The following is a 56,479-nucleotide window of genomic DNA, read 5'->3' as shown; positions in this document are numbered from 1 at the left end:
CGCACACGCCGGGGTGGGGCGCTGCCTCAACCACCGCCCCACCCCGGTTTCCCACACCGCACGTTGCGTTCGGGCCCCGGTGCGGATCGGTGCCCGAGGGCGCGTCTAGCCCGCGGTGTGTGGCTCTGCAACCCGGGCCAGGATGCCGCGGGCCCGCTCCACTACCGGCTTGTCGACCATGTGGCCGTCCACGGTCGTGACCGACTCCCCGGCGTCGACGACGGCCCTGGCCCACCTGATTTCGCTGTCGGTGGGGGCGAATCCGTCGGATACCGGACCGATCTGGGTGGGGTGGATGCACAGTTTGCCAGTGAAGCCCAGACGGCGGGCGTGCCCAGTGTCGGAGGCGAGAGCGCCCAGGTCGCGTACGGCGGTGGTGACGCCGTCCACCGGCGGCAGGATGCCGGCTGCCGCCGAGGCGAGTACCACCCGGCTGCGGGCGTACGTCAGGGCCAGGCTGTCATCGGGGGCGACGCCGAGTTGGGCGGCCAGGTCGACGTTGCCGAAGGCGAGTCGCACGACTCCCCGAACGGAGGCCACATCGTGTGCCCGCTCGACGCCAAGTGCCGTCTCGACGAGTGGAATCAGAGGGCAATGCCCGGCGGTGCGTGAGGCAATCTCGCCGAGCACGGCGGGGTCCTCGGCCTTCGGCACCATCACCGTGCAGCCGCGCTCGGCGGCCATGGCGAGGTCCGCCTCGAACCAGGGGGTACCCGGCGCGTTGAGGCGTACGACAGTCCGATCGTCCAGGCCAGGCCAATCGGCGGCAGCCTGCCGGGCCTGCTCCTTCTGGTCGGCGGCGACGGCGTCTTCCAGGTCGACGATGACGAGGTCGGTGCCGGAATGGACGGCCTTGTCGAAGCGGTCGGGGCGGTCGCCCGGAACGAAGAGCAGTGTGCGGGCGGCGGCGACGAGCCGGGACTTCTCGGGCATGCTCATGCGAACGTCACCTCGGCGGTGGCATGCCGCGGGTCCCGGTGGGTGGCGGCCTGGAGCCGGACCGTGCCGCCGGACTCAGTGCCCTCGGCGACGAGGTGCTCACCGGCGAACACCGGCCGGCGCAGTCGGAACGAGAGCGAGCGCACTTGTCGTCCGGGTGCGTTGCGGCGGACCACGTCGAGCATGAGCAGGGCGAGCAGCGGGCCGTGCACGACGAGGCCGGGGTAGCCCTCTGTGTCCCGGCAGTAGGGGGCGTCGTAGTGGATCCGGTGGGCATTGGCGGTCAGGGCGCTGAGGCGGAAGAGCAGAATCGGATCAGGCTGAAGGCGCAGGTGCCAGGGGTTCTCGGTAACGGGGACCGAGCGCTCGTCGATGGTGGACGGGTGCTCTCCGGCGCCGCTGCGCCCGGAGCGGTAGACGATGTCCTGTTCTTCCACCATGCACAGGCGGCCCGACTGGCGGAACTCCTGGCGTTCGGTCACGAAGAGCAGTTCGCCGGTGCGGCCCTGCTTGGGAGTGACGGCGGCGAGACTGCTGACGCGCTCGGCCGGTTCACCGAGGCGCAGCGGTTCGATGATTTCGCAGCGTCCGCCGGCGAACATGCGCTGTCGGTCGGGAACGGGCGGAAGGAACCGGGCGTCGCGCAGGTGACCGTCGGAGCCGAGTTCGCGCTGGGCGGGCCAGTGCAGGAAGTGAAACCACTGCCACAGCGGGGGCAGCGGATCGCCGGGCCGTGCGGCCGGACGGGGCAGGTCCAGGAGGGCGGACACGGCGGTGGTGGGGGCCGGGTCCATGGGGTCGTGCGCGGTGACGGGGCCGGGGTTCCACGTCTCCACGTAGGAGCTGAGCGGGGCGGCTGAATGCATGGTGGAGGCGACCTCGTGTTTCAGGAGAGCGGTGCGGTCTTCGACGGCCGCGGGGCTGCGGCGGAGGACTGAGTCGCATCGAGGTGAGAGGCCCGGGAAGGTTCCCTGACCAGCAGGGTGACCAGGAACGTCAGGCCGACGCAACCGGTGACGTACCAGAAGAAGAGGTTCTCGTGCCCGGCGTTCTTCAGGGCGAGTGCGACGGGCTCGGTGAGGCCGCCGAACGTGGCGGTGACCAGTGCGTGCGGCAGGCCCACGCCGAGGGCTCGAACCTTGGTGGGGAACATCTCGGCCTTGATGATGGCGGCCAGCGCGGAGTAGCCGGTGACGAAGGTCAGCGCGAGGGTCATGAGCAGGAAGGCCACCCAGGGGCTGCCGGTCCGGCCGAGAAGCGTCATCAGCGGCACGGTCAGCACCATGCAGCCGCCGGAGAAGGCGAACATGATGGGGCGGCGGCCGACGCGGTCGGACAGGGCGCCGACGGCAGGCTGCAGCAGCATGTAGACGAACAGTGCGGCGAAGCCGATCACGGTGACCGTGGACTTCGGTATGCCGGCTGTGTTCACCAGGTACTTCTGCAAGTACGTGGTGTAGGTGTAGAAGGCGACTGTGCCGCCGATAGCGAGGCCGAACACCGCCAGAAGCTGGCGCGGGTACTCGGTGAACAGCGCGATCAGGCCCTTGCGTTCACGGGCATCGGGGCCCTGGACAGCCTTGCGGGCCTGTTCCCGCTCGAAGTGCTCCGACTCCTCCATGGTGCGGCGCAGATACATCACGATCAGGCCGGCCGCGGCACCGATCACGAACGGGATGCGCCAGCCCCAGCTGTGCAGCTGGTCCTCGCTGAGCACGTTCTGCAGTCCGATCGCCACGGCCAGAGCGGCGAGCTGGCCCATGACGATCGACACGTACTGGAAGCTGGAGTAGAAGCCGCGCCGTCCCGGGGGAGCGACTTCGGAGAGATAGGAGGCGCTCGACCCGAATTCGCCGCCGACGGACAGGCCCTGGGCCAGCCGGGCCAGGACCAGGAGGGCCGGGGCCCAGAAGCCGATGGCGTCGTGTCCGGGCGCGAGGGCGATGGTCAGTGACCCGGCGCTCATCAGGGTGACCGACAGGGTCAGCGCCCGCCGCCTGCCGAAGCGGTCGGCGTAGGCGCCGAGCAGCCAGCCGCCGAGGGGACGCATCAGGAAGCCAACGGCGAATACGACTGCCGTGGACAGCAGTTGGGCTGTTTGGTTCCCTTCGGGGAAGAAGACGGACGCGAAGTAGATGCTGAAGGTTGCGTAGGCGAACCAGTCGTACCACTCGACCAGGTTGCCCAGACAGCCACGCATGACGTTCGTGGTGACGCGTTTGCGGTCGTGCGTGGGTGGTGCGGGGGTGCGGCTCTGCGACATGCGAAGCTCCGTTGCTCTTGTCGCCCGGGGAGAGGGAATGCGGCTCGGACGGGGTGTCAGCGCAGGACGAAGGGATTGCCGGCGGAGGCGCCGGTATTGGTCCAGACGCTCTTGTCTTCCAGGTGGGCGGTGATCGGGTCGACACCGTTCTCGCGGCCGACGCCGGAGTCCTCAACACCATCGAAGGGCGCCAGATAGCTGACGGCGCGATAGGTGGTGACCCAGACGGTGCCGGAGTGGACGCGCTCCGCCATGCGGAAGGCACGGCCGATGTCGGCCGTCCACACCCCTGCGCCCAGGCCGTAACGGCTGTCGTTGGCGATGGCGACGGCTTCGTCCTCGTCGGTGAAGGGGATGACCGCGAGACGGAGCCGAAGACCTCCTCCTGGGCGATGTGCATGTCGTTGCGGACGCCGGTGAAAACGGTGGGCTCGACGAACCAGCCGTTGCCGCACTCTGCCGCGGTGGGGGCGGAGCCGCCGAGTGCGAGCCGGGCGCCTTCCTCGCGGGCGATGCGGAGGCAGTCGAGCACCTCGGCGTGCTGGGCGGGTGTCATGACGGGCCCGACCTGGGTGTTCTCGTCCATCGGAAGGTTCGGCTCATCCGTGGCGACCTCCGTCCACTCGGTGGCTCAAGTGCCACACATCATGAGCAGTGATGCAGCCAGCTGAACAATAGAAATGCGTGATGGGACCATGTCTGCATCGCATGGAGGGGGCGAGAGCAGGACGCGGCCGGAGCCATCACCCGGAACAGGTAAGGGCTCGGTCGGCCCGCCGCGCCCTGTCGCCTCTCAGCTCAAGAAGTCACGGACCAGGGCGCCGGCCTCCGGCCGGCATTCCTCGAAGTAGGCGTGCCGGGCTCCGGGGAAGAGGTGGGTCCGGGTGTCGGGGATGCGGCCGGCGAGCAGGGCGACGTTGTCGGCGGGCGTGAGCCGGTCGTGGTCACCGTGGAGGATCAGGGTGGGCGCTGTGATGGAGGGAAGGGCTTCCCAGGCGTTGTGCTGATCGCTGGCGAGGAGATGACCGCGGCGGGCGAGTGGAGGCATCGTCGGGTCGCCCAGGGTGTGGTGAGGACCGGAGTGCCTCGCGAGCCAGCCGGGGCTGTACATGAGGTCGGTCAAGGTCTGCCGTACGGCTTCGGGATCGGCCTGGGCGAGGGACCGGCGTACCGACGTGTCGCGTTCGACGGCGTGGGGCCCGCCGGGTGATGTGCACCCTAGGACGAGGCGCCGGACGCGGCCTGGGTGGCGGGCGGCGATCCACTGGGCGACCCGGCCGCCCATGGACGTTCCGTAGACGTCGGCTCGCTCGATCCCCAGTGAGTCGAGGACGGCGACCACGTCCTGTGCGAAACGAGGGGTGGAGTAGCCGTCGCACGGTTTGTCGCTCGTGCCGGTGCCGCGGTAATCAAGGGTGATCGTCCGGTGGGTCTTGTCGAAGTCGCCGCGCACGCCGTCCCACCAGTGGTGATTGTTCGCCTGGCCGGCCAGGAGCACGAGCGGGCGACCGGTGCCGCGGCTCTGGTAGGCCACAGCGATTCCGTCGTCGGTGCGCGCGAACGAGGTGCCGTGGTCTTCCGTGGTCATGCTCTCCTCGCAGGGGAGTGGAATCGGTCATCCTCGGGTGACGGGGCGCCGTCACCCGTCCGCCGCGGCGTCTTCGGATGTCTGCAATTCGGCGGAAGGCCATTGCTCCTGCGAGACGGCCGTCGTGATCCGGCCGACCAACGCCCGGGCGACGACCGCGACGGCCGGGGGCACGCGTCCGTACCGGGCGGTCCCCAGGACGATCGACCGCCAGACGTCGGGCTCACACAGGGGTGCGGCGCTGAGGCTGCCGTTCGCCACGTCCTCGGCGATGCCGACGCCGGGCAGGATCGTCCAGCCGTGTCCCGCCAGGACCAGCTGTTTCTGTACACGCATGGAGTTGGTCTGCACAGTGACCCCCATGGTGCTGTCCGACCGGGCCGCCGCCGCGTCGATCAGCGTGCGCAAGGCATGGCCCGAGGCCGGCATGACCAGGGGGTGCGCCGCTACCTCCGCGAACGCCACCGGGTTGTCGGCGCGCAGACCGGCCGAGGCGGGCGCGACCGCCCACAGGCGCTCCCGTACCAAGGGCCGGGCGTTGAGTGACGGGGTGCTGTCCAGGTTGTAGAGCAGCGTGAGGTCGAGGTCGCCTTCGTCGAGCCATTGCTGAAGATGACCGGAGTAGCCGGTCATCAGACGCAGATCCACCCCGGGATGCGCTCTGCCGACAGCTGCGACCAGCTGCTCGGCGAGAAGATCGCTCGTACTCTCCAGCAGGCCGACTGTGACGATGCCGGTCACTTGCCCGGAGCGGGGCTGAACCTCGGCTCGCGCCCGCTCCAGTTCGCTCAGGGCCCTGCGAGCCCGGTCGACCATGATCTGGCCGGCGTCGGTGGGGCGCATGCCCTGCCTGGTGCGCTGGAAGAGGGGGACGCCGAGTTCCTCCTCAAGGGTGCGGATCTGCCTGGTGACGGCGGGCTGCACCAGGTGCAGCAGCTCGGCTGCGCGCGTGACGCTGCCCACCTCGGCCACCGTGACCAGCGCCTTCAGCTGCTTGACGTCCATCCGGGGTCGCCCTCCTCAACACATCCGCAGTGCGTATGGCGTCATCAAAAATCGCTATTTCACTTAGCCGGGAATGAATGTTCATGATGGTACGCCAGTCCGGGTCAACGACACCTTCCGGAGGTCGACACATGGCCGACAATTCAGCGCCGCCCGCCGGTGGTCTCCCCTTGTCCGGCGTCACCGTCGTGAGTATCGAGCAGGCGGTGGCCGCACCCTTCGCCACCCGTCAGCTCGCCGACCTCGGCGCACGGGTGATCAAGGTGGAGCGGCCGGGTGGGGGCGACTTCGCCCGCCGCTACGACACGACGGTGCACGGCGAGTCCAGCTACTTCGTGTGGCTCAACCGCTCGAAGGAGTCGGTGACGCTCGACCTGAAGTCCGAAGAGGGACGCGAAGTCCTGGAACGACTTCTGGCGCAGGCGGACGTGTTCGTCCAGAACCTCGCCCCCGGTGCCGCGGCCCGCATGGGCCTGAGTGCCGACGACCTGGCGCGGCGGTTCCCCTCGCTGATCCCGTGCTCGATCTCCGGATACGGCACGAGCGGTCCCTGGGCCGACCGCAAGGCGTACGACCTGCTCGTCCAGTGCCAGACCGGCCTTGTCTCCCTCACCGGAAGCGCTGAGGAAGCAGCCCGCGTGGGAGTGTCCATCGCCGACATCGCCGCCGGCATGTACGCGTACAGCGGCATCCTCACCGCCCTGCTCACGCGGGCCACACAGGGCTCCGTCCGGGCCGTCGAGGTCTCGCTGTTCGAGGCGCTGGCGGAGTGGATGGGCCAGCCCGCCTACTACACGGCGTACAACGGCGCTCAGCCCCCGAGGGTCGGGACCCAGCACGCCACCATCGCCCCCTACGGCACCTACACCGCCGCCGACGGCACGGACGTCCTTCTCTCCGTGCAGAACGAACGCGAATGGGCTGCCCTGTGCGAGCACTTCCTGGATACCCCCGGGCTGATCGACGACCCGCGCTTCGCCACCGGGTCCGCACGAGTCAGCCATCGCCGGGAACTGAACGCCATTCTGGCGGAGCGTGTCGCCGCCTCGGACGGCGAGGAGGTGATGAAGCTGCTGGACACGATCGGCATCGCCAACGCGCCGGTCAACGACGTCAAACAGTTCCTCGACCATCCCGTACTTGCCGGTCGGGACCGCTGGCGGCGGGTTCGGATCCCGGGCGGTGAGACCGTCGCGGCCCTACTGCCGCCGGTGGACCTGACCGGCACCACTCCGCGCATGGATGCCGTCCCTGCCCTCGGTGAGCACACCGAGCAGATCCTCATCCAGCTCGGATACGACACCACCCGGATCGACGCGATGCGAACCGCCGGCGCCGTCTGACGCTCGGAGCGAACACCGGCGTGAACCACAGCAAGGAGGCCCCATGAGCACTCTCGACATCCTGTCCGAGGACGAGCAGTTCATCGTCCGGACGGTGCACGACTTCGTCGTCAAGGACGTCAAGCCCGTCGCGCAGGAACTCGACCACACCAATACCTACCCCGAGACACTCATCGAGCAGATGAAGGAACTCGGCATCTTCGGCCTCGCGGTGCCCGAGGAGTACGGCGGTACTCCCGTCTCCACCCCCTGCTACGTGCTCATCACCGAGGAGCTGGCCCGGGGCTGGATGAGCCTGGCCGGCGCCATGGGCGGCCACACCGTCGTCGCCAAGCTGCTTCTGCTCTTCGGTACCGAGGAGCAGAAGCGACGCTATCTGCCGAGGATGGCCACGGGCGAGGTGCGTGCCACCATGGCACTCACCGAACCCGGTGGTGGCTCCGACCTCCAGGCCATGCGCACGGTCGCCCGCCGTGACGACGAGGGCTACCTCGTGAACGGCGCGAAGACCTGGATCACCAACTCCCGACGCTCCCAGCTGATCGCCCTCCTGTGCAAGACCGACCCCGATGCCTCCCCCGCCCACCAGGGCATCTCCATCATCCTCGTCGAGCACGGTCCCGGACTGACGATCTCCCGCGACCTGCCGAAGCTCGGATACAAGGGAGTTGAGAGCTGCGAGCTGTCTTTCGACGACTACCGCGCCCCGAGGGATGCCGTACTGGGGGGTGTGGAGGGCAAGGGGTTCGCCCAGATGATGAAGGGCCTGGAGACCGGCCGTCTCCAGGTTGCCGCCCGCGCACTGGGCGTCGGCCGGGCCGCACTGGAGGACGCGCTCGCCTACGCGCAGGAACGCGAGTCGTTCGGCAAGCCGATCTGGAAGCACCAGTCCGTCGGCAACTACCTGGCTGACATGGCGACCTCCCTCACGGCGGCCCGCCAGCTCACGCTCTACGCGGCCCGTGAGGCCGATGCCGGCCGGCGCGTGGACATGGAAGCGGGCATGGCCAAGCTGTTCGCGTCCGAGACGGCCATGCAGATCGCTCTCAACGCCGTCCGCATCCATGGCGGTTACGGCTACTCCACCGAGTTCGACGTGGAGCGCTACTTCAGGGACGCGCCGCTGATGATCGTCGGCGAGGGCACCAACGAGATCCAGCGGAACGTCATCGCGAGCCAGCTGGTCAAGCGAGGAGGACTCGAGGCGTGAACATCGTGGTGTGTGTGAAGTACGTGCCCGACGCCACCGGCGACCGGCACTTCGCCGATGACCTGACCGTCGACCGGGACGATGTGGACGGTCTGCTCTCCGAGCTGGACGAGTACGCGGTCGAACAGGCGCTGCAGATCTCGGAGAACTCGGACGACGACGTGGAGATCACCGTGCTGACGGTGGGCCCCGAGGACGCCAAGGACGCGCTGCGCAAGGCGCTGTCCATGGGCGCGGACAAGGCGATCCACGTCGAGGACGACGACCTGCACGGCAGTGACGCCATCGGCACCTCCCTGGTTTTGGCCAAGGCGATCGAGAAGGCCGGCTACGACCTGGTCGTCTCCGGCATGGCCTCCACCGACGGCGTCATGGGTGTCGTACCGGCGCTGCTCGCGGAGCGCCTGGGCGTGCCGCAGGTCACCCTGCTGTCCGAGGTCTCGGTCGAGGACGGCACCGTGAAGGGCCGTCGTGACGGCGACGCCGCCTCCGAGAACCTGGAGGCCTCCCTCCCGGCGGTCGTGTCGGTCACCGACCAGTCGGGCGAGGCCCGCTACCCGTCCTTCAAGGGCATCATGGCGGCCAAGAAGAAGCCGGTGGAGTCCTGGGACCTGTCCGACCTCGACATCGAGGCCGAGGAGATCGGCCTGGAGGGCGCCTACACCACGGTCGACGGCGCGGCTGAGCGTCCGGCCCGCACGGCGGGCACGATCGTCAAGGACGAGGGCGAGGGCGGCAAGCAGCTCGCTGAGTTCCTCGCGGGCCAGAAGTTCATCTAGGCCCCGCAGTCGCGATCCGTCCCTCATCTTTCGCAAGCAGGAGAGAAGAAGTCCCATGGCTGAAGTTCTCGTCTACGTCGACCACGTGGACGGCGCCGTCCGCAAGCCGACCCTGGAGCTGCTGACGCTGGCCCGCCGCGTCGGCGAGCCGGTCGCTGTCGCGGCGGGCAACGGCGCCGGTGACACCGCCGCCACCCTGGCCGAGCACGGCGCGGTGAAGGTCCTGACCCACGAGGCCGCCGAGTACGCCGACTACCTGGTCGTGCCCAAGGTGGACGCCCTGCAGGCCGCGGTCGAGCAGGTGTCCCCGGCCGCTGTGCTGGTGCCGTCCTCCGCCGAGGGCAAGGAGATCGCCGCCCGCCTGGCGCTGCGCCTGGGCTCCGGCATCATCACCGACGCCGTCGACCTCGAGGCCGGCGACGAGGGCCCGGTGGCCACCCAGTCGGTGTTCGCCGCCGCCTACACCACCAAGTCCCGCGTCTCCAAGGGCACCCCGGTCATCACGGTCAAGCCGAACAGCGCGGCCGTCGAGGCCGCCCCGGCCGCCGGCGCGGTCGAGGCCCTGAACGTGACCTTCTCCGCGCAGGCGACCGGCACCAAGGTCACCGGCCGCACCCCGCGCGAGTCGAGTGGCCGCCCGGAGCTGACCGAGGCCGCGATCGTGGTCTCCGGTGGCCGCGGCGTCAACGGCGCGGAGAACTTCGCGGTCATCGAGGCGCTCGCCGACTCGCTCGGCGCGGCCGTCGGTGCCTCGCGTGCCGCGGTGGACGCCGGCTGGTACCCGCACACCAACCAGGTCGGCCAGACCGGCAAGTCCGTCTCGCCGCAGCTGTACATCGCCTCCGGCATCTCCGGTGCGATCCAGCACCGGGCGGGCATGCAGACCTCGAAGACCATCGTGGCGGTCAACAAGGACGCCGAGGCGCCGATCTTCGACCTCGTCGACTACGGCGTCCTCGGCGACCTCTTCGACGTCGTCCCGCAGCTCACCGAGGAAGCGAAGTCCCGCAAGGGCTGAGGCTCAACCCTCAACGCCAGAAAGCGTTTGACACACCTTGCCGCGATCCTCGTGTCGCTGGGCCCGCGTTGGACTACGGCGGATCACTGAAGCACCTGTCTTTGCCGGAGGTGGTGTCTTTCGAACTACCTCCTCATCGCCTTTTCATGTACATGACATGGGCGAGCCGTAACCATGGTCATGAGGATCGCTGGTTTGGCTGACCGGCGATCCGCGGCTGTGTTGGCGCGCCTTCGGCCGCTGAGATTCCTTGATGACCCATGGGTGCCTGTTCCTCTGAGACTGAGTGGACGGGGCCTGGGCCTGTGACCCATGGCGGCGTGTGGCCCGACGTCCAGTCGACTGCCTTCGCCACTGACTACCGCCCAGAACGCCTGAGTGGCGGTGATCACGCACGCCGTTTTGGAAGGCGCTGCGTAGGCTTGGGGGCGTCGTGAGGGCTCCGGGGAACGGGCCTAGCCTTCCTGCAGCTACCTGACGATGCATCAGAAAAGTCGGCAAGTGGTCAGCATGAGTCCTGAGAGACCTGGGGGAAGCTGCCCGGACATGCGACTCGTTGTAGAGTGTGGAAACAGCCCTTGACCTGCAAAAATGCAGGCAGGGAGCCGTCTTTCAGGAGTCCAAAGTGCTGCGCACCATGTTCAAGTCCAAGATCCACCGCGCCACCGTCACCCAGGCCGACCTGCACTACGTGGGATCCGTGACGATCGACGCCGACCTGCTCGACGCCGCCGATCTGCTGCCCGGTGAGCTGGTGCACATCGTCGACATCACCAACGGTGCCCGGCTGGAGACCTACGTCATCGAGGGGGAGCGAGGCTCGGGTGTCGTCGGAATCAACGGGGCCGCCGCGCACCTCGTCCACCCCGGGGACCTGGTGATCATCATCAGTTACGCTCAGGTGACCGACGCCGAGGCGCGGGCGCTGGAGCCCCGGGTGGTGCATGTGGACGGTGACAACCGCATCGTCGCCCTGGGTGCCGACGCGTCCGAACCGGTGCCGGGGTCGGATCAGCAGCGCAGCCCGCAGGCCGTCAAGGCCTGACCGGCGCGGACGGCAGCAGTCAGAAGCAGGAGCGTGATGCGTCCATGAGCGACATCGAGATCCGCGACGACCGGGCGGCGGGCCGTCTGGAAGCGTCGGCGGGCGACGGCGAGGTCGTCGGCCGGATCGAGTACTTCGTCCTCGAGTCCCCCGAGCGCGCGATCGTGCCGGTGCACACCGTCGTCGAGTCCGCCCACGAGGGCAAGGGCATCGCGGGCTCCCTGGCCCGAGAGCTGTACACCATCGCCGCCCGCGAAGGTGTGGTGGTCGCCCCGCTCTGCCCGTACGTCGTCAAGTGGGCCGAACGCCACCCCGACCAGGCCGCCCCGCCCGCCTCCCCGGAGCTGATCCGGGCGGCGAAGGCGTGGCTGGCGGCGCACCCCGAGCACTTCTGATGTCGCCGGACGCCCCCGTGCTCGCCCTCCTGCACACCTCACCCGTTCACGTCCCCGTCTTCGACGCCCTGCGCGACGACGCCCATCCGCAGCTGGAGCTGCGGCACCTCGTCGACGAGGAACTGCTGGACCGGGCCCGCGCGGCGGGTCCCGAGGCCGTGGCCCACGACGTACGGGTGAGGCTGCGGGAGGCCGTCGCCGACGGTGCTCGGGCCGTGCTGTGCACGTGCTCGACCATCGGCTCGGTCGCGGAGGCGTCGGCCGGCCGGATCGGTGTGCCGGTGCTGCGGGTCGACCGGCCGATGGCGGGCGCGGCCGTGGCCGCCGGGCCGCGCGTGGTCGTCCTCGCCGCTCTGGCGAGCACCCTCGGCCCGACGGCGGCCCTGGTCGAGGAGGAGGCGCGCCGCGCCGGCCGCCCCGTCGAGGTGCGCACTCTGCTGGTGGAGGGAGCCTGGGCCCACTTCGAGGCGGGCGACCCGTCGGGGTACGCACGTCAGGTCGCCGGCGCGGCCGACGCCGTCACCGGTGCCGACGTGATCGTGCTCGCCCAGGCGTCGATGGCCCCGGCGGAACACCTCACGACCACCGCCGTCCCGGTGCTGTCCAGCCCGCGGGCAGGGCTGGCGGCGGGCGCGGCGTCGGCGCGGGACGGCCGGTAGCGCCACCCTGGGCCTTCGGGAGGAGCGGTCGTCACGCGGGGGAGTGACCGGGGACGACTGGCGACGCGGTCGTCGGGTAGGCGGGGGATGAGTCCAGAGCCGACCCAGAGCCGACGTCGACCGACCGGCCGGAGGACACCGCCATGACGCAACCACATCCTGACCCCGTTCCACCCGGGCCCGCACCGGACCCGGTTCCCCCGGGTCCAGCCCCGGCCCCTGTACACCCGGACCCGGTTCCCCCGGGACCCGCTCCGGGACCGGATCCTCAGCCTCCCCCGCCCCACCCCGACCCGGCCCCGCCCCCAGGTCCGGCCCCGACGCCCCCGCCGCCGGCACCGGGCCCGCCGGCACCGGGCCCGCCCGTTCCCGGTCCGCCGCCCACGCCGGGGCCGCCCGGGCCGTCCCCCTCGCCGATTCCCCCGGGCCCCGAACCGGTCCCGAACCCGGAACCCGGCCCGCCGCTCACCTGACCCGGCGGCCGGCTCGGGCGACCCGGGAAACGCAGTGCACCGGGACCCACCACGCGGGGGGGGGGGGGGGGGGGGGGGGGGGGGGGGGGGCCCGCGCCCCCCGGCGCCCGCGCCCGCCCCCCCGCCCCCCCCCCCCCCCCCCCCCCCCCCCCCCCCCCCCCCCCCGCGGCCCCCCCCCCCCGGCCCCCCCCCCCCCCCCGCGCGGGGGGGGGGCGGGGGGGGCCCCCCCGCCCCCACCGGGGGGCCACCCCGCGGACGCTTTCCCCGGCTACGCCGGGACCTCGCTGCGGTCGTCCCCCCACAGGGTGTGGAACGAGCCGTCGCGGTCCGTGCGCCGGTAGGTGTGCGCGCCGAAGTAGTCCCGCTGCCCCTGGGTGAGGGCGGCCGGCAGGCGCTCCGCGCGCAGGGCGTCGTAGTAGGCGAGGGCCGCGGCGAAACCGGGGGTCGGCACGCCCTGGCGGGTCGCGGCGATCAGCACCTCGCGCCAGTCGTCCTGCGCGTCGGCGATCTCCCGCGCGAACGTCTCGTCCGACAGCAGGCTCGGCAGATCGGCACGGGCGTCGTACGCGGCGCGGATACGGTCCAGGAAGGCCGCGCGGATGATGCACCCGCCGCGCCAGATCGCGGAGACCGCGCCGAGGTCGATGTCCCAGCCGTACTCCTCACTGCCCGCGGCGATCTCGTGGAAGCCCTGCGTGTACGACACGATCTTCGACGCGTACAGGGCCTGCTCCACCCGGTCCGCGAACGCCGCGGCCTCCGCCTCACCGAGCGGCGCGGCCGTCGGACCCGCCAGCCCGCGCGAGGCCTCGCGCAGCGCCGCGTGCCCCGACAGCGAACGCGTGAACACCGCCTCCGCGATCCCCGACACCGGCACGCCCAGGTCGAGCGCGATCTGCACGGTCCAGCGCCCCGTGCCCTTCTGCTCCGCCTGGTCGACCACCACGTCGACGAACGGCTTGCCCGTGGCCGCGTCCACGTGCGAGAGCACCTCGGCCGTGATCTCGATCAGGTACGAGTCCAGCCGGCCGGTGTTCCAGGTGCGGAAGATGTCCGCGATCTGCGCGGGCTCGTACCCGGCGACGTCGCGCAGCAACTGGTACGCCTCGCCGATCAGCTGCATGTCGGCGTACTCGATGCCGTTGTGCACCATCTTCACGAAGTGCCCGGCGCCGTCGGGGCCGACATGGGTCACGCAGGGTGCGCCGTCGGCCGCCTTCGCCGAGATCTTCTCCAGCATCGGACCCAGCGACTCGTACGACTCCTTCGAGCCACCCGGCATGATGCTCGGCCCGTTGAGCGCGCCCTCCTCGCCACCGGAGACGCCGGTGCCGACGAAGTGGATGCCCTGCTCCCGCAGCGCGCGCTCGCGGCGCCGGGTGTCGGCGAAGTGGGCGTTGCCACCGTCGATGATCATGTCGCCGGGTTCCAGCAGCGGCGCGAACTCCTCGATCACCGCGTCCGTCGGCTCACCGGCCTTCACCATGATGACCAGCCGCCGCGGACGCTCGAGCGCCGCCACGAACTCCTTCGCGGTCTCGGCCGCCACGAAGCTGCCCTCGTGCCCGAACTCCTCCACCAGCGCATGCGTGCGCGCCGCCGTCCGGTTGTGCACCGCGACCGTGTAGCCGTTGCGGGCGAAGTTGCGCGCGAGGTTGCGGCCCATGACCGCGAGACCCGTGACGCCGATCTGCGCTGAACTGCTCATTGGGTTGGCTCCTAGTGACCTTGGTATCGGTACTGCCGGGATTGTCGGTGCTGCCGGTCGCTGCCCGCCAGTCCCGCCGGCGACCATCCCGACCATCCTGACGTGCCGCAACCGCGTCCGCACGCGCGGGTCGTGCGACATCCCGCAGCCACATACGGGCGGGGGCCCCCTCCGTACTCATCCGGGCTCGTCCGGGACGCCCGGCTCACGCCTGCGCGCCCCGCGTACGCGACGCGCCCAGGCGGGAGCATGCCGTGCGACGGCGCCAAGCGGGGCGCAACGGGCGAAAAGTACAGGCCACTTGGCGCATCCGCGCGGCTGATAGCCGTCTTGTCACGGCCGGTTCGCAACGCTTACTTTGGCCACTTCTGACGCATTGTCGAGGGGGGCTCCATGGCCGTGCGCGGCCGGCATCGCCGGTATCAGCCGAACAGGATCAACCGCGCCTCACTCACCGTCACCGCGGGTGGTGCCGGAATGGCGCTTCCCCTCCTGGGCACCGGCGTCGCCGAGGCGGCGGACGTGGACACCTGGGACAAGGTCGCCGCCTGCGAGTCCAGCGACAACTGGGACATCAACACGGGCAACGGCTACTACGGCGGACTCCAGTTCACCCAGTCCACCTGGGAGGCCTTCGGCGGCACCCGGTACGCGCCGCGCGCGGACCTGGCCACCAAGGACCAGCAGATCGCCATCGCCGAGAAGGTCCTGGACGGCCAGGGCCCCGGCGCCTGGCCGGTGTGCTCGCAGCGGGCCGGACTGACCCGGGGCGGCGGCGCCCCCGACATCCGCCCGGCCGCCGGCCGCTCGGAGGCCAGGAGCGAGGCCCGGACCGGAGCGAAGAAGGACGCCGGGCCGGACGCGAAGGCCGGTGGCAGGAGCGGCAGCGGCGCCACCACCGTCGAGGACGTCAAACCGCAGAAGACACCCCAGTCCCGCGCGGGCCGCACCGAGATGTACACCGTGCTCCACGGCGACACCCTCTCCGGCATCGCGGAGGAGGAGCGGGTACGGGGCGGCTGGCGCGGTCTGTACGACGCGAACAGCGCGACCGTCGGCGCCGACCCCGACCTGATCCTGCCCGGGCAGCGGCTCACCCTGCCCGATGGGAAGGCCACCCGGGCCCGCCCCGCCCCGAAGCCCGCGGACACGGCCTCCAAGAACAAGAAACCCAAGAACAGGGCACCGGAGAAGAAGGCGCCGGAGAAGAAAGCACCGGAGAAGAAGGCGCCCGAGAAGAAGGCGCCGGAAAAGAAAGCTCCCACGCAGCGCACCGAGGAACGGGCGGACCGCACCACCCAGAAGAGCGGCGGCACGCGTGTGGCCCCGGTCGCCGCCCCCCTGGGCACCCCGTACCACAAGGCCGGTTCCTCCTGGTCGAAGGGCTATCACACCGGTGTCGACTTCCCCGTGCCCACCGGCACGTCCGTGAAGGCGGTCGCGCCGGGCACCGTCGTCAGCGCCGGCTGGGAGGGCTCGTTCGGCTACCAGGTGGTGGTCCGGCACGCCGACGGCCGCTACAGCCAGTACGCCCACCTGTCGGCGATCTCGGTGAGGAGCGGCCAGTCGGTCACCGCGGACCAGCGCATCGGCCGGTCCGGCTCGACGGGCAACAGCTCGGGCCCGCATCTGCACTTCGAGGTGCGGACGGGGCCCGGTTTCGGATCGGACATCGACCCGGTGGCCTATCTGAGGGCGGGCGGCGTCAGGATGTGACGCGTATGCGGTGCCGCTCCTGGGCGGGCACCGGGACGTACAGGCCGCCGGAGAAGGGGCTGTACACGAACACCGGCAGCGCCGGCTCCGCGGCTTCGGCCTCAACCCCGGCCTCCGGGGCTGAGGACGCGTCGGCCGCGGAGGCCGGGGCCGGCACCCGCACGCGTACGTCCCGGGCGAGTTCGGAGCGCAGCAGTCGCTCGACCGAATCCGACAGCGAATCGGCGCCGGCCCCCACAGACTCCAGGGCGCTCCCGGCCCTCACCGCCCCCACTGCCTCCACGGACCGCCCGACAGGCACCGCTCCGGCCGGCGAGGCCTCCACAGCCGGAGCAACCGGAGCCTCTGGGAAAACCGGGACGGCCGGGGCGACCGGGGAAACCACCGAGCCGACCGGCGTCACCAGGGAGTCCGGGGAGCCCGCACCGATGCTCTCCGTGCTCTCCGCCCGCTGCGGCTGCTCGCGCGCCAGCCGCTCCGTCGTCAGCAGGATCAGACCGCCGGCCGCCACCACGCCGCAGCTCAGCGCGAGCGCCGTGCCGGTCGCGCCGTAGCGGAAGGTCTCGCCGAACATCGTGATGCCGACCGCTGCCGCGACCACCGGGTTCACCACCGTCAGCGTGGCCAGCGGAGCCGCGAGTCCGGCGCCCCGGTAGGAGGCCTGGGAGAGCAGCAGGCCGGCCGTGGCCAGCACCCCGATCACCGCGAGGGACGGCACGTCCCCCGCCGAGACACCGTCGGTCCAGTCCACCGCCACGGTCTTCGTGAAGACGGACGACATGCCGAAGGCGATACCGGAGGCGACGGCGAGCAGGATGCTGCGCACCGCCGGGTGCCGCTGCACGGTCCGGGCCGCGACCACCAGGGCGACGACCGCGACGGCCGTGACCAGCGCCGCCACCACCCGCTGGGCGGTGCCGAGGGACTGCGCGTCGGACGCGCCGACCAGGGACAGCAGACCGGCGAGTCCGACGGTCGCCATGAGAGCGCCGCGCCACGCCGTCGCCCCCGCCCTGCGGCCGACGAACAGCGCCGCCATCGGCAGCGCGAACACGATCGTCAGCGCGCCCAGCGGCTGGACCAGACTCAGCGGGCCGTAGGCGAGCGCCACCACGTGCAGCAGACCGCCGAGGCCGTTCAGTGCGACCGCCGCCCACCAGCCCGGCCGGCGCAGCGGCGCGTACTGCTCACCGGGGGAGGACACCGCGACCTGCTCCTGCACGATCGCCCCGCCCGCGTACGCCACGGCGGAGACGAACGACAGCAGCACGGACAACGCGAGGGCGCTCATCGGCAGCTCCTCTGCGGGAGGCCGGGGCGCCGGCCCCGGTGCGGCGAACGGTCGGCTTTCATGAACAACACGATGCCGTGTTCCGGTGTTCCCGTCGTCGTCCCTGAGCACTCAATGAGTCCTACTGCCGATGGAGTACGAGGACGCCCCCGTCATCCCCTGGGTGGGCACCCCGGGGCCGGCGGACCCTGAGGGCTTCCCCTAGGGGACTCGAGATCCCCTCGTACTCCCAGGCACCCCCGGCTGCTACCCGGCTCTGGACCCGGCCAGGGTGCACGTCGTGCACAACGGCATCGACACCCGGCTGTACCGGCCCGACCCCGGCACCGAGGCGCTGGACCGGATCGGCCTCGACCCGTCCCGGCCGTACGTCCTGTTCGTCGGCCGCATCACCCGGCAGAAGGGTGTGCCCCCACCGCTGCGGGCGGTGCGCGGGATCGACCCGGCGGCGCAGGTCGTGCTCTGCGCGGGCGCCCCCGGCACCCCGGAGATCGAGCGGGAGTTCCGCGAGCTGTACGAGGAGCTGAGCCGGGTGCGCGCGGGCGTGCACTGGATACCGCGGATGCTGCCGCGTCCGGAGGTGATCCAGCTGCTCACCCACGCCGCCGTGTTCGTGTGCCCGTCGGTGTACGAGCCGCTCGGCATCGTCAACCTGGAGGCGATGGCCTGCGGCACCCCCGTGGTGGCCAAGGGGGTCTCCCTGCTCGAACGAAGTCGAGAGCTTGGGGAAGGGCCGGCGGTGTCCCCGAAGCCGTGGAGGACGGCGTGACCGGGGTACTAGTGGAGCTGGACGACGATTTCGCGACAGGGCTCGCGCGGGCCCTCGACTCGGTCCTCGGAGACCCGGACGCCGCCCGGCGGACGGGCGAGGCCGGTCGGGAGCGGGCGGTCGGCGAGTTCGGCCGGGACGCGATGGCCCGCCGCACGGCCGCGCTCTACGAGGAGATCCGCAAACAGGCTTAGCCGTCCCCGCCCAGGGGCAGGGATGGAAAAATTCGGCGTGAGGGGAGCGGCCATGCGTCGTGGTGGTCCTTCGGTCCTGGGAATCGTGCTGGCGGGCGGCGAGGGCAAGCGCCTCATGCCCCTCACGGCGGACCGCGCCAAACCGGCGGTCACCTTCGGCGGCACGTACCGCCTGGTCGACTTCGTCCTGTCCAACCTCGTCAACGGCGACATCAAGCGGATCTGCGTGCTGACGCAGTACAAGTCGCACTCGCTGGACCGGCACATCACCACCACCTGGCGGATGTCCAGCCTGCTCGGCAACTACGTCACCCCCGTCCCCGCCCAGCAGCGCCTCGGCCCGCACTGGTACCTGGGCAGCGCCGACGCCATCCTGCAGTCGCTGAACCTGATCTACGACGAACAGCCGGATCACGTGGTGGTGTTCGGCGCCGATCACGTGTACCGCATGGATCCGCGCCAGATGCTCGCCCAGCACATCGAGAGCGGCGCCGGCGTCACGGTCGCCGGGATCCGGGTGCCGCGCTCGGAGTCCGCCGCCTTCGGCGTGATCACCCCGGGCTCGGACGGCCGGACGGTGCAGGGCTTCCTGGAGAAGCCCACCGACCCACCCGGACTTCCCGGCGACCCCGAACGCGTGTTCGCCTCCATGGGCAACTACATCTTCACCACCAAGGCCCTGATCGAGGCCCTTCAGCGGGACGCCGAGGACGAGGACTCGGTGCACGACATGGGCGGTTCGATCCTGCCGCAGCTCACCGACCGGGGTGAGGCCCACTTGTACGACTTCAGCTCCAACCACGTGCCCGGCGAGACCAGCCGCGACCAGGGCTACTGGCGGGACGTCGGCACCCTGGACGCCTACTACGAGGCGCACATGGACCTGATCGCCGAGCGCCCCGCCTTCAACCTCTACAACCGCCAGTGGCCGGTCTACACCCACTCCGGCCAGCTCTCGCCGGCCCGGTTCAACGCCGGCGGCATGGCGAGCGAGTCCATCATCAGCGCCGGCTGCCTGATCCGCGGCCAGGTCACCCGGTCCGTGCTGTCGCCGGGTGTGGTGGTCGACCCGGGGGCCGTGGTCCAGGGCTCGGTGCTGCACGACAACGTCCATGTCGGGCGGGGCGCGGTGGTGCGCGGTGCCGTCCTGGACAAGAACGTGGAGGTACCACCCGGCGCGACCATCGGCGTCAACCCGGAGCGGGACGCGGAGCTGTACACCATGTCCAAGGGCGGAGTGATCGCCCTCGGCAAGGGGCAACCGGTGCCGTAGCACCCGCACCTGCCCGCGGGGCAGGTGGTGGTACGGAAGGGACGGGCCCCGGTCGGTGCGACCACCGGGGCCTTTGTCATGTCCCTGGACGAGCGGCGGAATCCGTGCTGTTATGCCAAGTGCTGTTCCTGACAACGTTGTACAACCGAACACAACGCACAGAAAAGAACATGAGCAGCGCGCAGAACAGCGGGACCGAGCACACGAACAGCGGGACCGAGCACCGAGAACGAGCACCGAGAACGAGCACTGAGCAGAGAGCCGTCACCTTCCTCACAGACGGAGGATCCGTGCGCATCAGACGCCTCAGAGACCGTTTGGCCCTGTTCCTGGCCGCCGCACTGGGAGTCGCGGGACTCACCGCGACCGGCCAGACCGCGACCGCAGCCGAGGACGACCCGGTGGACATCCACGGACTGAAGGGCGAGTACTACACACAGTCCGCCCCCGGGGCCTTCGACTTCCACGAGCTCAAGGCCACCGCCTTCGACCCGCACCTCGACTTCGACAACCTGGAGCCGCGGCTGAACTTCACCACCGGCCGGTCGGACGACGTCAGCGTCCGCTGGACCGGGAAGATCGTGCCGGAGAAGACCGGCGCGCACACCTTCTCGATCATCGGCGACAACGGCTTCCGGCTGTGGATCGACGGCAGGCTCGCCATCGACCACTGGGTCGACGACTGGGACCGCGAGCAGACCGCCGAGCCGATCGAGCTGACCGCCGGCCGGGCCCACGACATCAAGGTCGAGTACTTCGAGCACTACGGCGGCTCCAACCTCCACCTGCGCTGGACCGAACCCGGCGGCACCAAGGAGGCCGTACCGCAGTCCGCGTTCCGCCTGCCGGACGGCTTCGACTACGACGGCGCCCTCGCCGCCACCGTCCTCGGTTCCGGACGCACCCTGAAACTCGACTTCCCGCGCCCGCTCGCCGCGCCCCCGGCCGGACTCACCGATCACGTCAACGCGGTCATCGGCGGCGCGCAGTGGCCGCTGACCGGCGCCGAGCGGGACCCGGCCGACCCCAAGGCCCTGCTCGTCACCCTCGGCGAACCGGTCGTGGGTAACAAGACCGGCACCGCCCGCGGCACCGCCGACGTCCGCTACGACGGCCGGGGCGGCCTGGCCACCGCCGACGGCGACCCCGTGGACGCGTTCATGAGCAGCGGGCCCAACCGCTCCACCCACGAACTGACCACCCGGTGGGCCGACGAGGTGGGCCCGGACAACGCCCTGCCCGAGTACCCGCGCCCCCAGCTCACCCGGGACCAGTGGCGCAACCTCAACGGGCAGTGGCAGTTCGCCGCCGCGGAGGAGGGGGAGCGGCCCCCCGTGGGCAAGACGCTCAAGGAGCGCATCCTGGTCCCGTACCCGGTGGAGTCCCAGCTCTCCGGCATCCAGCGGCACGAGGACCGCATGTGGTACCGCCGCACCTTCACCGTCCCCCGGGACTGGAACATCGGCTCCGGCAAGCGGCTGCGGCTGAACTTCGGTGCCGTCGACTGGCGGTCCGAGGTGTACGTCAACGGCACGAAGGTCGCCGCCCACGAGGGCGGGTACGACAAGTTCAGCGCCGACGTCACCGACGCGCTGAAGCCCGGCCGCACCCAGGAACTCATCGTCGGCGTGTACGACCCCACCGACGCCGCCGGCGGTGAGAACCCGCCGCTCGGCAAGCAGCGCCTGGACCCCAGCGGCATCTGGTACACGCCCAGTTCGGGCATCTGGCAGACGGTCTGGATGGAGCCGGTCGCCCGCGACCACGTCGACTCCCTGAAGCTGGTGCCCGACGTGCCCGGCGAACGGCTCACCGTGGAGGCGAAGGGCGTCCGGGACGGAGTACCCGTCAGGGCGACCGCGTACGACGGACGGCGCAAGGTCGCCACGGTGACCGGCCGCACCGGGGAGCCGCTGGACCTGCGGATCGCGAAACCGAGGCTGTGGTCGCCCGAGGACCCCTTCCTGTACCGGCTGGAGGTGACCGTCGGCACCGACCGCGTCGGCAGTTACTTCGGAATGCGCTCGATCGCCGTCGAGGAGATCGACGGCGTGCCGCGCACGGTCCTCAACGGTGAACCGGTCTTCCTGATGGCCACCCTCGACCAGGGCTTCTGGCCCGACGGACTGCACACCGCGCCCACCGACGAGGCCCTCGCGTACGACCTGCGCGTGCACAAGGAGCTCGGGTTCAACTCCGTGCGCAAGCACATCAAGGTCGAGCCGGACCGCTGGTTCTACTGGGCCGACCGGCTGGGTCTGATGGTGTGGCAGGACATGCCGTCCATGAGGGCCGGAGTGAACCCCGACGCCTCGTCCCGCGCCCGCTACGAGCGCGAGATGAAGCAGATGATCGACGAGCACGTCAGCAGCCCGTCCGTCGTCATGTGGGTCACCTTCAACGAGGGCTGGGGCCAGTACGACGTCGGCCGCGTCGCCGAGCAGGCCAAGGCCTGGGACCCGACGCGCCTGGTCAACAACCAGTCGGGGCTCAACCTCGGTGCCGACGGCAACGCCGGCGACATCATGGACGAGCACGGCTATCCCAGCCCGGCGCTCCCACCGCGCCCGGACGGACGGCGCGCCCTGGTCACGGGTGAGTACGGCGGCCTCGGCCTCGCGGTGCCCGGTCACGCCTGGGCGGTTCAGCAGTCGTACGTCGACGTCGATCCGGAGACCTACACCGAGGACTACCTCACCAAGCTCGACGAGGTGCGGGCCCTGGTCTGCCGGGGCAGCAACGGCGCCGTGTACACGCAGATCTCGGACGTGGAGGGCGAGCTGAACGGCCTGCTCACCTACGACCGGCGCGTGCTGAAGCCGGACGTCGCCCGGGTGAAGGCCGCCCACGACGCCCTGGTCCGGGACGCGTCCCGGGCGAAGCCCGCGGGGTGCCCGGCCGAGGGCGCCGCGCGGTGAGCGGTTCCTCCGGCGGCCCGCGCCCGTCCGGGTGGCGTTCGGCACCCCGGCCGACGCTCCGGGCGTCATGCCGGATTCCGCCCCGTATGCCGCTTCGGGAAAGCCTTCTGACGCCGTGTCGGGAGGTTCCGGCCGTGCGGCGGTGACCCCGTCCGCCCGCCGAGTCCCGCCCCTCCCGTCGACCCGCGGGAGGGGCGGAGACGTAATCTGATGTTAACTGTGTGTGGCGGGATCGTACTTGACCGTAATCGGTCGCGGGCGATTGACTGCTGGTCCACCCCGTCGTCGACGCGAGGCAAGCCCGTGACAGCAGATCTGCTCGCTCCTCTCGACCTGGCGTTCTGGAACATCGAGTCCGCCGATCACCCCATGCATCTCGGTGCCCTCGGGGTCTTCTCGGCCCGTTCGTCCGCCGGGGGCGCCCACGCCGCGGATCTGCTCGCCGCCCGCGCCGCCGCCGTTCCCGGACTGCGCATGCGGATCCGCGACGTGTGGCAGCCCTTGCCCACGCGCCCCTCCCTGTCCTCGCTGCGCGGACTCTCCTCCCTGTCGGCCCTGCGCCGCCCGCTCGCCGCCACGCTCGGCTCCGCGCTCGGCCGGCCGTTCGGCTCCGCGCTGCGCGGACCGCTCACCTCGGCCCTGCGCCGCCCGCTCGCCTTCGGCGGAGCCGAACGGGAGACCGACCCCGGCTTCGATCCCCTGAACCACGTCCGGCTGCACGCCCCCGTCACCGACTTCCACACGGCGGCGGGCCGGCTCATGGGACGTCCCCTGGAACGCACCCGGCCGCCCTGGGAGGCCCATGTACTGCCGGGGGAGGACGGCGTCTCCTTCGCCGTCCTGTTCAAGTTCCACCACGCCCTCGCCGACGGACTGCGGGCCCTCACCCTCGCCGCGGCCCTGATGGACCCGATGGACCTGCCCACCCCCCGGCAGCGCCCCGCCGCGCCTGCGCGCGGACTGCTCCCCGACATGCGCGAGGTGCCCGGACTCGTCCGCGGAGCCCTGTCCGACGCGGGCCGGGCCCTGGACATCGGCGCCTCCGTCGCCCGTTCCACCCTCGACGTGCGCTCGTCGCCGGCCCTCACCTGCGACCCCAGCGGCACCCGCCGCACCGCCGGGGTGGTCCTCGACCTCGACGACGTGCACCGGATCCGCAAGAGCGTCGGCGGCACCGTCAACGACGTGCTGATCGCGGTCGTCGCCGGTGCCCTGCGCCACTGGCTCGACGAGCGCGGCGACGGCAGCGAGGGTGTCGCCCCGCGCGCCCTCGTCCCCGTCTCCCGGCGCCGCCCGCGCACCGCGCATCCCCAGGGCAACCGGCTCTCCGGCTACTTGATACGGCTTCCGGTCGACGAGGCGGAACCGCTCGCCCGCCTCGCCCTGGTGCGCACCGCCATGGACCGCAACAAGGACGCCGGCCCCAACCGGGGCGCCGGCGCCGTCGCCCTGCTCGCCGACCACGTACCACCGCTCGGCCACCGGCTCGGCGGACCCCTGGTCGGTCAGGCGGCCCGGCTCTGGTTCGACGTCCTGGTCACCAGCGTGCCGCTGCCCGGCTTCGGACTGCGGCTCGGCGGCGACCCGCTCGGCGCCGTCTTCCCCTTCGCGCCGCTCGCGCCCGGACACTCCCTGGCGGTCGCCGTCTCCACCTACCGCGGGCACGTCCACTACGGACTGGTCGCCGACGGCGCCGCCGTCCCCGACCTCGACCGGCTCGCTCGCGCCGTGACCGAGGAGGTGGAGACACTTCTCACCGTCTGCGACCCCTGACCGCCCGCCACGGCGCCCACCACCGTGTGCGACCTTTGCCCACCGTCCGGTACGGGTTTGGTGCTGCGGCCCGGCGCTCCGTAAAATCGCCCGTTCGACAGCGGGCGCGACCGGAGCGCCGCCACGGCAGACCAGGAACGGCAACGGCGATGACGGTGACAGAGGACGGCCCCCGGGCCACGGACACGATGGTCCACGGGGACACCGTGGCGCACGAGGACGTGGTGGCACACGGGCCCGGCATCGACCCGGAGCGGCTGGCCGTGTGCCTCGACGTGCTCGCGGAACTCGACACACTCGACGTCGACCACCCGGACGCGATCAGGGTCCGCCGCGCCACCTCGCACATCTACCGCACGGTCAAGCAGCGCCGCCGCCAGGAGCGCCGGGCCGCCAAGACCGCCCACGACAAGGCGGTCACCGAGGCCACCGCCACCGGGTCCGCCGAGCGCATCGACGACGAGACCGAAGGCATCCTGCCCTCGTCCCGCACCGAGGAGGGCAGGATCGCGGGGATACTCCAGCGCCCCCGCTCCTGCTACATCTGCAAGCAGCGGTACGTCGAGGTCGACTACTTCTACCACCAGCTCTGCCAGGAGTGCGCCGACGAGAACCGCAGCCGCCGGGACGCCCGCACCGACCTCACCGGCAAGCGCGCGCTGCTCACCGGCGGCCGGGCCAAGATCGGCATGTACATCGCGCTGCGGCTGCTGCGCGACGGCGCCCACACCACGATCACGACCCGCTTCCCCAACGATGCCGTCCGACGCTTCAAGGCCCAGCCCGACAGCGACCAGTGGATCGACCGGCTGAAGATCGTCGGGATCGACCTGCGCGACCCGGCCCAGGTCGTCGCGCTCGCCGACTCGGTGTCCGCCGCCGGTCCGCTGGACATCCTGATCAACAACGCCGCACAGACCGTACGGCGTTCCCCGCGGGCCTACAGCGAGCTGGTCGCCGCGGAGTCCGCGCCGCTGCCCGCGGGTGAACTGCCCGCCGCCGAGGTGATCGGCGGCTTCGGCTCCGGCGCGGTGGCCGAACTCCCGGTCGCGGGATCCGGCGCGCTCACCGCGCACGACGTCACCGGCCTGGCCCTGGTCTCCGGTTCGGCCTCCCTGGAGCGGATCGCGGCCGGTACCGCGATCGACGCCGGCGGCCTGGTCCCGGACCTGCACGACACCAACAGCTGGGTGCAGACCGTCGAGGAGGTCACCCCGGTCGAACTGCTCGAGGTCCAGCTCTGCAACTCGACGGCGCCGTTCCTGCTCATCAGCAGGCTGCGCCCGGCGATGGCGGCCGCGGCGGCGAAGCGGACGTACATCGTGAACGTCTCCGCCATGGAAGGCGTCTTCGACCGCGGCTACAAGGGCGCGGGCCACCCGCACACCAACATGGCCAAGGCCGCGCTGAACATGCTCACCCGCACCAGCGCCCAGGAGATGTTCGACAACGACCGCATCCTGATGACGGCCGTCGACACCGGCTGGATCACCGACGAGCGTCCCCACCCGGACAAGATCCGCCTCGCGGACGCCGGCTTCCACGCCCCGCTGGACCTGATCGACGGCGCGGCCCGCGTCTACGACCCCATCGTGCGCGGCGAGGCGGGCGAGGATCTGTACGGCGTCTTCCTGAAGGACTACGTGCCCGGCAGGTGGTGACGCGGACGCCCGACGGCCGGCGGCGGAGGAGTCATTCCACCGCGCCGAGCCGGGAGTTGCGCGCCGCCAGCAGCTCCAGCACGGTGCGCCAGTCCTCCAGGACCCCCGCGTCGAAGCAGGCGCCGCGGGCCTCCTCGTCCGCCGCACGCAGGGCGAGGAGGTCGTCCTCCTCGCCCTGGAGACCGTGCCGGGGCCGGCGGCGGACCAGCCCCGCCACCCGCTCGCCGAGCAGCGCGCGCACCGCGTCCGCGGCCCGGTCGGCCCGCGTGGCGGGCCCGCCCGGGCGCAGCAGCCGGCCGGCCGGCCGGACCAGGCCCGCCACCTGAAGCTCCTTGTCGGCGGGACGTCGCCGGCGCAGCAGCGCGGCGGTGCGCAACGCATGGTCGTACGCGTCGGCCGGGGCCCCGCCGGGAACCGGGACGTCCCGAACACCCCGGCAGGCGTACAGCAGGTCCATCAGCTCCTCGACACTGCGCAGTTCCATGCGCCGGTCCTCCTGGAAGACAGCCGTTTGCCGTACGGCAGCACACCATGACGAGCTTGCGGGTCGGCCAACAGGACTTGAACTGCGCCGGGACCATGCGGCCTTATCGAAAGCGTGGACACCCCCGTAGTCCGATCGAGTGATCGGCGGTAACGGCCCCTATGGGGAATTAGCGGTATATAGGAGTGGAAGAAACACGGACCGACATGTGATCGTTACGGCGAGTTTTCAGCCCCATCGAGCAGGGGCCCGCTCATTTGGTTAATCTGAGCCGGACGGGCAGCAGTAAAGGGTCCTACCCACACCCACCGGTCCGTCATGGGACACGTCACTTCACAAGGGCCTGGTCTCCTACGATCAACCGGCGCCACCGCGTCCGAACGGCTTTCGCATCATGCCCGAGCGGACGTACGACGCGGGCGCGGCAGGACCGGCGCGGCACGTCCCGAGGGTGACCGACACATAAGGAGTGCGCGGTGACACCGGAGAAGACCAACGTGGATCAGCCCGTCAAGGAACGTCCCGAGCGCGCAGGCCGCCCGGCAGGCGAGCTCGGCAGTCTCGACGTGTGGGCCCGGTCGGCCCCGATCCGCCTGGCGGGCTACGAGGACGACCTCGCCGAGCCCCACATCCTGCCCAGCGTCGACTGAGGCCGATCCCGCTCCGCGTGATCGCCGCCCTGGGCCGTCACCACGCGCGAGACGCACCCCTGGGACCCGGACGCCTCCGAGGAGGACGCCCGGGTCCTGCGGGTCCTGTGGACGAACCCGGCAAGGACGCGGGCGGGTCGGGCCGCGCGTCATGCACCGGGCGCCGTGACCGGGCCGGCGGCCCCGCTCAGGGGCGGGCGTAGGGCCGGGTCATGATCTCCAGGTTGTGGCCGTCGGGGTCGTCGAAGTAGGCGCCGCGCCCGCCGAAGAGGCGGTTGATCCTGCCGGGTTCGGTGTGGTTCGGGTCCGCGTAATAGGTGACCCCGACCGCCTCCAGGCGGGCGATCATCACGTCGAACCGATCCTCGGGGACGAGGAAGGCGTAGTGCTGCGACTGGATCGGCTCGTCGCGCTGCTCGTAGTAGTCGAGGGTCACGCCGTTGCCCAGGTCGACGGGCAGGAACGGGCCGAAGGGGGCGCCGACCTCCAGCCCCAGGATCACGGCGAGGAACTCGGCCGACAGGCGGCGGTCGCGGGCGAGGACGGCGGTGTGGTTCAACTGGACGGTTGTGGTGGGCGGTTCGGGCGCGGCGGGTGTGCGGGGTGCGCCGAGTGCGTCGGGCATGGCTGGTTCGTCTCCGGGTGTCGATTTCCGTCGGGTGTGCCGCGCGGCGCGCGGCGGAAGCGGGAAAGGGAACGCGGAGAGGAGGGCGGGGCGCGGGCGTTGCCCTGCCCCGGGCCGGGAGTGGGCGGGAGCGTCCCCGCCCGGCTCACACCGAGGCCGGGAGCGTCTTTCGTGTGTGGCCCAAGGCCGACCCGGCAGTCACCCGGCAGACGATAGGCGCACGCCGCCGATCACCGCAACACCCGGGCGGACCGGGCCGCGAGGAGGCATGCGGGGCGGGACGGTCCCACGGGGTGATCGTCGGAGGACGAAGGTCTGCTGAAGGCCGGAATCCGTGTCCGGCGGACCTCGACGCCGCCCGCCGCCGAACGCCATGAGGTCCTCGGAACCGCCGCCACCCCCTCTACGGCCTGTGAACCGCCCCCGCCAGCCGGGTCGGCGGCAGATACTCGCGCACGTAGGTCCGCTCCCAGCACGCCCCCGTCTCCCGCAGCTCGCGCCAGGTCGTGTACCGGTAGCGGAACAGCCGGGCGCGGACGTACCGGGGCGGCGCGTCCGGTGGGAAGGGGGAGCGGCGCAGCAGCCGCAGCGTGTCGCGGTCGCCCTCCAGCAGGCGTTCCACCAACGCGCCGAACCACGGCCCGGTGTAGGACGGCGACAGCGCGGCGAACCACATCAGCCAGTCGAGCCGCAGATGGTACGGCGCGAACTGACGCGGCCAGCGCCGGGGATCCCCCGGCTTGCCCCGGAACTCGTACTCCCGCCAGTCCGCGTCCCTCCGGGGCGTCCCGTCCGCGGTGCCCTCGATCACCACCTCGTACCGGATCCGGCTGACACTGCCGAACGCCCCGTAGGTGTTGACCAGGTGCAGCGGGTCGAAGGACCGGTTCATCACCTGGCGGCGGGAGAGCATGTTGCGCACGGGGTGGTAGCCGAGGACGAGCAGCAGCGCGGACACCGCGAGGACGACGACCACGTACCACAGCGGGGCACCGGCCGTGTCCGGGGGAGCGGTGGGGAACGCGACCACCGGCAGGGCCAGCACGATCGTGATCCAGTTCAGCCAGGAGAAGTTGCCCGACAGCACCAGCCACAGCTGCGTGACGATCATCAGGACGGCGGCGGCCGTGGCGACCGGCTGCGGAGCGAACAGCAGGAACGGAACGACCAACTGGGTGACATGGTTCGCGGCCGCCTCGACCCGGTGCAGCGGCTTCGGCAGATGGTGGAAGAACCAGCTCAGCGGCCCCGGCATCGGCTGGGTCTCGTGATGGTGGTCCAGGCAGGTGAGCTTCCGCCAGCACGCGTCGCCGCGCATCTTGATCAGCCCCGCGCCGAACTCGACCCGGAACAGCACCCACCGCAGCAGGAACAGCACGACGACCGGCGGGGCCACCTCGTCGTTGCCGAGGAACACCGCGAGGAAGCCGACCTCGAGCAGCAGCGACTCCCAGCCGAAGGCGTACCAGGTCTGCCCGACGTTGACGATCGACAGGTACAGCATCCAGGGCACCAGCCACAGCAGCATCCCGGCCCACAGCGGAAGCCAGGAGTCCACCCCCGCGAGCAGCGCCGCCGACACCGCGCAGCCCGTCCAGGCACAGCCCGCGAAGAACCGGTCCGAGTAGCGCAGCTGGAACAGACCGGGCGCCCGCGCGAACGGGGTCCGCTCCACGAACCGGGGCACCGGCAGCATTCCGCGCTCACCGATCAGCGCACGGAACTGCAGCACCGCCGTCAGGAACGCGACCAGGTACAGCCCGGCGAGCGCCCGCTGGAAGACCAGCCGGCTCAGCCAGTAGTCGGATGCGGTGAACCACTCCACGGCCGTGCGCTCCCTCCCGTCCATTGTCCGTCCCCGGTCGCCCGCCGTCCTTCGGCCGCCGTCGCCGTCCCTCTGCCCTGTGACTCTCCGTATACCCGGAGCGGCCGGAGCCGTCCCGGAGAGGCCGGGGACATCACCGGTCGAAGAATCGGATGAACCCTGACAAGGTGGGTCCATGGCTGATCGGGGAGCGAGCGCCCTGTCACTCCCGGACGACTGGCCGGACCACCCGGATCCGATCCTGGCGCTCAACCGCATGGGCAGGTTCGACTGGAACCTGGACACCCGGGTGATGCTGATGGACGCCCAGGCCCGCGACATCTTCGACCTGCGCCCCGACGAATCCGACCGTCCCGACGCGTTGGCGGCCCGGATCCCGCCCGCCGAGGTCGTGCGCCTGGACACCGCCGTCTCGCAGGCCCTGAAGGACGACAGCGAGAACTACGGCGTGTACTTCCGGGTCCGCCGCCGCGACGGCACCCTGCGCTGGATCCACACCTACGGCTACATCCGCCGGGACGGGACCGGACCGCCCCGCCACATCCTCGGCGTCGTCCGGGACGCCACGGAGGAACTCGGCGACAGCGAGGCGGGAGGAGCGCAGGCCGCCCAGGAGTACGCCCTGCGCGAGCAGACCAACATCGTCCAGCTCACCACGGCCGCCCTCGCCCACGCCCGCACCGTGCAGGACGTCATCGACGTCGTCAAGGACACCCACGGCCTGACCCTTCTGGGAGCCACCAGCCTCGTCATGGGTCTGGTCGAGGCCGGCCGGATCCGGCTGGTCGCCGAGGGGCCCGCCGGCAGCTTCGTCCCGGGCACCAGCATCACCCGGATCGACGAGCAGTACCCGATGAGCGAGGTCGTACGGACCCTGAGCCCGCGCTTCATCGAGTCGCCGGAGGAGTTCGCCGAACGCTACCCGGTGCTTTGGCCGCACCTCACCGACCTGCACATCACCTCGGCGGCCTACCTGCCGCTCATCGTCCAGACCCGCCCCATCGGCGCCATGGGCCTGCTCTACAACGACCGGCGCGGCTTCAGCCCCGAGGAGCGCAACCTCCTCGTCGCCCTGTGCAGCAGCATCGCGCAGAGCATGCAGCGGGCCGTGTTCTACGAGCAGGAGATGGACCTCGCGCAGGGACTCCAGCAGGCCATGCTGCCCCGGACCATCCCCAGCGTGCCCGGCGCCGACGTCGCCGTCCGCTACCGCGCGGCCAGCGTCGGGAGCGGCCTCGGCCGGGACATCGGCGGCGACTGGTACGACCTGATCCCGCTGCCCGGGGGCCGTGTCGGCGCCGTGATCGGCGACGTCCAGGGCCACGACACCCACGCCGCCGCCGTCATGGGCCAGTTGCGCATCGTACTGCGCGCCTACGCCGCCGAGGGGCACCCGCCGGCCACCGTGATGGCCCGGGCCTCCGTCTTCCTGCACGAACTCGACACCGACCGCTCCGCGACCTGCCTGTACGCCGAGGCGGACCTGTCCACCGGCGTCCTCCAGATGGTCCGGGCCGGCCACATCGACCCACTCGTCCGGCGTGCCGACGGCGTCTGCCACCGCGTCCACGTGCCGGGCGGGCTGCCGCTCGGCCTGTCCGCCGAGTTCGACCGGCTCGACTACCCGGTCGGAACGATGGAACTCGATCCCGGCAACGTGCTGCTGCTGTGCACCGACGGCCTGGTCGAGCAGCCCGGCGCCGACCTCGACGACGGCATCGAGACCCTCTCCGCGCTCGTCACCACCGGCCCCGAGGACGTACGCGAGCTGGCCGACCGGCTCATCGACGTGGCCGAGGAGCGCAGCGGGGACGACGACGTGGCCCTGCTCCTGCTGCGCCGCCGCCCGCCGGACAGCCCGCGCGCGGGAGGCCGGCTCCAGCAGCACGTGGCCCCCGGCGACCCCGAGGCCCTCACCGAGGCCCGGCGCATGATCCGCGCCGGGGTCGGCGCCTGGGGCGCGGGGAACCGCGCCGACGAGATCGAACTGGCCGCCGACGAACTGATCACCAACGCACTGATGCACACCGAGGGGGCCGCCGTCGTCACGCTCAGGGTCCTCACCGGCGGCGAGCGGCGGCTGCGCGTGGAGGTCGAGGACTCCTCCAGCGCCCTGCCGCGCCGCCGCGAGGCGGGAGAGTCGGGTGTCTCGGGGCGAGGTCTGCTCCTCGTCGAGATGCTCGCGGACGACTGGGGCGTGGAGGCGCGCGGCGGCGGCAAATGCGTGTGGTGCGAGTTCTCGGTGACCAAGGCCTCCGCCTTCGCGGAGCCGGCGGGCCCCATGGGCCTCATGGACCCGGCGGAGCGCGACCACGGCCCCGGCCGCGGCGGCACGGGACGCGGCTCCTGCTGACCGGTCCGGTCCGGGCGGCACTCCGGGCCTCCCCGCTGTCACCGGGGCTTCAACGTCACCAGGTGCTCGCCGTCCGAGGAGCGCAGCTCGTAGCGCTCGACCTGCCCGCTGTGCAGGGTGGAGCCGCCCGTCATGGTGTTGGGACGGGCGTCGTGACGGGGCACGTGCCAGCTGGTCACGGTCTCCTCGGAGCCGTCCTGCCCGACCACCACCAGCCGGCAGACGCGGGGCCCCGCCCCGTCCTTGACCTTCAGCTCCAGCCGGCTGCCCCAGTCCTCGTCCGCCGTCGTGATCTCCGCCCACACCCCGGACCGCTCGTCGGCCGCCGCGATGCTCTCGGGCGCCCGCTCCCCGCCGCCCGAGGACATCAGGGCGAGCGCCGGCGCGGCCGTCGCGAGCACCACCGAGGCCGCCAGCGCGAACAGCAGCCGACGGCGCACCGCCGGGTCGCGGCCCGCCACCTCGGACAGCAGCCGGTCGAGCATCCTCGGGCCCGGCTTGGGCATCGGGTGCGTCAGCGGCGGTGTGGAGCGCCGGTACAGCATCAACTGCCGTGTGGTCGCCCCGAATTCGGTCACCTGTGCAGCGCAGCTGGGGCACTCCATGAGGTGGTCCTCGAAGCGGAAGGCCTCCGCCTCGTCCAGCACGCCGAGCGCGTACGCGCCGACGTCGCGATGCCTTTCCAGGGACCTCATGCCGAATCCTCGTACCGTTGGGTGTGGGTGGGGTTACTCGTTGCTCCCACCGGTACGCACCGGGCAGTCGATTCACTCAAGCCGCATGCCGAATCGTAACCAAAGGATTCGGAGCCCTCCGGCCCGCGGATTGGTCCGATTCACCGGAAGGCTAGAAGAGGTGGATGGCGAGGTGCCCGAGCGGCAGCCCGAGTTGCCACGCGGGCGTCCACACCTTCGGCCCCTCGTCCTCCCCGGACCCCGCCGCGCCGCCCGGCACCGCGTTCAGATCGGGCGCGAGCAGTTCCGTCTCCTGCAGCCAGCGCCAGGCCGATCGGGCGAGTTCCAGGTCGGGATCCGCCATGGTCCGGCCGGCGGTGGTCGCGGTGGCGGCGGCGTCCGCGGTCAGGTCCGCCAGGCGTTTCTGCACCCACTCCTGCCACGGCTGGTCGTACGCGGTCAGCGACAGCCAGGTCTCCAGCTGGGTGATCACCCGGATGCCGGAGAGTTCGCAGTCGGTGTCGGACAGGAAGACGGTCAGTGCCAGCGCGTCCCGGCCGGCCCGGAACTCGAAGGACGTCGTCGGCATCAGGTCGCCGCTGCGCAGCAGTTCGTCGGCGATGTACTCGGCATACAACCAGGCCATGGGGACGGCCAGTTCGCCGTCGCCCGTGCCGTCGGTGCTCTCTTGACCTCTGTGCGGCATCCCTTCCAGCCTTCCTCCGGTACGTGCGCGTCGCCCGAACCCGGGCCCCGGTCCGCAGCACGGATGAGGACAGCCGATTACCTCACAGGGGTCGTCGGCAAGGCGCTTTACGGAGGCTTGACCCGGCCGCCGGTTTCACCGCAGGTCGACGGCGTATCCCGGAAGCACCCGGCGCAGGGCGCGCAGCGCGTAGTACGCGCGGGACTTCACGGTACCGGGCGGTATCCCCAGTGCCGCCGCGGCCTCCGCCACACTCGCCCCCTGGAAGTACACGAGCACCAGGACTTCACGGTGCTCCGGAGTGAGTGTCTTCACAGCCTGGCGGACATCGAGCGCCGCCGCGGCCCGTTCGGCGTGGTCGGAGATCACCCGCGCGTTCTCCAGCACCGCGTCGCCCACTTCGGGCGGCCGTGCCTGCCGGGCCCGCCGCGCGTCGATGGCGAGCCGCCGGCCCACGGTCATCAGCCAGGGCCGTACGGAGTCGAAGTCGTCGGCGCGCAGCGCCTCGGGGTGCTGCCAGGCCCGTACCAGCGTCTCCTGGACGAGATCCTCGGCGCGCTGCCGGTCCCCGTCGCAGAGCCGGAGCAGCAGCGCGAAGAGAGGCCGGCCGTGCTCGCGTTGCAGGGCGGCGAGTTCGTGCTCGGCGGTTGTCCCGTTCATGAGTGTCATTCCGGCCGTCATGGCGGTATGGCAACGTACGGCGCTCTTCGGGGACAGGGCGCGCACAAAGGCGTGCGGCGGACGGTCGATCGCGTCGACGAACGGTTCGACGAACGGTCCGGGTGACGGTTCGCGCACGCCGGACGGCCTAAACCGCGTGTCGGAACACCGGGGACACAGAAAGCGATTCTTATCTATTTGTCAGTAAATACGACAGTGGAACGCCGCACATCGGGGTGAAGCGATGATCTCACGCAGTAGACAGGTGGCTCTGGCCCTCACCGTCGTCCTCGCCGCGGGCGCCGCCTGGCAGGCCCGGGAGCACCGACCACCGGAATCAGGCCATCCGGTGGCCCCGGTCGTGCGGGACCGCGGCTTCACCCTGGTCGCCTCGGGGGACGTGCTGCCGCACAGCTCGGTCATCGACCGCGCCCGCTTCGACGCGGGCGGCGGCGGCCACGACTTCGGGCCGATGCTCTCCGGCGTCCGGTCCGTCGTCGCGGGCGCCGATCTGGCGCTGTGTCACCTGGAGACCGTGTACGGCGCCGACGGCGACTTCACCGGTCACTCCGGCTTCGAGTCCCCGCCGGAGATGGCCCGGGACCTCGCCGTCACCGGCTACGACGGCTGCTCCACCGCCTCCGACCACACCCTGGACGACGGCGCCGACGGCATCCGCCGCGCCCTGGACGCCCTCGACCGGGCCGGCCTGCGGCACGCCGGCGCCGCCCGGTCCGAGCCCGAGGCCCGCCGGGCGACCGTCCTGCGCGCGGGCCGGGCCGAGGTCGCCCACCTCGCCTACACCTACGGCACCGACGTCGCCCCGCTCCCGTCCGGCGGACCCTGGGCCGTCGGCCTCATCGACGAGCCCCGGATCCTCGCCGACGCGCGGGCGGCCCGGAAGGCGGGCGCCGACGTGGTCGTGGTCTCCCTGCACTGGGGCACCGAATGGCAGGAGGCCCCCGACGAGCAGCAGCTCGTTCTCGCCCGCTCCCTCACCGCGGCCCGCACCGGTCACCGCCCCGACATCGACCTGATCCTCGGCACCCACGCCCACGTCCCGCAGGCGTACGAGAAGATCAACGGCACCTGGGTGATCTACGGGATGGGCAACCAGATCGCCGGCGCGATGACCAACCACGAGGACGTCCCGGACCCCCGCGGCAACCAGTCCACCCTGGGACGCTTCACCTTCACCCCGCCCGGGCGCCCGGACGGACGCTGGGAGGTGACGAAGGCCGAGTTCGTCCCGCAGTTCTACGACGTGGACGCCGGCCGCGTGGTCAACCTCAACCGGGCCCTCGCCGGGGGTGCCGAGGTCCGGTCCGTCCGCGACCGGATCCGGGCCGTGGTGCTGAGCCGGGGCGCGGCGAAGGACGGGCTGGTCATGGGGGAGTAGCCCGTACCGGTCAAGGCGGCGATCAGTTCACGTCCTCGGTGTCGAACAGCGTCAGCATCTGGGTGAGGACGCGTACACAGGTGCGCAGGTCGGCGTCCGTGAGGTCCCCGCCGACCTCCCGCAGCACGGCGTGCTCACGGGCGACGACGGCGGTGATCGCCGCCCGGCCCCCGTCGGTGAGCCGGATCAGCGGCGACCGCTGGTGGGCGGGGTTGGGGATGCTCTCCACCAGGCCCCGCGCGGCGGCGTCGTTGACCATGCGCTGCACGAACTGACGGCTGATCGCCTGGGCGCGGCCCATCCGGGGCACGGTCATCGGGCCGTGCTTGTGCAGCAGGTCCAGCACGGCGCGTACCCCGACGGACAGGCCCTCGACGGCCTCGCCCTGCTCGACCTTGCGCTGCACCCGGCGGTACAGCGGGCCGACCAGATCGAACACCTCCATCAGGCGCGGGCCGAGTTCGTCGGGCGGAAGGGGCTTGTCGGTGTCGTTCCCGGCGTCACTCATTTCTTCATCATGACACCTTGGTTGCCAAACTCCACCGGAGATGACACCTTGGTTGTCATGAATACGGTTTCGGGACTCCGGTACTTCACCTCCTCCGACGGTGACCTCGCCTACCACGACAGCGGCACGGGCGACCTGGTCGTCCTCCTCCACTCCGGCTTCGTCGACCACCGGCTCTTCGCGGACCAGCTCCCGGCCCTCGCCGCCCACCACCGGGTGATCGCGCCCGACGTACGCGGCCACGGCTCCTCCGCCAACGCCACACAACCCTTCCGCTGGGCGGACGACCTCGCCGCCCTGCTGCGCCACCTCGACGCGGGGCCCGCGGTCCTGGCCGGCGTCTCGATGGGCGGCGCCATCGCCACCGACACCGTGCTCGAACATCCGGATCTGGTCCGCGCGGTCGTGGTCTGCGGGGCGGCCACCAGTGAGTTCGAGTACACCGATCCGTGGACCCGCCGGATCCAGGCCGAGTTCGCCCGCACACTGGGCGCCGGTGACATCGAGGGCTGGCTGAACGCCTTCGTGCGGGTCGCGGCCGGCGAGCACCGGGGCACCGACGACCTCGGCCCGGACATCCCGCGCCGGCTGCGGGAGATGGCGCTGCACACGATCTCCAAGCACACCCCGGACGAGAAGGACCGGCGCGTCCCCGTCACCGGCACCTGGGACCGTGTGCCGGCGATCGACGTGCCCGTGCTCGCGGTCAACGGCTCGCTCGAACCCGCCGATCTGACCGCGGCGGCCGAGCGTCTCGTCCGCGGCGTACGCGACGGCCGCTCCGCCACCGTCGAGGGGACGGGACACTACGCGTGCATGGAACAGCCCGAGGTCTTCAACGAGATCCTCCTCGGCTTCCTGCGCACCCTCTGACACGGCCCGCCGCCCGCGCACCTTCTGGCACGGCGGTGTCTACGGGACCACCGTCACCGGCCAGCGCCCCGCCTTCACCAGCCGGACCGCCACCGACCCCACGAGCCGGTGGCCCGCCTGCTCCGAGGCGCCCACCACCACCGCGTCCGCCGTGAGGTCGTCCGCGGCCTTCACCATGCCGTTGTACGGGTCGCCGCGAAAGGTGTGGAACTCCCAGCGGAAGTCGAAGACCCCCCGGACCTGCTCGGACGCCTCCCTGACCTGCCTCACCAGGTCCTCGGCGATCTCGTCCGTGGCCTCCGCCACCGGCGCCCCGAGCGCCGCGCCCGCCGCCAGCACCGGCTGCACGTACACGACGGCGAGCAGGGCGTGCTGCCGCCGGGCCATACCGGAGGCGTAGGCCGCCGCCCGCAGGGAGGTGTCGGAGCCGTCCACTCCGACCACGATCACCTTCGGGCCGTCCGTGCCCCGTTCGAACTGCGTCGAGCGCTTCTCCGTCACGGCGCCGAGGCTATCGGACGCCCGTGCAGCGGCGGTGCTGGGCCGAGCGGGTGGAAACGCCCCGCCGCACAGGTGTCACCGGGATCACCCGTCGCCGGGCGGGCGACTGATGAGACATGCAGAAGCATCAGTTGCTCACGCGGCGCCGGGCGCTGCTCACCGGCGCCGCCGTCGTGGGAGCGGCCGGCGCGGCCGGACTCCTCGCGAAGGGTTCCGGCACCGAGGCGGCACGCCCCGCCACACCCGTCGCCGGAGCCCAGGCCGCCGGCCGCCCGCTCCAGCCCTCCGCGTACCGCCTCAGACCCCTCACCGGCCACGGCCCGCCCAGGACGGTCCCCGGCAGGCCCCCGGTGCGGAGCGCACCGCTGCTGCGGGTGTCCGGACGGGGGAGCACCATGGTGCTGACCTTCGACGACGGACCCGACCCCCGCTACACCCCGGACATCCTCGACACGCTCGCGGCGTACGACGTCCGCGCGATGTTCTTCGTGTGCGGGGAAATGGTCTCCTACAACAAGGGCCTGCTGGCCCGCATGTCCGACGAGGGGCACGTCGTCGGCAACCACACCTGGTCCCACCCCCTGCTCACCCGTCTGACCCGCGGCAGGATCCGCTCCGAGATGGAACGCACCTGCGACATCATCGAGAAGGGCTACGGCGAACGCCCCCAGTGGTTCCGAGCGCCCTACGGAGCCTGGAACCGCGCCGCCTTCCAGCTCGGTGCCGAACTGGGCATGGAACCCCTCGCCTGGACGGTGGACACCCTCGACTGGACCAGCCCCGGCACCCGCGCCATCGTCGACCGGGTGGAGAACGGCGCCGCCCCCGGGGTCGTGGTGCTCTCGCACGACGCCGGGGGCGACCGCTCCCAGAGCGTGCGGGCCCTGCGCGAGTACCTGCCCGAACTGCTGGACTCCGGCTACCGGGTCACGGTGCCCCGCCGGCACCACGTCTGAGCCGGGCCGCTCCGTCCGGCCGGCCGGTCCCGTCCGCCCGTCCGGACGGCCCGGCCGACCGACCGACCGACCGCTCAGCGGACCTCGGTGAGGCGGGCGAAGACGACGACGTTCCCGTCGTAACCCTCCTGCTGGGTGAAACCGCCACCGCAGGTGATGACCCGCAGTTCCGACGATCCCTTCGAGTTGTAGACCCGGTCGCCGGGAAAGTCGTTCTTCGCGAAGACCTCGATGCCGTAGATCTCGAACACCGCGGTCTTTCCGTCCTCGCGGTCGATCTCGACGCGACTGCCCTTTTCCAGGGCCCCGAGCCCGTAGAAGACGGCCGGGCCCAGATGGTTGTCGACATGGCCGACCACGACCGCCGTGCCCTTCTCCCCGGGAGCGACCCCACCGGTGAACCAGCCCGCCAGATTGGGGTCCTCGGGCGGCGGCGCGTCCACCCACCCCTCCGCGTCCAGACCCACCGTCATCACCGGTGCGTCCACCTGGATCGCCGGAATCCGGACCCGGCTCGGAATCGAGTACGCCAGCGGTCGCACCGCCACGGCCGTGGCGGCACCGGGCACCCTGGTGTCCGCGGCGGCGACCCCGGCGGGCTGCGGCGGACCCTCGTCGAACTCCCCCGAACCATTCCGGATGAGCGCGAGGCCGGTGAGCAGGACCAGCGCTATCACGCCCCACGGAGCACGCTTCTTCCGCCGCGCCTCCTCTTCGAATTCGTCCGGTTCGAAAGCAGACATTCGCTTTTCCCCTCTCGACACGGCCGTCGCCGTGTCACTCGCGCATGGCAGAAACGCTAAAGGCGGCGCACGCAACCGGCGACGGGGCAAGGGCGAACGGGTGGCAGGGCGGTGATCGGTAAGCCATCCGGGGTGTCGCCGAACGAAGATCCTCTGACGGTCCGTGACCTGCGGCGATATCCGAAAGCACGGATCCGGGCGGACCGCCGCCTCACCGGGACGGACCATTGCCGAAATGCGCGCAGGGGCACGGCAACTGAGGGTTTTGCTGGGAGACGCTTTCTCGCCGATCGACCGGGGACCGGCCCCGGGGCGTCTTTCGCGGAGGATCACATGCGCAAGTCACGTGCCCTGGCGTCCGCGGGCGCCGCGGTCGCCGTCCTAGGGCTCGCCGCCCCCCTCGCCGTCGCGGACGGCGGCCGGGTCTCCGGCCCGTCCAACATCGTCGCCCTGCCCAGCGTCATCGCCCGCGGCGGCCAGCTGACCATCACCGCCGACGGCTGCCCCAACGGCGGTCACGCCACGTCCAACGCCTTCCCCAGGACCAACCTGACGTCTGTCCACGGCGGCGCCGACACCGCGAAGGGCACCGCCACCATCTACAACGACGCCCGCGCCGGCTCGTACGACATCACGGTGCACTGCTCCGGCCGGAGCCTGACCCGGCCGGCCGCCTTCACCGTCCTCGGCGGGGTCCGCGGCGGCCTCGGCGGCAGCAGCACCGACGGGGCGACCCCGACCGACATGGCCATCGGCGGCGCACTGGTGGCCGCCGCGGTCACGGCGGGCGGTGTCTTCTGGATGCGCCGCCGCGCCGAGAAGCAGCTCTGAACCCATTCCCCTCGGCGGCCGTTTCGCACGTGTGACCGGAGGCCGCGTCCCGGATCCCCGACCGGACCCGGGGCGCAGCCGTGCGCTCCTGTCGTCCCCCGGACCTGCCGTCGTGTCGCCCCGCCGCCCTGCCGTCGTGCCGGTGTGCCGTTCTGCTGTCCTGAAGTCCTGTGGCGCCGTCATGCGCCGTCCCGCGCACCGTCGCGGCGGGTGAAGCGGTACGCGGCGTCCACCGAACCCGTGAGGAGTGCGGCCCCGAGTCCGATCCCGCCGGGGCCGAGGCCGGCCGGGCTGCCGCCCTCCCCGGCGTGCGCGCCCCCCGGAGGCCGGACCGCGTCCCCGGATTCCACGGACAGCGGGGAGGGGAGCGGCACGGGGCGGCCACCGGCGATGGTCGGGCTCGTGGTGCCGGTGACCCCGTCACAGGTGAAGGCCATCTGATGGACGGCGCCGGGCCCGGCGTCCCGGTGCACCTCCGCCGTCGCCCTCGAGGGATTCTTCGGAATGGTCACCGTGTCGAGGACCGGTGAGGAGACGGTCGCGTGCCCCTCGCACTCACCGCCGGCCCGGTCCACGTGCAGGGCGATCCGGTCTCCGGGCTCGACGAGGGCGGGCCGGAGACCGAAACCGAACGGCGTGACCTCGCCGTCCACGGCGACGGCACCCGGCGCGGCGGCCAGGACGCCGACGCCGACGCCCAGGAGTGCGGCGGGAGCGACGCGTATCGCGTGCATGGTGAGTCCTCCGGGTCCCGAGGAGCAGCGGCGGACCTGTTCCGCTCGTGCCAGGAATGCGTCCCCGATGCCCGAAACGCTAGGAAGCCGCACCGGGCGGCGCGATCGCAGTCGCGCGAACGGGTCACTCCTGTGGGCCGTACGAGGGACCACCGATGCGGCAGAAGGGGGACGCGCACGGTGTGGCGCACGTCCCCGGGGCCGGAACCGTGGTGGGGGGCGGTCAGTTCCCGATGCCGGGGAACAGGAGGCGGAACGGATCGGCCGACGCGGCGAGCCCACGGCTGAACGGCGCGTCGAAATCCCAGATCAGGAAGAGCAGGAAGGCGATCAGCGCCGAGAACAGTGCGGCGAGGATCAGCTCACGCCGGGTGCGCCGGATCTGCAGCGCGAAGATCATCCCGATGGTGACGACCGCGCCGCCGATCAGCCCGAACCACACCACGCCCGGCATGGTCTCCCCGGTCGACTCCGCACGGGCCGCGCGTGCCTGGTCGGCGGCGGACACCTGGTCGACGAGCGGCTGATAGGCCTGGGCCTCGAAATCCGTCGCCGGTTCGTAGTCGGTGACGTCCCGGCGGATCCGGTCGAGCAGCTCCGTCCCGCGCTCGGTGACCTGTCCCTCGTCGGCCATGGTGCGCCACTCGGTGGTCACGACGTGTCCGACATAGGCGTTGACATCGTCCCGAATGCGTTCCCGGATCTCGGTCGGATAGATTCGTACCCGCTCCGAGACCTCGTGCAGCGCCACCGCTTCCGCCCGTACATGGTCCTGGGCGGCGCTGCGTCCCTCCCAGACCCCGGCGATGGCCAGGCCCAGAACGATGGCGTACACCACGCCGATCCACATCGTCATGTACTCGATGACGTCCGGCGTCTCGCTGGGGTCCTCGTCGTCGGGTGCCGCGCGGTGACGTACGAGGGTGATGACGACCACCACGACGCAGACGGCCAGCATCGCGAGGGTGAGAACAAGCCATTCCGGCAAGAGGTGCCTCCACGGTGGGTTGTCGGGTTCGGCGGGGACAGGCGGTCCCGGGGCTCAGCGGGGCTCAGCGGGGCTCAGCGGGGCCGGAGGGCGGCGATGGCGACGACCGCGGGCACGGCGATGAGCAGGACGAAGGTGAGCGGTGACGTGGCGCCGCCGGACGGCCGCTTGGCCGGGGGCGCCGCGCGATACCGGGGGTAGTGCACGGGTGTCATGGACGGGCGCGGGGTGGGAGTGGGGGCGGCCGACGGCGGGGGAGCGGGTGTGGGGCGCGGTGGTGGAGGGGGCGTGGGGGCCGGGGCGGGGGGAGGCGGTGCCGGGCGGGCCTGGCGTGGGGGCGGAGGCGGGGGCGGTTCGGGCTTTGCGGTGGTGGGGGCGGGCTTCGGTGGTGGGGGAGTGGGGGGTGGCGGGGTCGGAGTGGGTTCGGGCGCGGGCGCTGGAGGGGGCGGGGTCGGGGTGGGCGTGGGCGTGGGTGAGGGTGAGGGCGCGGGGGGTGAACAGGGCGGCGGGAGCGGCCAGGTCATGTCTCCGACGATCGCCACCGCCTCCGTTCCCCCCGGGCCGGTCGAGGCGTAGGCGCAGGCGTCGGCCATCGCCGCGTCCGGCGCGCCGACGAGCGCCCAGGCCAGCGTCGCCGTCGCCAACAGGCGGGCGGCGAAAGCGGATCGGGTCGGTACGAGTCCTTGCACGACGAAGATCATGAGCCGCGTTCCGCCGGGACACGCGCGAGTACCGGCTGAATGCCCCGATGGAGGTAAATCCGGCAACTCCCGTTTGATCCGGCGCTGATCACCCGTTGGGGGAGCGCGAGTGGATGTGCGACGCGGGAGGACGGACGGGGTGAGAAGGGGCGGAATCGCAGACTCCGGAAAAAATATCGGCCCGCGTTGAACACGGCAGGTGCCGCCGTGCGTACTCCACGTCGAGCGGCGGCGCAGCAGGGCGCTGCAACACCCTTGCGATGATCTGGAGTTGAGATGAAGACCTCCTGGCGGACCGCCTCACTGGTGGTGAGCGCCGCGGTGGTGCTGACGCTGACGACGGCGTGCGGTCAGGACACCCCGCCACCGGCCAGCAGTCAGAACGTGGGCGCCTCGGCCGTGCCCGGAGACCTCGGAGGCATCGACACCGGAGCCGGCGCGGGGGCCTCCACGAGCCCGGCCGGCGGCGCGGGTGAGCTGGCCGTCGCCACCAACGCCAAACTCGGCAAGCTGGTGACGGACGAGCTCGGCCTCACGCTCTACCGCTTCGACCAGGACACCGCCGAGCCTCCCAAGTCCAACTGCGAAGGCGACTGCGCCGAGACCTGGCCGCCGGTGCTCGCCGACGACGCCGCGGCCGGCGAGGGCATCGACGAGTCCCTGCTCGGCGAGGTCGCCCGGGCCGACGGCACCAAGCAGCTCACCGTCGACGGCTGGCCCGCCTACCACTACGTCAAGGACGTCAACGCGGGTGACGTCAAGGGCCAGGGCGTGGGCGGCAAGTGGTTCGCGCTGACTCCCGAGGGCAAGAAGGCGCAGGAGGTCGGCGAGCAGCCCGGCCTGTCCACCCGCAAGGACCCCGAGCTCGGCGAGATCGTCGTCGACAAGGACGGCAGGACGGTCTACCGCTTCATGAAGGACGAGGCCTGGCCGAAGCCGGTCTCCGCCTGCACCGGTGCCTGCCTGGAGAAGTGGCCGGTGGTGGCGCCGGTCGACATCAACGACACCAAGGGCATCCAGAAGAAGAACTACATGATCTTCACCCGCCCCGACAACAAGGCCGAGCAGCAGACGATCAACTGCTGGCCGATCTACACCTTCGCGGGTGACAAGGCCGCCGGCGACACCAACGGCCAGGGTGTCGGCGGGACGTGGTACGCGGTGCGGCCGAACGGAGAGCCGGTCGGCGCGCCGGAGAAGTAGCGCGACCTCCCCAGGGTGTCGTTTCCGCCCGGCGCCGCCGGCCCCGGTCCGCCTCTCCGCGTTCCGCGGAGAGGCGGACCGTTTTGCTGCGATTCGCCGGAACTCATGGAATTTCCGGCGCTCTTCACCTTTCCTGCGCCGCCCGCCCGATTCTCCGCGCGTCGCGCCATTTCGCGCGTCCGGCTTCTCCGTGTGCCGGACTTCTCCGTGCGCCGGAACTCTCCGAAATGCCGCACATACCTTTCGCGGTGTGCGCACGGTTGCCAATTCGGCACATGCCGTAGGCAGTGACCGGGAACGGACGGTCAATTTCCGTTTGGGGTCGCTCCCTTGGCGAGCGATCAGTAGCCTCGGCTCGGACACCGGATCGCCTACGCTGTGGAGAGATAGATGGAGCGTCCCGCCTGGGTCCCACGGAGCATCGACATCACGGTGCCCAGCGTTTCCCGGATGTACGACTACTACCTGGGCGGTTCGCACAACTTCGAGGTCGACCGGGAAGCGGCCCGCAGGGCCATGGAGTTCATGCCGGGACTGCCCAAGATCATGCAGGCGAACAGGGCGTTCCTGCACCGGGCGGTGCGGTTCGCGGCCGGTGAGGGCATCACCCAGTTCCTGGACATCGGCTCCGGCATTCCGACGTTCGGCAATGTGCACGAGGTGGCACAGGCGGCCGCTCCCGGCGCGCGGGTGGTCTACGTCGACCACGACCCGGTGGCCGTCGCGCACAGCCAGGCCGTTCTCGAGGGCAACGAGGACGCGGCCGTCGTCGCCGCCGACCTCCGAAAGCCCCGGGAAATTCTGGACAGTCACGAGGTGGGGCGCCTGATCGACCCGAATCGGCCGGTGGCGCTGCTGCTCGTTGCCATACTCCACTTCGTGGAGGACGCGGACGACCCGTACGCGGCGGTGGCCGAGCTGCGTGACGCGCTCGCGCCCGGCAGTATGCTGATGCTCACCCATGCCTCGTACGAGGGAATTCCGTTGCCGCCGGAGCGGGCCGGTGGCGCGGTGGACGTGTACAAGAACATCCGCAACCCGTTGATCATGCGCTCGCGCGACGAGATCGCGCGGTTCTTCGAGGGGTACGACATGGTGGAACCCGGACTGGTGCCGATGCCGAAATGGCGGCCGGACACCGCACCGGAGGACGAGGATCCCTACGCCTTCTCCGCTTACGCGGGCGTGGGGCGTACAGCGTGAGCGCGGAGCCGGACGGGCCGGAGGACAGACTGCGCCGGTTCGCGACGATCTGGGGCCGGGCGGTCTTCCCGGTGACCTCGACGTCGTCGACCCGGCCGGAGTTCGAGAAACAACTGGTCCCACTGGCCAGGCGGTTGAGTGAGGCGCTGCGGGCGAGGGGGTTCGACCCGGACACCGGAAAGGCGGTCGGCGCCGCCCTGGTGGAGGCGCACTGCACCGACCCGGAGGCGCTCAGCCGGACCCTGGACTGTGTGGACGCCTACCTCGTCCTGTACTGCGGCGGGGACGGCGACGGCGAGGACCTGAGGGCGCGCAGCGCCAGGCTGCAGCACGCCATGGCCGCCGGATACGCGCAGGCGCTGCGCGAACGGACGCTGGCCGAGCAGGAGGCCATCGCCCAGGCCGCGCTCCGGGCCCAGGGCGTGGTGGCGCAGGCCCTGCACGCCACCGAGGCAAGGTTCCGCGCGGTCTTCGAGGGCGCCGCCATAGGCATCGGCATCGCCGACCTCAAGGGCAACGTCCTCCAGGTCAACGCCGCCCTGCTGCGCATGTTCGGCCTGTCCGAGCAGAGCCTGCGCAGCCGCAGCGTCCTGGAGTGGACGCATCCCGACGACGCCCCGCAGACCTGGGCCCTCTACGACGAGCTGGTACGCGGCGAGCGCGAGCACTACCACCTCGAGAAGGCGTTCTACCGGCCCGACGGCACGGTCCTGTGGACCAACCTCACCGTGTCCCTGCTGCGCGACGCCGACGGCGAACCGCAGTACCAGCTCGCGCTCATGGAGGACACCACCGAGCGGCGGCTGCTCAACCTCCGGCTGCGCTACGAGGCCACCCACGACGCCCTGACCGGTCTGCCCAACCGCACGTTCTTCTTCGAACGGCTGGAGAAGGCGCTGAACGCCGGCGAGGGACAGCGCTTCGGCCTGTGCTACCTCGACCTGGACGGCTTCAAGACCGTCAACGACAGTCTCGGGCACGCGGCCGGCGACCGGCTGCTCGTCGAGGTGGCCGACCGGCTCCAGTCCTGCGCCACGGCGCCCGGCGAGATGGTCGCCCGGCTGGGCGGCGACGAGTTCGTGGCGCTGACCACGGGCCCGGACACCCAGCACACGGTCGACGAACTCGCCACCCGCATCATGAACGCGCTGCTCGCCCCCATCGGCGTCGACGGCCGGGACCTGACCGTGCGCGGCAGCATCGGCGTGGTCGAGGGACCGGCCGGGGAGCGCAGCCCGGCAGAGGTGCTGCGCAGCGCCGACATCACCATGTACCGGGCCAAGTCGGCCGGCGGCAACCGTTTCGAGCTCGCCGACCCGGAGTCCGACGCCCGCGCCATCACCCGGCACGGCCTCACCACGGCACTGCCCGCGGCGCTGGAGCGGGGCGAGTTCTTCATCGAGTACCAGCCGCTGGTCCACCTCGGCGACGGCAGCGTCCGGGGCGCCGAGGCGCTGGTGCGCTGGCTGCACCCGCAGCACGGGGTGCTGTCACCGGACCGGTTCATCCCGCTCGCCGAGCACACCGGGCTGATCGTCCCGCTGGGCCGCTGGGTGCTCGAGCAGTCCGTGCGCCAGGCCCGCGCCTGGCAGGAGCGGCACGGCGGGGCGGACGCGCTCGGCCCGCTGCGCATCAACGTGAACCTCTCGCCCTGCCAGCTCGCCCACCCCGGCCTGGTCCAGGACACCGTCGACATCCTGGAGCGCACCGGCGTCGAGCCGGACGCGCTGTGCCTGGAGGTGACCGAGTCGGCGCTCATCGGCGCGGACGACGACCTGCTGAAGCCGCTGCGCCGGCTCGCGGAGATGGGCGTGGACATCGCCCTGGACGACTTCGGCACCGGCTACTCCAACCTCGCCAACCTGCGCCGCCTGCCGGTGAGCGTCCTCAAGCTGGACCGCTCCTTCACCCAGAGCATGCAGCAGTTCCCGGCGGACCCGGTCGACCTCAAGATCGTCGAGGGGATCGTCTCCCTGGCCCACAGCCTCGACCTCGCCGTGACGGTGGAGGGCGTCGAGACGGGGGCCCAGGCCGAACAGCTCCGCATACTCGGCTGCGACACCGCCCAGGGCTGGTACTACGCCCGCCCCGGCCCCCCGGAGCGACTGCACGAACTGGCCCTGGTGGACGCGACGGGGTGACCCCGCCGGCCGGGCGGGGCCGGCCCGCGGGCACCGCGCCGGCCTGCCGGCCCGGACGGGGGCGGGGCCGGCCGGCGCCCGGTCACCGCTCCAGGAGCATCCGCTGGAGCTCCCGGGCCGCCCGGGGCGGAGCCACGTCGCTGCGGTGGGCCAGGGCGATGGTGCGGTCGAGGCCGGGGCGGGCCAGAGGAGTGACCCGCAGGCCCTGGCCGGACCGGGCGGCGACCATGCGGGGCACCACGGCGAAGCCCAGGCCCGCCCGGACGAAGCCCAGTACGGCGTCCATCTCCCCGCCCTCCACCGCGAAGTCCGGCTCGAAGCCCTCCGCGCGGCACGCGGCCACCGTCAGCTCCCGCAGGTCGTAGCCGTGCCGGAACATCACCAGGCGCTCGCCCTCGAGATCGGCGACGCGCACGGTGCGCCGGCCCCGGCCGGGCCTGGGGGCGTCAGGGGAGGAGACCACCACCAGGTCCTCGCGCAGCAGCTCCACCGTGGTGAGCGCGGGGGAGGGGGTCGGCAGGGGCAGCACGACCAGGGCCAGGTCCAGGGCGCCGCGGGCCAGTTCGCGCACCAGGTCGTGGGAGCCGCCCTCCTCGATCAGCAGCCGGACGCCCGGATAGCGGTCGTGGAAGGCGCGCAGCACGTCCGGCAGCAGCCCGGTGCACAGGCTCGGGGTCGCCCCCAGCCTGACCCGGCCGCTGCGCAGCTGTGCCAGCTCCTGCACCTCGTACCGGGCCGTGTCCGCGTCGGCCAGGATGCGCCGGGCCAGCGGCAGCAGTGCCTCGCCCGCGTCGGTCAGCGTGATGTTGCCGCGCGCCCGCAGGAACAGATCCGCCCCCAGTTCCCGCTCCAGCGCCTTGATCTGCTGGGAGAGGGACGGCTGCGCGACATGGACCAGCTCCGCGGCCCGGGTGAAGTGCCGGGTCTCGGCGACCGCCACGAAGTACTGGAGCTGCTGGAACTGCATGTGCCCAGCATAGTGCTGCCATAGACGGAAGCTATGGAAACGAGGTATTCCATGTCTTGGACCGATGGGGACCTTTGGCCCTAGCGTTCTGTGACATGGCTCTGGCAACGCGGACGGACCGACGGCCGTCCATGGCACGCAACGTGTGGGACTCGACCGTCGGCAAGAAGACAGTGATGGCCGTCAGCGGGCTGATCATGCTGCTCTACCTGGTCGCCCACATGCTCGGCAACCTGAAGATCTACTTCGGCGCGCCCGAGTTCAACGAGTACGCGCACTGGCTGCGCACCATGGGCGAGCCCCTCCTGCACTACGAGTGGGCCCTGTGGGTGGTCCGCGTCGTACTCGTCGTCGCGGTCGTCGCGCACGCCGTCTCCGCGTACCAGCTCAGCCGCCGCGACATCAAGGCGCGCCCCAGCAAGTACGTCCACAAGAAGGCGCGGGCCAGTTACGCCACGCGCACCATGCGCTGGGGCGGGATCATCCTCGCCCTGTTCATCGTCTGGCACATCCTCGACCTGACCACCGGCCACGTGCACTCCGGCGGCTTCGAGGAGGGCAAGCCCTACCAGAACGTCGTGGACACCTTCTCCACCTGGTACGGCAACGTCATCTACATCGTCGCGGTGCTCGCCGTCGGCCTGCACATCCGGCACGGCTTCTGGAGCGCCGCCCAGACCCTGGGCGTCGGCAGCCGCACCCGCGACCGCGCCCTGAAGGCCCTGGCGAACGTCCTCGCGCTGCTGCTCACGATCGGCTTCCTCGCCGTCCCCGTGGGCGTCATGACCGGAGTGGTGAGCTGATATGAGTACCTTTGCCGAGTACGCGACCGGTGAGCCGGTCGTCGACGCCAAGGCCCCGTCCGGGCCGATCGAGGAGCGCTGGGACAAGCGCCGCTTCGAGGCCAAGCTGGTCAACCCCGCCAACCGGCGCAAGCAGACCGTCATCGTCGTCGGCACCGGTCTGGCCGGCGGCTCCGCCGGTGCCACGCTCGCCGAACAGGGCTACCACGTCGTCCAGTTCTGCTACACGGACTCCCCGCGCCGGGCCCACTCGATCGCCGCCCAGGGCGGCATCAACGCGGCGAAGAACTACCGCAACGACGGCGACTCCGTACACCGCCTCTTCTACGACACCGTCAAGGGCGGCGACTTCCGCTCGCGCGAGTCCAACGTGCACCGGCTCGCGCAGATCTCCGTCGAGATCATCGACCAGTGCGTCGCCCAGGGCGTGCCGTTCGCCCGCGAGTACGGCGGACTGCTCGACACCCGCTCCTTCGGCGGCGTCCAGGTCTCCCGCACCTTCTACGCCCGCGGCCAGACGGGCCAGCAGCTCCTCCTCGGCGCCTACCAGGCGCTCTCCCGGCAGATCGCCGCCGGCAATGTCGAGATGCACCCGCGCACCGAGATGCTCGACCTGATCGTCGTCGACGGCCGGGCCCGCGGGATCGTCGCCCGGGACCTGATCACCGGGAAGATCGACACCTACTTCGCGGACGCCGTCGTCCTCGCCACCGGCGGCTACGGCAACGTCTTCTACCTGTCGACCAACGCCATGAACTCCAACGCGACCGCTGTCTGGCGGGCGCACCGGCGCGGCGCGTACTTCGCCAACCCCTGCTTCACCCAGATCCACCCCACCTGCATCCCGCGCACCGGCGACCACCAGTCCAAGCTGACGCTGATGAGCGAGTCGCTGCGCAACGACGGCCGCATCTGGGTGCCCAGGGCCAAGGGCGACGACCGCCCGCCGAACAAGATCCCCGAGGACGAGCGCGACTACTACCTGGAGCGCATCTACCCGTCCTTCGGAAACCTGGTGCCCCGCGACATCGCCTCCCGCGCCGCCAAGAACGTCTGCGACGAGGGCAGGGGCGTCGGCCCCGGCGGCCAGGGCGTCTACCTGGACTTCGCCGACGCCATCGAGCGCATGGGACGCAAGGCGGTCGAGGCCAAATACGGCAACCTCTTCGACATGTACCAGCGGATCACCGACGAGGACCCGTACCGGGTGCCGATGCGGATCTACCCCGCCGTGCACTACACGATGGGCGGCCTGTGGGTCGACTACGACCTGCAGACCACCGTCCCCGGCCTGTTCGCCATCGGTGAGGCCAACTTCTCCGACCACGGCGCCAACCGGCTCGGCGCCTCCGCGCTGATGCAGGGCCTGGCCGACGGCTACTTCGTCCTCCCGGCCACCATCAACGACTACCTGGCGCGCAACCCGCACAAGGACGAGGTGGACGCCGGCCACCCGGCGGTGCAGGAGGCCCTGGCCGAGACCGAGGACCGGCTGAACCTGCTCCTCTCCGTCGACGGCGACCGCACCCCCGACTCCTTCCACCGCGAACTCGGCGAACTCATGTGGGAGTTCTGCGGCATGGCCCGCACCGACTCGGGCTTGCGCAAGGCGCTGGAGCGCATCCCGCAGATCCGCGAGGAGTTCTGGAGGAGGATCAAGGTGCCCGGCACCGGCGAGGAGTTCAACCAGTCCCTGGAGCGGGCCAACCGCATCGTCGACTACCTCGAGCTCGCCGAGCTGATGTGCCTCGACGCCCTGCACCGCGCCGAATCCTGCGGCGGCCACTTCCGCGAGGAGTCCCAGAGCCCCGACGGCGAGGCCGCCCGCCGGGACGAGGAGTTCACCTACGCCGCCGCCTGGGAGTTCACCGGCACGGGCGACGCTCCCGTCCTGCACAAGGAAGACCTCGTCTTCGAGTACGTCCACCCCACTCAGCGGAGCTACGCATGAAGCTCACCCTGCGCGTCTGGCGGCAGAAGAACGCCGACGCCGACGGCGCCATGTCCACGTACGAAGTGGACGGCATCACACCCGACATGTCCTTCCTGGAAATGCTCGACACCCTCAACGAGGAGCTCACCCTCGAGGGCGAGGACCCGGTCGCCTTCGACCACGACTGCCGCGAGGGCATCTGCGGCGCCTGCTCGCTGGTCATCAACGGCGACGCCCACGGCCCCGAGCGCACCACCACCTGCCAGCTGCACATGCGGTCCTTCAAGGACGGCGACACCATCGACGTCGAACCGTGGCGGGCGGCGGCCTTCCCGGTGGTGAAGGACCTCGTCGTCGACCGGACGGCCTTCGACCGGATCATCCAGGCCGGCGGCTACGTCAGCGTCCCCACCGGCTCCGCGCCCGAGGCGCACGCCACGCCCGTTCCGAAGCCGGACGCGGACCTCGCCTTCGAGCACGCCGAGTGCATCGGCTGCGGCGCCTGCGTCGCGGCCTGCCCGAACGGCGCCGCGATGCTCTTCACCTCGGCGAAGATCAACCACCTCAACGTGCTGCCGCAGGGCGCCCCCGAGCGCGAGACCCGGGTGCTCGACATGGTGGCGCAGATGGACGACGAGGGCTTCGGCGGCTGCACCCTCGCCGGGGAATGCGCCACCGCCTGCCCGAAGGGCATCCCGTTGTCCTCCATCACCGGGATGAACAAGGAGTGGCTGCGCGCCACGGCCAAGGGAGCCGGCCGGTAACCGCCGGGCAGGCAACAGGGAAACGTTCGCCAGGGGGCGGACGGGCGGGACCGGGAGTGGTGCTCATCCCCGGTCCCGTCTGCTGTCCGGGCCACGCCCGCCGCCGTGCGGGCGACGCCAGGCATTCAGCATCCCCACATCCGCACTCCCGGCTCAGGTCACGCACACGCCAACCGGCATCGGCAGAAACAAGGGGAGTCCCCACCTTCCCCGCTCCGGCACGTGACCAGGAGAGAGCCATGACCGGCGTCCTGACCGCAGACCACCCCGCGAAGCCCGCGGCACCCACCCGCTACACCGTCACCCTCGCCCGCGACGAGGACGACGTGCGTGCCGCCCAACGGCTGCGGCACGACGTCTTCGCCGGCGAGATGGGTGCCCTGCTGGCCACCCCGCAGCCGGGCCTGGACATCGACCCCTTCGACGCCTACTGCGACCACCTGCTCGTGCGCGAGGAAGTGAGCGGTCAGGTCGTCGGCACCTACCGGCTGCTGCCGCCCGAGCGCGCCGCGGTCGCCGGCCGCCTGTACGCGGAGACCGAGTTCGACATCGCCGCCCTCGACCCGATCCGGCCGGGACTCGTCGAGGTCGGCCGCTCCTGCGTGCACCCCGGCCACCGCGACGGCGCGGTCATCGGCCTCATCTGGGCCGGCATCGCCCGCTACATGATCGACCGGGGCCACGAGTGGCTGGCCGGCTGCTGCTCCGTCCCGCTCGCCGACGGGGGCACGCTCGCCGCCGCCACCTGGGACCGCGTCCAGGGCAAGCACCTCGCCCCCGAGGAGTACCGCGTACGCCCCCTGCACCCGTGGCGGCCGGCGGCCGCGGCGCCCGCAGCCCGCACCGAGCTGCCCGCCCTGCTGCGCGGCTACCTCCGGCTCGGCGCCTGGGTCTGCGGCGAACCCGCGCACGACGCGGACTTCGGGGTCGCCGACCTGTACGTGCTGCTGCCGATGAGCCGGGTCAACCAGCGCTATCTGCGGCACTTCCTCTCCCTCGCACCGGCGACATGAGCGTCTGGCTGCCCGGCGCGCCCTGCACCCCGAGCGGCTGCGTGGTGCCGACGGGGGCCACGAGGGCCGTACCGGGGGCGGTGCTGCGGCTGACCGCGGTCGTCGTCCTGGTGCTCGCCGGGGTCCTGCTGCTGCCCGTCGGGCGGCGGATCCCGGCGGGTCTTGTGGGCCGGTGGTGCCGGTGGATCGTACGGGCCGCCGGGGTGCGGGTCCGGATCACCGGAGCCGCCGCGCCCACCGGCGGGCTGCTGCTCGTCGCCAACCACATCTCCTGGCTGGACATCCCGCTGCTGGGCGCGGTCCGTCCGGCCCGCATGCTGGCCAAGGCCGAGATACGGCAGTGGCCGCTGGCAGGGCCGCTGGTCGCGCGCAGCGGGGTTCTGTTCATCGACCGCGACCGGCTGCGCGCTCTTCCGGGCACGGTCGCCCGGGTCGCCGCGGCCCTCGGCGAGGGCTCGGCCGTCGCGGTCTTCCCCGAGGGCAGCACCTGGTGCGGCCGCGGACAGGGCTCCTTCCGCCGGGCGGCCTTCCAGGCGGCGATCGACGCCGGGGTCCCGGTGCAGCCGGTCCGCATCCGCTACCGCGACGCGGGCGGAGCCCCTGCCACCGCCCCGGCCTTCGTCGGGGACGACACCCTGGTCGCGTCCCTGTGGCGGGTGGTCTCGGCCCGGGGCCTGGTCGCCGAGGCCGGGATACGGGCCGCCATCCCGCCGGGCAGCCACCCGGACCGCCGCACCCTGGCCGCCGCCGCGCAACCGCACAGCGGTTCGGGGCGGGACCGGCGGGCCGGTCGGTGTGCCGATCATGGGGCAGGGCGGCAGGCCGGTCGGCAGGCAGGTCAGCGGACCGGGCGCGGGGCCGGACATCAGGCCCGTCGTCCGGTCGAGGACCTCCGCTCGCGGCCACCGGAAGTGAGCGCTGTCAAAAATTAAGCGCGCTTTGTACCTTATGTGAAGTTTTTACCGCGCTGGGGAGGACATCCGGACGGGAGTGATACCTGAAAGGAGGGTGAGGCCAGATGATCACCCGTGATGAGGTCAGGATCCTCCTGGACCACCCCGTCTATGACGGCGAGGGCAACAAGATCGGTGAGGCCAAGCACGTCTTCTTCGACGACATGAGCGGCCGCCCCGAGTGGGTGAGCGTCAAGACGGGCATGTTCGGCACCAGCGAGTCGTTCATTCCCATCCGCGACGCCGAACTGGTGGAGGACCACCTCGAAGTCCCGTACCCCAAGGAGAAGATCAAGGGGGCGCCCGACGTCGACGTCGACTCGCACGGCCACCTGTCGGAGGCGGAGGAACACCGGCTGTACGACTACTACGGCATCGACTGGGGCGGCGTGCTGCGCGACGACCCCAAGAGCTCCGGCGAGGGCCGGACCGGCAAGGGCCCCGGCATGGGCAAGGCCGGAGCGGCCGGAGCGGCCGGTGCCGCCGGCGCGGCCGGGGCGGCGGCGGGCGCGGCGGGCCGGGGCGGGACGGCAGGTGCCGCCGGTACGGCCCGCACCTCGGGCAAGGACCGGACGGCGGCCAGGACGACCACCACCGCGGGGACGGCGTCGGCGGCCGCGGCGGGAACGCCGGCGGCCTCCGACCGGACCGGCAGGACCGGCCCCACGGGCGTCACCGGGACCGCCGGCGGGACCGGCACGCGGGCAGGACAGGGCGCCGAGTCCATGACGCGCATGGAGGAGGAGATGCACGTCCGCGTCGAGCGGCGCGAGACCGGACGGGCCAAGCTTCACAAGTACGTCGTGACGGAGGACGTCGAACAGACCGTGCCCGTGCGCCATGAGGAGGTACGCCTGGTGCGTGAGCCGATCACGGAGGCCGAACGCGAGGCCGCCCTGTCCGGCGCCGAGATAGGCGAGGCCGACTACGAGATCACGCTGCACGAGGAGCGGCCCGTCGTGGAAACCAGGGCCGTCCCCGTCGAGCGGGTGCGGCTGACCATGGAGGAGCGCACCGAGAACGAGACCGTACGGGGCCGCGTCCGCAAGGAGCGCATCGAGAGCGAGGGCGTTCCGGACGCCACCATGCGGCGGGACGACACCGCCGGACGGGGCCGCGACGTTCCACGCCGGGGCCGCGCATGACCGGAGGGCACCGCGTGCGCGCCGGTGGGCCCGCTCACCGGCGCGCCGCGCCGTCGCCCTCCGTGCCCGCGGGGTCCGTGCCCGCGGGATCCGTCGGCCCGGCGAGGCCGGCCAGGGCGGCGAGCCGCCGGTAGGAGTCCAGCAGGGCCGTACGGTCGTGGGTGCTGGTGGTGACGAGGACCTCCTGGGCGTTCGTCTCCTTCAGTACCGTTTCCAGTTCGCCGGCCACCTGCTCCTCGGTGCCGGCTATGTGACCGCCGAGCCCGGACTCGTACAGGTCGCGTTCCCTGGCCGTCATGGTGGACGACTCGACGCGCTCGGCGGGCGGCAGCGGCGGGAAGGTGCCACGGGTCCGGGAATGCGCCATCGACCAGGCCTCCGGGATCAGCAGCCGGCGGGCCTCCTCCGGCGTGTCCGCCACGGCGACCGTCCCGGAGATCACCACGTACGGCTCGCTCGCCCAGGCGGACGGGCGGAAGTGCTGCCGGTAGTGGTCGATGCCGCGCCGCATCCGGTCGCGGCCGCGAAGGTCGCCGATGACCATGGGCAGGCCCGCGCGGGCGGCGATCGTCGCGCCCTCACCCATGGCCAGCACGAACGGCGGCACGGTCAGGCCCTCGGCCGGACGGGCGTGCACTCCGGTGGGGGAGGCGCCGCGGAACCAGCCGAGCAGCTCGTCGATCTGGGCGCCGAAGTCCTCGGCGTCGCCCTTGTCGCGTCCCAGCGTCTTGCGCACCCCGTCGGTGAAGCCGACGGAGCGGCCCAGGCCCATATCGACACGCCCGGGGAAAAGCGACTCCAGCACCCCGAACTGCTCGGCCACGACGAGCGGTTGATGATTGGGCAGCATGACCCCGCCGGTGCCGACGCGGATCGTCCGGGTCGCCGCGGCGACGGCGGCGGCCAGTACCGTCGGCGCGGAGCCGGCGACCCCGGGCACGCCGTGGTGCTCCGAGACCCAGAAGCGGTGGTAGCCGAGCTCCTCCAGCTCCCGCGCCAGGCGCACGGTGTCGCGCAGTGCCTCGGGACCGCTGTGCCCCTCACGGGTGCGGGAGCGGTCCAGGACGGAGAAGCGGGCCGAGGCGATGACAGAGCTCATACGAGGTTCAACGCCTGCCGGGCCCGGCGATTCCGCACGGCGCGATGTTGTGGTTGAGGCGGAACAGGTTCCCCGGGTCGTAGCGCCGCTTCACGGCGACCAGCCGGGCGTGGTTGCCCCGGTAGTTCGCCCGGACGCGGTCCTGGTCGTCACCGTCCATGAAGTTCACGTAGCCCCCGCCCATGGCATGCGGTTCGAGCGCCCGGTGGAAGGCCCGCACCCACCCCTTGTGCGTCTCGCAGTCCTCCCGGGTGGTGAGGGTCGGGCTCAGCGCGATCGCGTAGTCGGCGTCCCGGTAGGAGAACGCGGTGTCCTCGGGGGCGACCCGGTGGCAGGCACCGTCCAGCGGGAAGACGACCGTCACGCTCTGGACGGAGGGGGTCGCGGGACCGTACTCGACGAGGGCGTCGAGGGCGCCGTCCGGCAGGCCGCGGGTGAAGGAGCCCTTCCAGTAGTGGAAGAGGCCGGCCGGTACCAGCTCGTCGAACAGGGTGTTGACCAGCGGGTAGGGGATGCGCCCGAGGTGCTGCCCGATCACCGGCCCCAGGGCGGCCAGCTGGGCGCGGATGTGCTCGTCGTCCTCCTCCGGCCCGCTCCAGCAGGTGACCACACCGCACAGCGGCCGTCCGTGCCAGCGTTCGGGCAGGAACGGCACCGGTGGCCCCAGACCCACGACCAGCAGCGCGCCGAGGCGCTCGTCCGAGCCGGCCACCAGTTCCCGGTAGCGGCGCAGCACCTCGGCGTCGAGCGGATAGAACACCGGCCCGCCGAAAACGTCGGCCACCGGGTGCAGCCGGTGGACGAAGGAGGTGACCACGCCGAAGTTCCCGCCTCCCCCGCGCACCGCCCAGAACAGGTCGGCGTGCCGCTCCGGCGTACACGTCACGAAGGACCCGTCGGCCGTCACCAGGTCCGCCGAGAGGAGGTTGTCGCAGGCGAGGCCGCAGCGGCGGGCCAGATGGCCCATGCCTCCCCCCGTGGTCAGTCCGCCCACGCCCGTGGTGGAGACGATCCCGCCGGTCGT

At 71.6% G+C, this 56,479-nt stretch carries 50 protein-coding genes and 3 pseudogenes (1 of these 53 cut by a window edge); 29 read left to right on the top strand and 24 right to left on the bottom strand.

Features of this window, described 5'->3' with window-relative positions:
• Positions 1-105: 105 nt before the first annotated feature.
• The 6 genes and pseudogenes from ACIF80_RS24935 to ACIF80_RS24910 form a co-directional block, all read right to left on the bottom strand.
• The gene (locus tag ACIF80_RS24935) at positions 106-939 is read right to left on the bottom strand and encodes an HpcH/HpaI aldolase/citrate lyase family protein (protein ID WP_399808493.1); all 834 of its coding nucleotides are present in this window, start codon (positions 937-939) and stop codon (positions 106-108) included.
• A complete protein-coding gene (locus ACIF80_RS24930) occupies positions 936-1,805 on the bottom strand; it encodes a hypothetical protein (protein WP_399808490.1) in 870 nt (289 codons plus the stop codon). Before ACIF80_RS24930 ends, ACIF80_RS24935 begins: the two co-directional genes overlap by 4 nt.
• A 20-nt stretch (positions 1,806-1,825) precedes the next feature.
• On the bottom strand, positions 1,826-3,202 hold the full coding sequence (locus ACIF80_RS24925) for an MFS transporter (protein ID WP_399808489.1): 1,377 nt from the start codon (positions 3,200-3,202) through the stop codon (positions 1,826-1,828).
• Between the two features lie 56 nt (positions 3,203-3,258).
• Positions 3,259-3,758: pseudogene (locus ACIF80_RS24920) on the bottom strand (aldehyde dehydrogenase family protein).
• 237 nt (positions 3,759-3,995) lie between these two features.
• Positions 3,996-4,790, bottom strand: a complete 795-nt coding sequence (locus tag ACIF80_RS24915) for an alpha/beta fold hydrolase (protein ID WP_399808487.1) — start codon at positions 4,788-4,790, stop codon at positions 3,996-3,998.
• Positions 4,791-4,841: 51 nt separating this feature from the next.
• Complete coding sequence (locus tag ACIF80_RS24910; RefSeq protein WP_399808484.1) at positions 4,842-5,795, bottom strand: LysR family transcriptional regulator; 954 nt, start codon at positions 5,793-5,795, stop codon at positions 4,842-4,844.
• Positions 5,796-5,926: 131 nt separating this feature from the next.
• Between ACIF80_RS24910 and ACIF80_RS24905 the strand changes: the two genes are divergently transcribed.
• The 7 genes from ACIF80_RS24905 to ACIF80_RS24875 all read left to right on the top strand — a co-directional run bounded on the left by ACIF80_RS24905 (position 5,927) and on the right by ACIF80_RS24875 (position 12,244).
• Entirely contained in the window at positions 5,927-7,138 is a 1,212-nt protein-coding gene (locus ACIF80_RS24905; RefSeq protein ID WP_399808481.1) for a CaiB/BaiF CoA transferase family protein, read from the top strand.
• Positions 7,139-7,181: 43 nt separating this feature from the next.
• On the top strand, positions 7,182-8,348 hold the full coding sequence (locus tag ACIF80_RS24900) for an acyl-CoA dehydrogenase family protein (RefSeq protein ID WP_399808478.1): 1,167 nt from the start codon (positions 7,182-7,184) through the stop codon (positions 8,346-8,348).
• Entirely contained in the window at positions 8,345-9,127 is a 783-nt protein-coding gene (locus ACIF80_RS24895) for an electron transfer flavoprotein subunit beta/FixA family protein (protein ID WP_399808476.1), read from the top strand. The genes ACIF80_RS24900 and ACIF80_RS24895 overlap by 4 nt, the downstream gene beginning before the upstream one ends.
• 55 nt (positions 9,128-9,182) lie before the next feature.
• Positions 9,183-10,145: an electron transfer flavoprotein subunit alpha/FixB family protein gene (locus tag ACIF80_RS24890; RefSeq protein ID WP_399808473.1), complete on the top strand. Its 963-nt coding sequence runs from the start codon at positions 9,183-9,185 to the stop codon at positions 10,143-10,145.
• Positions 10,146-10,770: 625 nt separating this feature from the next.
• The gene (gene panD, locus ACIF80_RS24885; RefSeq protein ID WP_399808470.1) at positions 10,771-11,190 is read left to right on the top strand and encodes an aspartate 1-decarboxylase; all 420 of its coding nucleotides are present in this window, start codon (positions 10,771-10,773) and stop codon (positions 11,188-11,190) included.
• A gap of 44 nt (positions 11,191-11,234) precedes the next feature.
• Positions 11,235-11,585: a GNAT family N-acetyltransferase gene (locus ACIF80_RS24880; protein ID WP_399808467.1), complete on the top strand. Its 351-nt coding sequence runs from the start codon at positions 11,235-11,237 to the stop codon at positions 11,583-11,585.
• A gap of 17 nt (positions 11,586-11,602) precedes the next feature.
• On the top strand, positions 11,603-12,244 hold the full coding sequence (locus tag ACIF80_RS24875; RefSeq protein ID WP_399808931.1) for an aspartate/glutamate racemase family protein: 642 nt from the start codon (positions 11,603-11,605) through the stop codon (positions 12,242-12,244).
• Positions 12,245-12,985: 741 nt separating this feature from the next.
• Here ACIF80_RS24875 and gndA read toward each other — a convergent pair.
• Complete coding sequence (gndA, locus tag ACIF80_RS24870) at positions 12,986-14,425, bottom strand: NADP-dependent phosphogluconate dehydrogenase (protein WP_399808464.1); 1,440 nt, start codon at positions 14,423-14,425, stop codon at positions 12,986-12,988.
• Between the two features lie 393 nt (positions 14,426-14,818).
• Here gndA and ACIF80_RS24865 point away from each other — a divergent pair.
• Positions 14,819-15,109 (top strand): annotated as a pseudogene (locus ACIF80_RS24865) (transglycosylase family protein); the annotation flags it as partial.
• On the opposite strand, the gene ACIF80_RS24860 reads toward ACIF80_RS24865, so the two are convergent.
• Positions 15,019-15,690, bottom strand: coding sequence for a hypothetical protein (locus ACIF80_RS24860; protein WP_399808928.1), 672 nt, complete (start codon positions 15,688-15,690; stop codon positions 15,019-15,021). The pseudogene ACIF80_RS24865 and the gene ACIF80_RS24860 overlap by 91 nt on opposite strands.
• 55 nt (positions 15,691-15,745) lie before the next feature.
• On the opposite strand from ACIF80_RS24860, the gene ACIF80_RS24855 reads away from it, so the two are divergent.
• Complete coding sequence (locus ACIF80_RS24855; protein ID WP_399808925.1) at positions 15,746-16,141, top strand: M23 family metallopeptidase; 396 nt, start codon at positions 15,746-15,748, stop codon at positions 16,139-16,141.
• Here the strand turns inward: ACIF80_RS24855 and ACIF80_RS24850 are convergent.
• A complete protein-coding gene (locus ACIF80_RS24850) occupies positions 16,131-17,432 on the bottom strand; it encodes a DMT family transporter (protein ID WP_399808462.1) in 1,302 nt (433 codons plus the stop codon). The genes ACIF80_RS24855 and ACIF80_RS24850 overlap by 11 nt on opposite strands.
• Before the next feature lie 244 nt (positions 17,433-17,676).
• On the opposite strand from ACIF80_RS24850, the pseudogene ACIF80_RS24845 reads away from it, so the two are divergent.
• From ACIF80_RS24845 to ACIF80_RS24825, 5 genes and pseudogenes are all read left to right on the top strand, one after another.
• A pseudogene (locus tag ACIF80_RS24845) lies at positions 17,677-18,395 on the top strand (glycosyltransferase); the annotation flags it as partial.
• Positions 18,396-18,447: 52 nt separating this feature from the next.
• Positions 18,448-19,668, top strand: coding sequence for a glucose-1-phosphate adenylyltransferase (gene glgC, locus ACIF80_RS24840; RefSeq protein WP_399808460.1), 1,221 nt, complete (start codon positions 18,448-18,450; stop codon positions 19,666-19,668).
• A gap of 290 nt (positions 19,669-19,958) precedes the next feature.
• On the top strand, positions 19,959-22,586 hold the full coding sequence (locus ACIF80_RS24835) for a PA14 domain-containing protein (RefSeq protein ID WP_399808457.1): 2,628 nt from the start codon (positions 19,959-19,961) through the stop codon (positions 22,584-22,586).
• Between the two features lie 303 nt (positions 22,587-22,889).
• Positions 22,890-24,359, top strand: coding sequence for a wax ester/triacylglycerol synthase family O-acyltransferase (locus tag ACIF80_RS24830; RefSeq protein ID WP_399808455.1), 1,470 nt, complete (start codon positions 22,890-22,892; stop codon positions 24,357-24,359).
• Between the two features lie 149 nt (positions 24,360-24,508).
• The gene (locus ACIF80_RS24825; protein WP_399808453.1) at positions 24,509-26,020 is read left to right on the top strand and encodes an SDR family NAD(P)-dependent oxidoreductase; all 1,512 of its coding nucleotides are present in this window, start codon (positions 24,509-24,511) and stop codon (positions 26,018-26,020) included.
• 31 nt (positions 26,021-26,051) lie between these two features.
• Here ACIF80_RS24825 and ACIF80_RS24820 read toward each other — a convergent pair whose 3' ends face one another.
• Positions 26,052-26,504, bottom strand: a complete 453-nt coding sequence (locus ACIF80_RS24820) for a hypothetical protein (protein ID WP_399808451.1) — start codon at positions 26,502-26,504, stop codon at positions 26,052-26,054.
• Positions 26,505-26,980: 476 nt separating this feature from the next.
• On the opposite strand from ACIF80_RS24820, the gene ACIF80_RS24815 reads away from it, so the two are divergent.
• Positions 26,981-27,154 carry a hypothetical protein gene (locus ACIF80_RS24815; RefSeq protein WP_399808448.1) on the top strand — a complete coding sequence of 58 codons (174 nt, stop codon included), beginning with the start codon at positions 26,981-26,983 and terminating at the stop codon, positions 27,152-27,154.
• A gap of 187 nt (positions 27,155-27,341) precedes the next feature.
• On the opposite strand, the gene ACIF80_RS24810 is transcribed toward ACIF80_RS24815, so the two are convergent.
• Together ACIF80_RS24810 and ACIF80_RS24805 are read right to left on the bottom strand one after the other, a co-directional pair.
• A complete protein-coding gene (locus tag ACIF80_RS24810) occupies positions 27,342-27,779 on the bottom strand; it encodes a VOC family protein (protein ID WP_399808445.1) in 438 nt (145 codons plus the stop codon).
• 403 nt (positions 27,780-28,182) lie between these two features.
• Positions 28,183-29,604 carry a lipase maturation factor family protein gene (locus ACIF80_RS24805; RefSeq protein WP_399808922.1) on the bottom strand — a complete coding sequence of 474 codons (1,422 nt, stop codon included), beginning with the start codon at positions 29,602-29,604 and terminating at the stop codon, positions 28,183-28,185.
• A 175-nt stretch (positions 29,605-29,779) separates the two neighbouring features.
• Here ACIF80_RS24805 and ACIF80_RS24800 point away from each other — a divergent pair, with 175 nt between their 5' ends.
• Positions 29,780-31,957, top strand: a complete 2,178-nt coding sequence (locus ACIF80_RS24800) for a SpoIIE family protein phosphatase (RefSeq protein ID WP_399808442.1) — start codon at positions 29,780-29,782, stop codon at positions 31,955-31,957.
• A gap of 38 nt (positions 31,958-31,995) precedes the next feature.
• Here the strand turns inward: ACIF80_RS24800 and ACIF80_RS24795 are convergent, their stop codons facing one another.
• From ACIF80_RS24795 to ACIF80_RS24785, 3 genes are all read right to left on the bottom strand, one after another.
• Positions 31,996-32,652 (bottom strand): zf-HC2 domain-containing protein, encoded by a 657-nt coding sequence (locus ACIF80_RS24795; RefSeq protein WP_399808440.1) that lies wholly within the window; start codon positions 32,650-32,652, stop codon positions 31,996-31,998.
• A 151-nt stretch (positions 32,653-32,803) separates the two neighbouring features.
• Entirely contained in the window at positions 32,804-33,337 is a 534-nt protein-coding gene (locus ACIF80_RS24790; protein WP_399808437.1) for a hypothetical protein, read from the bottom strand.
• A gap of 135 nt (positions 33,338-33,472) precedes the next feature.
• Positions 33,473-34,018, bottom strand: a complete 546-nt coding sequence (locus ACIF80_RS24785; RefSeq protein ID WP_399808919.1) for a sigma-70 family RNA polymerase sigma factor — start codon at positions 34,016-34,018, stop codon at positions 33,473-33,475.
• 223 nt (positions 34,019-34,241) lie between these two features.
• Between ACIF80_RS24785 and ACIF80_RS24780 the strand changes: the two genes are divergently transcribed.
• A complete protein-coding gene (locus ACIF80_RS24780; RefSeq protein ID WP_399808434.1) occupies positions 34,242-35,396 on the top strand; it encodes a CapA family protein in 1,155 nt (384 codons plus the stop codon).
• Between the two features lie 22 nt (positions 35,397-35,418).
• On the opposite strand, the gene ACIF80_RS24775 is transcribed toward ACIF80_RS24780, so the two are convergent.
• Complete coding sequence (locus ACIF80_RS24775; protein ID WP_399808432.1) at positions 35,419-35,904, bottom strand: MarR family winged helix-turn-helix transcriptional regulator; 486 nt, start codon at positions 35,902-35,904, stop codon at positions 35,419-35,421.
• A gap of 57 nt (positions 35,905-35,961) precedes the next feature.
• On the opposite strand from ACIF80_RS24775, the gene ACIF80_RS24770 reads away from it, so the two are divergent.
• Positions 35,962-36,777: an alpha/beta fold hydrolase gene (locus ACIF80_RS24770; RefSeq protein ID WP_399808429.1), complete on the top strand. Its 816-nt coding sequence runs from the start codon at positions 35,962-35,964 to the stop codon at positions 36,775-36,777.
• A 39-nt stretch (positions 36,778-36,816) separates the two neighbouring features.
• Here the strand turns inward: ACIF80_RS24770 and ACIF80_RS24765 are convergent, their stop codons facing one another.
• On the bottom strand, positions 36,817-37,278 hold the full coding sequence (locus ACIF80_RS24765; RefSeq protein WP_399808426.1) for a universal stress protein: 462 nt from the start codon (positions 37,276-37,278) through the stop codon (positions 36,817-36,819).
• Positions 37,279-37,394: 116 nt separating this feature from the next.
• Here ACIF80_RS24765 and ACIF80_RS24760 point away from each other — a divergent pair, with 116 nt between their 5' ends.
• Entirely contained in the window at positions 37,395-38,234 is an 840-nt protein-coding gene (locus ACIF80_RS24760; protein ID WP_399808423.1) for a polysaccharide deacetylase family protein, read from the top strand.
• A gap of 74 nt (positions 38,235-38,308) precedes the next feature.
• Here ACIF80_RS24760 and ACIF80_RS24755 read toward each other — a convergent pair whose 3' ends face one another.
• Positions 38,309-38,977, bottom strand: a complete 669-nt coding sequence (locus ACIF80_RS24755; protein ID WP_399808420.1) for a class F sortase — start codon at positions 38,975-38,977, stop codon at positions 38,309-38,311.
• Between the two features lie 333 nt (positions 38,978-39,310).
• Here ACIF80_RS24755 and ACIF80_RS24750 point away from each other — a divergent pair, with 333 nt between their 5' ends.
• The gene (locus tag ACIF80_RS24750) at positions 39,311-39,808 is read left to right on the top strand and encodes a hypothetical protein (protein ID WP_399808417.1); all 498 of its coding nucleotides are present in this window, start codon (positions 39,311-39,313) and stop codon (positions 39,806-39,808) included.
• A gap of 179 nt (positions 39,809-39,987) precedes the next feature.
• Here the strand turns inward: ACIF80_RS24750 and ACIF80_RS24745 are convergent, their stop codons facing one another.
• The 3 genes from ACIF80_RS24745 to ACIF80_RS24735 form a co-directional block, all read right to left on the bottom strand.
• The gene (locus tag ACIF80_RS24745) at positions 39,988-40,542 is read right to left on the bottom strand and encodes a hypothetical protein (protein ID WP_399808414.1); all 555 of its coding nucleotides are present in this window, start codon (positions 40,540-40,542) and stop codon (positions 39,988-39,990) included.
• A gap of 223 nt (positions 40,543-40,765) precedes the next feature.
• Entirely contained in the window at positions 40,766-41,530 is a 765-nt protein-coding gene (locus tag ACIF80_RS24740; protein ID WP_399808411.1) for a hypothetical protein, read from the bottom strand.
• A gap of 74 nt (positions 41,531-41,604) precedes the next feature.
• A complete protein-coding gene (locus tag ACIF80_RS24735) occupies positions 41,605-41,736 on the bottom strand; it encodes a hypothetical protein (protein ID WP_399808957.1) in 132 nt (43 codons plus the stop codon).
• Between the two features lie 771 nt (positions 41,737-42,507).
• Here ACIF80_RS24735 and ACIF80_RS24730 point away from each other — a divergent pair.
• The 3 genes from ACIF80_RS24730 (at position 42,508) to ACIF80_RS24720 (ending at position 46,778) form a co-directional block, all read left to right on the top strand.
• A complete protein-coding gene (locus tag ACIF80_RS24730; RefSeq protein WP_399808408.1) occupies positions 42,508-43,434 on the top strand; it encodes an SCO0930 family lipoprotein in 927 nt (308 codons plus the stop codon).
• A 390-nt stretch (positions 43,435-43,824) separates the two neighbouring features.
• Complete coding sequence (locus ACIF80_RS24725; RefSeq protein ID WP_399808405.1) at positions 43,825-44,637, top strand: SAM-dependent methyltransferase; 813 nt, start codon at positions 43,825-43,827, stop codon at positions 44,635-44,637.
• Positions 44,634-46,778 carry a putative bifunctional diguanylate cyclase/phosphodiesterase gene (locus tag ACIF80_RS24720; RefSeq protein WP_399808402.1) on the top strand — a complete coding sequence of 715 codons (2,145 nt, stop codon included), beginning with the start codon at positions 44,634-44,636 and terminating at the stop codon, positions 46,776-46,778. Before ACIF80_RS24725 ends, ACIF80_RS24720 begins: the two co-directional genes overlap by 4 nt.
• An 82-nt stretch (positions 46,779-46,860) precedes the next feature.
• Here the strand turns inward: ACIF80_RS24720 and ACIF80_RS24715 are convergent, their stop codons facing one another.
• The gene (locus ACIF80_RS24715) at positions 46,861-47,745 is read right to left on the bottom strand and encodes a LysR family transcriptional regulator (protein ID WP_399808399.1); all 885 of its coding nucleotides are present in this window, start codon (positions 47,743-47,745) and stop codon (positions 46,861-46,863) included.
• A 131-nt stretch (positions 47,746-47,876) separates the two neighbouring features.
• Here ACIF80_RS24715 and ACIF80_RS24710 point away from each other — a divergent pair, with 131 nt between their 5' ends.
• The 6 genes from ACIF80_RS24710 to ACIF80_RS24685 all read left to right on the top strand — a co-directional run bounded on the left by ACIF80_RS24710 (position 47,877) and on the right by ACIF80_RS24685 (position 54,356).
• Positions 47,877-48,548, top strand: a complete 672-nt coding sequence (locus ACIF80_RS24710) for a succinate dehydrogenase (protein ID WP_399808396.1) — start codon at positions 47,877-47,879, stop codon at positions 48,546-48,548.
• A 1-nt stretch (position 48,549) separates the two neighbouring features.
• On the top strand, positions 48,550-50,499 hold the full coding sequence (locus ACIF80_RS24705; RefSeq protein WP_399808393.1) for a fumarate reductase/succinate dehydrogenase flavoprotein subunit: 1,950 nt from the start codon (positions 48,550-48,552) through the stop codon (positions 50,497-50,499).
• A complete protein-coding gene (locus ACIF80_RS24700; protein WP_399808390.1) occupies positions 50,496-51,245 on the top strand; it encodes a succinate dehydrogenase/fumarate reductase iron-sulfur subunit in 750 nt (249 codons plus the stop codon). The genes ACIF80_RS24705 and ACIF80_RS24700 overlap by 4 nt, the downstream gene beginning before the upstream one ends.
• Positions 51,246-51,484: 239 nt before the next feature.
• On the top strand, positions 51,485-52,258 hold the full coding sequence (locus ACIF80_RS24695) for a GNAT family N-acetyltransferase (RefSeq protein ID WP_399808387.1): 774 nt from the start codon (positions 51,485-51,487) through the stop codon (positions 52,256-52,258).
• The gene (locus tag ACIF80_RS24690) at positions 52,255-53,190 is read left to right on the top strand and encodes a lysophospholipid acyltransferase family protein (RefSeq protein ID WP_399808385.1); all 936 of its coding nucleotides are present in this window, start codon (positions 52,255-52,257) and stop codon (positions 53,188-53,190) included. Before ACIF80_RS24695 ends, ACIF80_RS24690 begins: the two co-directional genes overlap by 4 nt.
• Positions 53,191-53,276: 86 nt before the next feature.
• Entirely contained in the window at positions 53,277-54,356 is a 1,080-nt protein-coding gene (locus tag ACIF80_RS24685) for a DUF2382 domain-containing protein (protein WP_399808382.1), read from the top strand.
• A gap of 34 nt (positions 54,357-54,390) precedes the next feature.
• Here the strand turns inward: ACIF80_RS24685 and ACIF80_RS24680 are convergent, their stop codons facing one another.
• Positions 54,391-55,455: an LLM class flavin-dependent oxidoreductase gene (locus tag ACIF80_RS24680; protein WP_399808379.1), complete on the bottom strand. Its 1,065-nt coding sequence runs from the start codon at positions 55,453-55,455 to the stop codon at positions 54,391-54,393.
• Between the two features lie 7 nt (positions 55,456-55,462).
• Positions 55,463-56,479, bottom strand: partial view of an FAD-binding oxidoreductase gene (locus ACIF80_RS24675; protein WP_399808377.1) — the 3' portion only. It continues 396 nt past the right edge of the window; only the last 1,017 of its 1,413 coding nucleotides appear in the window; the start codon falls outside the window, past its right edge; its stop codon occupies positions 55,463-55,465.

The organism is Streptomyces sp. NPDC085927 (genome assembly GCF_044540975.1).
Classification (GTDB): domain Bacteria; phylum Actinomycetota; class Actinomycetes; order Streptomycetales; family Streptomycetaceae; genus Streptomyces; species Streptomyces hirsutus.
This window is presented reverse-complemented; position numbering and strand designations above follow the sequence as displayed.

Bases quoted from the DNA above. Each gene is read 5' to 3' on its own strand.
- ACIF80_RS24935 (WP_399808493.1), bottom strand. From the start codon at position 939: ATGAGCATGCCCGAGAAGTCCCGGCTCGTCGCCGCCGCCCGCACACTG.
- ACIF80_RS24930 (WP_399808490.1), bottom strand. From the start codon at position 1,805: ATGCATTCAGCCGCCCCGCTCAGCTCCTACGTGGAGACGTGGAACCCC.
- ACIF80_RS24925 (WP_399808489.1), bottom strand. From the start codon at position 3,202: ATGTCGCAGAGCCGCACCCCCGCACCACCCACGCACGACCGCAAACGC.
- ACIF80_RS24915 (WP_399808487.1), bottom strand. From the start codon at position 4,790: ATGACCACGGAAGACCACGGCACCTCGTTCGCGCGCACCGACGACGGA.
- ACIF80_RS24910 (WP_399808484.1), bottom strand. From the start codon at position 5,795: ATGGACGTCAAGCAGCTGAAGGCGCTGGTCACGGTGGCCGAGGTGGGC.
- ACIF80_RS24905 (WP_399808481.1), top strand. From the start codon at position 5,927: ATGGCCGACAATTCAGCGCCGCCCGCCGGTGGTCTCCCCTTGTCCGGC.
- ACIF80_RS24900 (WP_399808478.1), top strand. From the start codon at position 7,182: ATGAGCACTCTCGACATCCTGTCCGAGGACGAGCAGTTCATCGTCCGG.
- ACIF80_RS24890 (WP_399808473.1), top strand. From the start codon at position 9,183: ATGGCTGAAGTTCTCGTCTACGTCGACCACGTGGACGGCGCCGTCCGC.
- ACIF80_RS24880 (WP_399808467.1), top strand. From the start codon at position 11,235: ATGAGCGACATCGAGATCCGCGACGACCGGGCGGCGGGCCGTCTGGAA.
- gndA (WP_399808464.1), bottom strand. From the start codon at position 14,425: ATGAGCAGTTCAGCGCAGATCGGCGTCACGGGTCTCGCGGTCATGGGC.
- ACIF80_RS24850 (WP_399808462.1), bottom strand. From the start codon at position 17,432: ATGAGCGCCCTCGCGTTGTCCGTGCTGCTGTCGTTCGTCTCCGCCGTG.
- glgC (WP_399808460.1), top strand. From the start codon at position 18,448: ATGCGTCGTGGTGGTCCTTCGGTCCTGGGAATCGTGCTGGCGGGCGGC.
- ACIF80_RS24825 (WP_399808453.1), top strand. From the start codon at position 24,509: ATGACGGTGACAGAGGACGGCCCCCGGGCCACGGACACGATGGTCCAC.
- ACIF80_RS24820 (WP_399808451.1), bottom strand. From the start codon at position 26,504: ATGGAACTGCGCAGTGTCGAGGAGCTGATGGACCTGCTGTACGCCTGC.
- ACIF80_RS24810 (WP_399808445.1), bottom strand. From the start codon at position 27,779: ATGCCCGACGCACTCGGCGCACCCCGCACACCCGCCGCGCCCGAACCG.
- ACIF80_RS24800 (WP_399808442.1), top strand. From the start codon at position 29,780: ATGGCTGATCGGGGAGCGAGCGCCCTGTCACTCCCGGACGACTGGCCG.
- ACIF80_RS24795 (WP_399808440.1), bottom strand. From the start codon at position 32,652: ATGAGGTCCCTGGAAAGGCATCGCGACGTCGGCGCGTACGCGCTCGGC.
- ACIF80_RS24790 (WP_399808437.1), bottom strand. From the start codon at position 33,337: ATGCCGCACAGAGGTCAAGAGAGCACCGACGGCACGGGCGACGGCGAA.
- ACIF80_RS24785 (WP_399808919.1), bottom strand. From the start codon at position 34,018: ATGACGGCCGGAATGACACTCATGAACGGGACAACCGCCGAGCACGAA.
- ACIF80_RS24780 (WP_399808434.1), top strand. From the start codon at position 34,242: ATGATCTCACGCAGTAGACAGGTGGCTCTGGCCCTCACCGTCGTCCTC.
- ACIF80_RS24775 (WP_399808432.1), bottom strand. From the start codon at position 35,904: ATGAGTGACGCCGGGAACGACACCGACAAGCCCCTTCCGCCCGACGAA.
- ACIF80_RS24770 (WP_399808429.1), top strand. From the start codon at position 35,962: ATGAATACGGTTTCGGGACTCCGGTACTTCACCTCCTCCGACGGTGAC.
- ACIF80_RS24760 (WP_399808423.1), top strand. From the start codon at position 37,395: ATGCAGAAGCATCAGTTGCTCACGCGGCGCCGGGCGCTGCTCACCGGC.
- ACIF80_RS24755 (WP_399808420.1), bottom strand. From the start codon at position 38,977: ATGTCTGCTTTCGAACCGGACGAATTCGAAGAGGAGGCGCGGCGGAAG.
- ACIF80_RS24750 (WP_399808417.1), top strand. From the start codon at position 39,311: ATGCGCAAGTCACGTGCCCTGGCGTCCGCGGGCGCCGCGGTCGCCGTC.
- ACIF80_RS24745 (WP_399808414.1), bottom strand. From the start codon at position 40,542: ATGCACGCGATACGCGTCGCTCCCGCCGCACTCCTGGGCGTCGGCGTC.
- ACIF80_RS24730 (WP_399808408.1), top strand. From the start codon at position 42,508: ATGAAGACCTCCTGGCGGACCGCCTCACTGGTGGTGAGCGCCGCGGTG.
- ACIF80_RS24725 (WP_399808405.1), top strand. From the start codon at position 43,825: ATGGAGCGTCCCGCCTGGGTCCCACGGAGCATCGACATCACGGTGCCC.
- ACIF80_RS24715 (WP_399808399.1), bottom strand. From the start codon at position 47,745: ATGCAGTTCCAGCAGCTCCAGTACTTCGTGGCGGTCGCCGAGACCCGG.
- ACIF80_RS24710 (WP_399808396.1), top strand. From the start codon at position 47,877: ATGGCACGCAACGTGTGGGACTCGACCGTCGGCAAGAAGACAGTGATG.
- ACIF80_RS24705 (WP_399808393.1), top strand. From the start codon at position 48,550: ATGAGTACCTTTGCCGAGTACGCGACCGGTGAGCCGGTCGTCGACGCC.
- ACIF80_RS24700 (WP_399808390.1), top strand. From the start codon at position 50,496: ATGAAGCTCACCCTGCGCGTCTGGCGGCAGAAGAACGCCGACGCCGAC.
- ACIF80_RS24695 (WP_399808387.1), top strand. From the start codon at position 51,485: ATGACCGGCGTCCTGACCGCAGACCACCCCGCGAAGCCCGCGGCACCC.
- ACIF80_RS24690 (WP_399808385.1), top strand. From the start codon at position 52,255: ATGAGCGTCTGGCTGCCCGGCGCGCCCTGCACCCCGAGCGGCTGCGTG.
- ACIF80_RS24685 (WP_399808382.1), top strand. From the start codon at position 53,277: ATGATCACCCGTGATGAGGTCAGGATCCTCCTGGACCACCCCGTCTAT.
- ACIF80_RS24680 (WP_399808379.1), bottom strand. From the start codon at position 55,455: ATGAGCTCTGTCATCGCCTCGGCCCGCTTCTCCGTCCTGGACCGCTCC.